This window comes from Streptomyces hilarionis, from assembly GCF_024539675.1.
Lineage (GTDB): Bacteria > Actinomycetota > Actinomycetes > Streptomycetales > Streptomycetaceae > Streptomyces > Streptomyces hilarionis.
This window is the reverse complement of the sequence record NZ_JAHHIT010000073.1, coordinates 1-50,923: the sequence shown is the minus strand read 5'-3', so window position 1 is coordinate 50,923 and position 50,923 is coordinate 1. Positions and strand designations below refer to the sequence as shown.

56 protein-coding genes and 2 pseudogenes are annotated in these 50,923 nt (G+C 69.3%); 28 read left to right on the top strand and 30 right to left on the bottom strand.

The window, feature by feature from the left end:
* Positions 1 to 329 precede the first annotated feature (329 nt).
* From KMS84_RS19240 to KMS84_RS19170, 15 genes are all read right to left on the bottom strand, one after another.
* Positions 330 to 881, bottom strand: coding sequence for a DUF6197 family protein (locus tag KMS84_RS19240; protein WP_256917491.1), 552 nt, complete (start codon positions 879 to 881; stop codon positions 330 to 332).
* A 64-nt stretch (positions 882 to 945) separates the two neighbouring features.
* The gene (locus KMS84_RS19235) at positions 946 to 1,134 is read right to left on the bottom strand and encodes a hypothetical protein (RefSeq protein WP_256917490.1); all 189 of its coding nucleotides are present in this window, start codon (positions 1,132 to 1,134) and stop codon (positions 946 to 948) included.
* A gap of 75 nt (positions 1,135 to 1,209) precedes the next feature.
* Positions 1,210 to 3,321, bottom strand: coding sequence for a chromosome segregation protein ParM (locus KMS84_RS19230; RefSeq protein ID WP_256917489.1), 2,112 nt, complete (start codon positions 3,319 to 3,321; stop codon positions 1,210 to 1,212).
* 93 nt (positions 3,322 to 3,414) lie between these two features.
* A complete protein-coding gene (locus KMS84_RS19225) occupies positions 3,415 to 3,828 on the bottom strand; it encodes a conjugal transfer protein TraB (protein ID WP_256917488.1) in 414 nt (137 codons plus the stop codon).
* A gap of 15 nt (positions 3,829 to 3,843) precedes the next feature.
* Entirely contained in the window at positions 3,844 to 5,970 is a 2,127-nt protein-coding gene (locus KMS84_RS19220; RefSeq protein WP_256917487.1) for an ATP/GTP-binding protein, read from the bottom strand.
* Between the two features lie 152 nt (positions 5,971 to 6,122).
* Positions 6,123 to 6,359 carry a hypothetical protein gene (locus KMS84_RS19215; protein WP_256917486.1) on the bottom strand — a complete coding sequence of 79 codons (237 nt, stop codon included), beginning with the start codon at positions 6,357 to 6,359 and terminating at the stop codon, positions 6,123 to 6,125.
* A complete protein-coding gene (locus KMS84_RS19210; protein WP_256917485.1) occupies positions 6,356 to 6,847 on the bottom strand; it encodes a hypothetical protein in 492 nt (163 codons plus the stop codon). Before KMS84_RS19210 ends, KMS84_RS19215 begins: the two co-directional genes overlap by 4 nt.
* Positions 6,848 to 6,972: 125 nt before the next feature.
* Complete coding sequence (locus KMS84_RS19205; protein WP_256917484.1) at positions 6,973 to 9,183, bottom strand: coiled-coil domain-containing protein; 2,211 nt, start codon at positions 9,181 to 9,183, stop codon at positions 6,973 to 6,975.
* Positions 9,184 to 9,238: 55 nt separating this feature from the next.
* Positions 9,239 to 9,616, bottom strand: coding sequence for a hypothetical protein (locus KMS84_RS19200; RefSeq protein WP_256917483.1), 378 nt, complete (start codon positions 9,614 to 9,616; stop codon positions 9,239 to 9,241).
* A 140-nt stretch (positions 9,617 to 9,756) separates the two neighbouring features.
* The gene (locus tag KMS84_RS19195) at positions 9,757 to 10,140 is read right to left on the bottom strand and encodes a hypothetical protein (protein ID WP_256917482.1); all 384 of its coding nucleotides are present in this window, start codon (positions 10,138 to 10,140) and stop codon (positions 9,757 to 9,759) included.
* A 106-nt stretch (positions 10,141 to 10,246) separates the two neighbouring features.
* Positions 10,247 to 10,486 (bottom strand): DUF5999 family protein, encoded by a 240-nt coding sequence (locus tag KMS84_RS19190; protein WP_256917481.1) that lies wholly within the window; start codon positions 10,484 to 10,486, stop codon positions 10,247 to 10,249.
* 178 nt (positions 10,487 to 10,664) lie between these two features.
* Positions 10,665 to 10,910: a hypothetical protein gene (locus tag KMS84_RS19185; protein WP_256917480.1), complete on the bottom strand. Its 246-nt coding sequence runs from the start codon at positions 10,908 to 10,910 to the stop codon at positions 10,665 to 10,667.
* 156 nt (positions 10,911 to 11,066) lie between these two features.
* Positions 11,067 to 11,375 carry a WhiB family transcriptional regulator gene (locus KMS84_RS19180; protein ID WP_256917479.1) on the bottom strand — a complete coding sequence of 103 codons (309 nt, stop codon included), beginning with the start codon at positions 11,373 to 11,375 and terminating at the stop codon, positions 11,067 to 11,069.
* Positions 11,376 to 11,628: 253 nt separating this feature from the next.
* Positions 11,629 to 11,838: a hypothetical protein gene (locus tag KMS84_RS19175; RefSeq protein WP_256917478.1), complete on the bottom strand. Its 210-nt coding sequence runs from the start codon at positions 11,836 to 11,838 to the stop codon at positions 11,629 to 11,631.
* A 154-nt stretch (positions 11,839 to 11,992) separates the two neighbouring features.
* A complete protein-coding gene (locus KMS84_RS19170; RefSeq protein WP_256917477.1) occupies positions 11,993 to 12,835 on the bottom strand; it encodes a hypothetical protein in 843 nt (280 codons plus the stop codon).
* 384 nt (positions 12,836 to 13,219) lie between these two features.
* On the opposite strand from KMS84_RS19170, the gene KMS84_RS19165 reads away from it, so the two are divergent.
* From KMS84_RS19165 to KMS84_RS19150, 4 genes are all read left to right on the top strand, one after another.
* Positions 13,220 to 13,771, top strand: a complete 552-nt coding sequence (locus KMS84_RS19165) for a UTRA domain-containing protein (RefSeq protein WP_285893697.1) — start codon at positions 13,220 to 13,222, stop codon at positions 13,769 to 13,771.
* Positions 13,772 to 13,774: 3 nt separating this feature from the next.
* Positions 13,775 to 14,539, top strand: coding sequence for a GntR family transcriptional regulator (locus KMS84_RS19160; RefSeq protein WP_256917475.1), 765 nt, complete (start codon positions 13,775 to 13,777; stop codon positions 14,537 to 14,539).
* A gap of 264 nt (positions 14,540 to 14,803) precedes the next feature.
* Entirely contained in the window at positions 14,804 to 15,841 is a 1,038-nt protein-coding gene (locus KMS84_RS19155) for an AAA family ATPase (protein WP_256917474.1), read from the top strand.
* Complete coding sequence (locus KMS84_RS19150) at positions 15,838 to 16,407, top strand: phosphotransferase-like protein (RefSeq protein WP_256917473.1); 570 nt, start codon at positions 15,838 to 15,840, stop codon at positions 16,405 to 16,407. Before KMS84_RS19155 ends, KMS84_RS19150 begins: the two co-directional genes overlap by 4 nt.
* 7 nt (positions 16,408 to 16,414) lie before the next feature.
* Here the strand turns inward: KMS84_RS19150 and KMS84_RS19145 are convergent, their stop codons facing one another.
* Positions 16,415 to 17,254 carry a DUF1932 domain-containing protein gene (locus KMS84_RS19145; protein ID WP_256917472.1) on the bottom strand — a complete coding sequence of 280 codons (840 nt, stop codon included), beginning with the start codon at positions 17,252 to 17,254 and terminating at the stop codon, positions 16,415 to 16,417.
* Between the two features lie 4 nt (positions 17,255 to 17,258).
* Positions 17,259 to 17,906 carry an HAD family hydrolase gene (locus KMS84_RS19140; RefSeq protein WP_256917471.1) on the bottom strand — a complete coding sequence of 216 codons (648 nt, stop codon included), beginning with the start codon at positions 17,904 to 17,906 and terminating at the stop codon, positions 17,259 to 17,261.
* A 114-nt stretch (positions 17,907 to 18,020) separates the two neighbouring features.
* Here KMS84_RS19140 and KMS84_RS19135 point away from each other — a divergent pair, with 114 nt between their 5' ends.
* The 4 genes from KMS84_RS19135 (at position 18,021) to KMS84_RS19120 (ending at position 22,692) form a co-directional block, all read left to right on the top strand.
* On the top strand, positions 18,021 to 18,326 hold the full coding sequence (locus tag KMS84_RS19135) for a helix-turn-helix transcriptional regulator (RefSeq protein ID WP_256917470.1): 306 nt from the start codon (positions 18,021 to 18,023) through the stop codon (positions 18,324 to 18,326).
* An 837-nt stretch (positions 18,327 to 19,163) separates the two neighbouring features.
* Positions 19,164 to 20,618 (top strand): helix-turn-helix domain-containing protein, encoded by a 1,455-nt coding sequence (locus tag KMS84_RS19130; protein ID WP_256917469.1) that lies wholly within the window; start codon positions 19,164 to 19,166, stop codon positions 20,616 to 20,618.
* 9 nt (positions 20,619 to 20,627) lie between these two features.
* Positions 20,628 to 21,512 (top strand): DciA family protein, encoded by an 885-nt coding sequence (locus KMS84_RS19125; protein ID WP_256917468.1) that lies wholly within the window; start codon positions 20,628 to 20,630, stop codon positions 21,510 to 21,512.
* Between the two features lie 499 nt (positions 21,513 to 22,011).
* Positions 22,012 to 22,692, top strand: coding sequence for a hypothetical protein (locus KMS84_RS19120; RefSeq protein ID WP_256917467.1), 681 nt, complete (start codon positions 22,012 to 22,014; stop codon positions 22,690 to 22,692).
* A 4-nt stretch (positions 22,693 to 22,696) separates the two neighbouring features.
* Here KMS84_RS19120 and KMS84_RS19115 read toward each other — a convergent pair whose 3' ends face one another.
* The 7 genes and pseudogenes from KMS84_RS19115 to KMS84_RS19085 form a co-directional block, all read right to left on the bottom strand.
* Complete coding sequence (locus KMS84_RS19115; protein ID WP_256917466.1) at positions 22,697 to 22,984, bottom strand: hypothetical protein; 288 nt, start codon at positions 22,982 to 22,984, stop codon at positions 22,697 to 22,699.
* The gene (locus tag KMS84_RS19110; RefSeq protein ID WP_256917465.1) at positions 22,981 to 23,604 is read right to left on the bottom strand and encodes a hypothetical protein; all 624 of its coding nucleotides are present in this window, start codon (positions 23,602 to 23,604) and stop codon (positions 22,981 to 22,983) included. The genes KMS84_RS19115 and KMS84_RS19110 overlap by 4 nt, the downstream gene beginning before the upstream one ends.
* A 124-nt stretch (positions 23,605 to 23,728) precedes the next feature.
* A pseudogene (locus tag KMS84_RS41900) lies at positions 23,729 to 23,932 on the bottom strand (Tn3 family transposase); the annotation flags it as partial.
* 60 nt (positions 23,933 to 23,992) lie between these two features.
* Complete coding sequence (locus KMS84_RS41110; RefSeq protein WP_306425470.1) at positions 23,993 to 24,991, bottom strand: GNAT family N-acetyltransferase; 999 nt, start codon at positions 24,989 to 24,991, stop codon at positions 23,993 to 23,995.
* Positions 24,992 to 25,372: 381 nt separating this feature from the next.
* Positions 25,373 to 26,305, bottom strand: coding sequence for a hypothetical protein (locus tag KMS84_RS19095; RefSeq protein WP_256917464.1), 933 nt, complete (start codon positions 26,303 to 26,305; stop codon positions 25,373 to 25,375).
* Between the two features lie 97 nt (positions 26,306 to 26,402).
* Complete coding sequence (locus tag KMS84_RS19090; RefSeq protein WP_256917463.1) at positions 26,403 to 27,044, bottom strand: hypothetical protein; 642 nt, start codon at positions 27,042 to 27,044, stop codon at positions 26,403 to 26,405.
* A 258-nt stretch (positions 27,045 to 27,302) separates the two neighbouring features.
* Positions 27,303 to 27,515 carry a hypothetical protein gene (locus tag KMS84_RS19085; protein ID WP_256917462.1) on the bottom strand — a complete coding sequence of 71 codons (213 nt, stop codon included), beginning with the start codon at positions 27,513 to 27,515 and terminating at the stop codon, positions 27,303 to 27,305.
* Positions 27,516 to 28,517: 1,002 nt separating this feature from the next.
* On the opposite strand from KMS84_RS19085, the gene KMS84_RS19080 reads away from it, so the two are divergent.
* Positions 28,518 to 29,837: a hypothetical protein gene (locus tag KMS84_RS19080; protein WP_256917461.1), complete on the top strand. Its 1,320-nt coding sequence runs from the start codon at positions 28,518 to 28,520 to the stop codon at positions 29,835 to 29,837.
* 28 nt (positions 29,838 to 29,865) lie between these two features.
* Here the strand turns inward: KMS84_RS19080 and KMS84_RS19075 are convergent, their stop codons facing one another.
* Positions 29,866 to 30,801, bottom strand: a complete 936-nt coding sequence (locus KMS84_RS19075) for a hypothetical protein (RefSeq protein ID WP_256917460.1) — start codon at positions 30,799 to 30,801, stop codon at positions 29,866 to 29,868.
* Positions 30,802 to 30,911: 110 nt separating this feature from the next.
* Between KMS84_RS19075 and KMS84_RS19070 the strand changes: the two genes are divergently transcribed.
* The 3 genes from KMS84_RS19070 (at position 30,912) to KMS84_RS19060 (ending at position 32,464) form a co-directional block, all read left to right on the top strand.
* Positions 30,912 to 31,328 (top strand): hypothetical protein, encoded by a 417-nt coding sequence (locus KMS84_RS19070; protein ID WP_256917459.1) that lies wholly within the window; start codon positions 30,912 to 30,914, stop codon positions 31,326 to 31,328.
* Positions 31,325 to 31,591 (top strand): hypothetical protein, encoded by a 267-nt coding sequence (locus tag KMS84_RS19065; protein ID WP_256917458.1) that lies wholly within the window; start codon positions 31,325 to 31,327, stop codon positions 31,589 to 31,591. The genes KMS84_RS19070 and KMS84_RS19065 overlap by 4 nt, the downstream gene beginning before the upstream one ends.
* A gap of 180 nt (positions 31,592 to 31,771) precedes the next feature.
* Positions 31,772 to 32,464, top strand: coding sequence for a hypothetical protein (locus KMS84_RS19060; RefSeq protein WP_256917457.1), 693 nt, complete (start codon positions 31,772 to 31,774; stop codon positions 32,462 to 32,464).
* 35 nt (positions 32,465 to 32,499) lie between these two features.
* On the opposite strand, the gene KMS84_RS19055 is transcribed toward KMS84_RS19060, so the two are convergent.
* Positions 32,500 to 32,946 (bottom strand): hypothetical protein, encoded by a 447-nt coding sequence (locus tag KMS84_RS19055; RefSeq protein WP_256917456.1) that lies wholly within the window; start codon positions 32,944 to 32,946, stop codon positions 32,500 to 32,502.
* Positions 32,947 to 33,174: 228 nt separating this feature from the next.
* Here KMS84_RS19055 and KMS84_RS19050 point away from each other — a divergent pair, with 228 nt between their 5' ends.
* The 5 genes from KMS84_RS19050 to KMS84_RS19030 all read left to right on the top strand — a co-directional run bounded on the left by KMS84_RS19050 (position 33,175) and on the right by KMS84_RS19030 (position 36,134).
* Positions 33,175 to 33,387 (top strand): hypothetical protein, encoded by a 213-nt coding sequence (locus KMS84_RS19050; RefSeq protein WP_256917455.1) that lies wholly within the window; start codon positions 33,175 to 33,177, stop codon positions 33,385 to 33,387.
* A 199-nt stretch (positions 33,388 to 33,586) separates the two neighbouring features.
* Positions 33,587 to 34,081, top strand: a complete 495-nt coding sequence (locus KMS84_RS19045; RefSeq protein ID WP_256917454.1) for a hypothetical protein — start codon at positions 33,587 to 33,589, stop codon at positions 34,079 to 34,081.
* 92 nt (positions 34,082 to 34,173) lie between these two features.
* The gene (locus tag KMS84_RS19040; protein WP_256917453.1) at positions 34,174 to 34,404 is read left to right on the top strand and encodes a hypothetical protein; all 231 of its coding nucleotides are present in this window, start codon (positions 34,174 to 34,176) and stop codon (positions 34,402 to 34,404) included.
* Positions 34,394 to 34,651 (top strand): hypothetical protein, encoded by a 258-nt coding sequence (locus tag KMS84_RS19035; RefSeq protein ID WP_256917452.1) that lies wholly within the window; start codon positions 34,394 to 34,396, stop codon positions 34,649 to 34,651. The genes KMS84_RS19040 and KMS84_RS19035 overlap by 11 nt, the downstream gene beginning before the upstream one ends.
* A gap of 571 nt (positions 34,652 to 35,222) precedes the next feature.
* Positions 35,223 to 36,134, top strand: a complete 912-nt coding sequence (locus tag KMS84_RS19030) for an endonuclease domain-containing protein (RefSeq protein WP_306425469.1) — start codon at positions 35,223 to 35,225, stop codon at positions 36,132 to 36,134.
* Between the two features lie 69 nt (positions 36,135 to 36,203).
* Here the strand turns inward: KMS84_RS19030 and KMS84_RS19025 are convergent, their stop codons facing one another.
* Positions 36,204 to 36,488 (bottom strand): hypothetical protein, encoded by a 285-nt coding sequence (locus KMS84_RS19025; protein ID WP_256917451.1) that lies wholly within the window; start codon positions 36,486 to 36,488, stop codon positions 36,204 to 36,206.
* A 391-nt stretch (positions 36,489 to 36,879) separates the two neighbouring features.
* Between KMS84_RS19025 and KMS84_RS19020 the strand changes: the two genes are divergently transcribed.
* The 8 genes from KMS84_RS19020 to KMS84_RS18985 all read left to right on the top strand — a co-directional run bounded on the left by KMS84_RS19020 (position 36,880) and on the right by KMS84_RS18985 (position 43,728).
* Positions 36,880 to 37,206 (top strand): hypothetical protein, encoded by a 327-nt coding sequence (locus KMS84_RS19020; protein ID WP_256917450.1) that lies wholly within the window; start codon positions 36,880 to 36,882, stop codon positions 37,204 to 37,206.
* A 72-nt stretch (positions 37,207 to 37,278) separates the two neighbouring features.
* Positions 37,279 to 37,728, top strand: a complete 450-nt coding sequence (locus tag KMS84_RS19015) for a hypothetical protein (protein ID WP_256917449.1) — start codon at positions 37,279 to 37,281, stop codon at positions 37,726 to 37,728.
* A 1,042-nt stretch (positions 37,729 to 38,770) separates the two neighbouring features.
* The gene (locus tag KMS84_RS19010) at positions 38,771 to 39,223 is read left to right on the top strand and encodes a MarR family transcriptional regulator (RefSeq protein WP_256917448.1); all 453 of its coding nucleotides are present in this window, start codon (positions 38,771 to 38,773) and stop codon (positions 39,221 to 39,223) included.
* Positions 39,220 to 39,531, top strand: a complete 312-nt coding sequence (locus KMS84_RS19005) for a replication initiation protein, RepL2 (RefSeq protein WP_256917447.1) — start codon at positions 39,220 to 39,222, stop codon at positions 39,529 to 39,531. The genes KMS84_RS19010 and KMS84_RS19005 overlap by 4 nt, the downstream gene beginning before the upstream one ends.
* A gap of 1,067 nt (positions 39,532 to 40,598) precedes the next feature.
* Positions 40,599 to 40,853 carry a hypothetical protein gene (locus KMS84_RS19000; RefSeq protein WP_256917446.1) on the top strand — a complete coding sequence of 85 codons (255 nt, stop codon included), beginning with the start codon at positions 40,599 to 40,601 and terminating at the stop codon, positions 40,851 to 40,853.
* Positions 40,850 to 41,755: a hypothetical protein gene (locus tag KMS84_RS18995; RefSeq protein ID WP_256917445.1), complete on the top strand. Its 906-nt coding sequence runs from the start codon at positions 40,850 to 40,852 to the stop codon at positions 41,753 to 41,755. Before KMS84_RS19000 ends, KMS84_RS18995 begins: the two co-directional genes overlap by 4 nt.
* Positions 41,756 to 42,264: 509 nt before the next feature.
* Complete coding sequence (locus KMS84_RS18990) at positions 42,265 to 42,861, top strand: DUF6417 family protein (protein ID WP_256917444.1); 597 nt, start codon at positions 42,265 to 42,267, stop codon at positions 42,859 to 42,861.
* Between the two features lie 390 nt (positions 42,862 to 43,251).
* Positions 43,252 to 43,728, top strand: a complete 477-nt coding sequence (locus KMS84_RS18985; protein WP_256917443.1) for a lamin tail domain-containing protein — start codon at positions 43,252 to 43,254, stop codon at positions 43,726 to 43,728.
* 722 nt (positions 43,729 to 44,450) lie between these two features.
* Here KMS84_RS18985 and KMS84_RS18980 read toward each other — a convergent pair.
* Positions 44,451 to 46,784 (bottom strand): tyrosine-type recombinase/integrase, encoded by a 2,334-nt coding sequence (locus tag KMS84_RS18980; protein WP_256917442.1) that lies wholly within the window; start codon positions 46,782 to 46,784, stop codon positions 44,451 to 44,453.
* A 101-nt stretch (positions 46,785 to 46,885) separates the two neighbouring features.
* Positions 46,886 to 48,136: a tyrosine-type recombinase/integrase gene (locus tag KMS84_RS18975; protein WP_256917441.1), complete on the bottom strand. Its 1,251-nt coding sequence runs from the start codon at positions 48,134 to 48,136 to the stop codon at positions 46,886 to 46,888.
* 91 nt (positions 48,137 to 48,227) lie between these two features.
* On the opposite strand from KMS84_RS18975, the gene ku reads away from it, so the two are divergent.
* Entirely contained in the window at positions 48,228 to 49,148 is a 921-nt protein-coding gene (gene ku, locus KMS84_RS18970; RefSeq protein ID WP_438818959.1) for a non-homologous end joining protein Ku, read from the top strand.
* Between the two features lie 351 nt (positions 49,149 to 49,499).
* Positions 49,500 to 49,706 carry a DUF6417 family protein gene (locus tag KMS84_RS18965; RefSeq protein ID WP_256917440.1) on the top strand — a complete coding sequence of 69 codons (207 nt, stop codon included), beginning with the start codon at positions 49,500 to 49,502 and terminating at the stop codon, positions 49,704 to 49,706.
* Positions 49,707 to 49,904: 198 nt separating this feature from the next.
* Here KMS84_RS18965 and KMS84_RS18960 read toward each other — a convergent pair whose 3' ends face one another.
* Positions 49,905 to 50,333, bottom strand: coding sequence for a DUF6233 domain-containing protein (locus tag KMS84_RS18960; RefSeq protein ID WP_256917439.1), 429 nt, complete (start codon positions 50,331 to 50,333; stop codon positions 49,905 to 49,907).
* A gap of 12 nt (positions 50,334 to 50,345) precedes the next feature.
* On the opposite strand from KMS84_RS18960, the pseudogene KMS84_RS18955 reads away from it, so the two are divergent.
* Positions 50,346 to 50,923 (top strand): annotated as a pseudogene (locus tag KMS84_RS18955) (hypothetical protein); the annotation flags it as partial.

Below are 50,923 nucleotides of genomic sequence, written 5' to 3'. Positions count from 1 at the left end.
CGCTGGGGATAGCGGGGGCCGGGGCGCTGCGGGCGGGGCCGGCCGATCCGGCGGCGCGGGCGGGGAATGAGCACGGGTGTCCTCCAACAGGGGTGATGGCGGGCAGTGATGCGCCCCGCCGGCGGAAGGGCCGTCGACGGGGCGGAAGGAGTGAGGAGTGCGGCCGGTCGGCCTGCCCGGTCCTCGCCCGCAGTGGGGCAGGGGCGAGGGCCGGGCAGGGCGGCGGGTCAGCGGTGAAGGGTGAAGAGGCTGGAAGTGGTGGGCGCAGAAGTACCGGGTGCCGGACTACCTGGACCCCAGCCGACTGACCACCGTGGCCAGGCGGGGCCTTACAGGCCGCGGGCGTCGGCGAGGCTGGCGGCCTGGTCGACCATGCGGAGCGGGGTGCGGGCCGATCCGTGTGCGTCGTTGAAGGCGGGCACGGAGTCGACGTGGTCGCCGAACTTGCGGCGGATCGCGTCCAGGAGCACGGAGGCCGCGTCGGCTTCGAGGCCGCTGTCGCCGCGGGCCTCGATCCGGATGGCCCCGAGCATGCAGCGGGCGCCGTCCTCGTCGACCAGGACGTCCTTGCACCAGCCGCCGGTGAGCAGCCGGTGGTGAGCGCGCTGCAGAAGAGCCGCGACCGGGGTCGGGGAGGACTGTGGCGGTGGCTGGAGCGTCGGGGTCAGCGGGACGGTGACGACGTCGGCCAGGTCCACGGGCTCGGTGTCGATGTGCGCCGTGTTGACCTCGTAGGCGACCTTCGCTTCGTCGAGCCGCACGGTCATCGCCGCGCTGATGAACGCCAGGCGTTCCTCGAGGGACAGCGCCGTCGGCGGCGCGGGCTGCGCGGCGGCCGGGGCGGCCTGGTTCATGGCGGGGGTTGGGTGGGTGTGGGGCATCGGAGCTCCTGGGGGCGTCGAAGCCGCCGGGTGGGAGGCTTCGACGTCTGCGGCCGGGGCGGGGTCAGATGCTGGAGATCCAGCCGGTGACGGTGCTGATCGCACTCGTGATCAGCGGTGCGGCGCCGGTGGAGGCGAGGAAGAAGCCGAACAGGCCACAGGCCAGGGCGGGTCCGGGGCGTACGTAGCCGCCCCGGATGAGGACGAAAACAACGATGCCGAGCAGGACGACAGCGGAGATGGATACGGCCACGGACGGTGTGTCCTTCCAGGTGTGGGCAGGGCCCGGCCGGATGGCCGGGCCCTGCGGGGGTGGAGCGGGTTGGGGTCAGACGCCGGAGAGGTTCTTGATGGCCTCCAGCGCCTGGCGGGGGGAGGTGACCGCGTCGCGGCGCGCAGCGGACTTTCCGCCGCCGCGTCGCGGGCCGCCGCCGCCCTTCCTGGGCGCGTCGTCGTCGCCGTCCTCGTCGTCGTCCGGTTCGTCGCCGAACTCGCCGGGCCGGGGCGGCTCGGTCCAGTCGAACCACAGGTCCCGCGCTTCGAGCTCGCGGATCTCGTAGTCGGTGAGGGTGGCGATGGTGTCGGGGAAGTAGTCGTCGAGGCCGTTCTTGAAGTCCATGAACAGGGTGCGCAGGACCTCGGGCTGCTTGGCTTCGACGATCCAGCCGGCACCGCCGGTGTTGGAGTTGGCGGGCGGCTCGGGCTCGCCGCGCATCACCCGCTCGATCCGGCCCGCCTCTTCCTGGGAGAAGGAGCGGGGGAGCGGGTCGGGCGTGTGCTCGGGCGGGATGCCGAGTGCCTTGAACATGTCGCCGACCTTCTTGGGCGCCACTTTCAGCACGACCGGGATGCAGTTCTCCCGGAGGTTCTCGCACAGCAGCTGCGTGAAACCGTCCTGCACGTAGATGGACTGGCCAGCCACCTTGATGCCGATGCCGTACTTGCGGCCCTTGACCGACACCTTCTCGGCAAGGTCCATGATCTCCGCGCCGTAATCGCCGTGGCGGGCGGCGGAGAGGAACTCATCCAGGTAGGCGGACAGCATCCGGTAGGGGCAGCCCGGCAGGTTCGGGTCCCAGTCGTAGACCCGTCCGTCCTCCCACGGCATCTCGCCGCGGATCTCCATCAGCGCGTCCAGCGCCCGCAGCAGCCGGATCATGTAGAGCGCGCCGATGCCGTAGCGGTCGGTGTACTCGCCCAACTTGGCGGCCTTCTCGTCCGGGGCTTCCGCCGCCAGCCAGACCACGGCGCCGAACAGGGCGTCGGCGGCGACGTGCAGGCCCATCAGCTGGGTTTTGCCGCCGCCGGACGGGGCGACGAACAGGCCGTGGGCGGCGCCCCGGTCGGTGTAGACGCGGTTGCGGGCTGGCTGGCCGTTGCCCAGGTAGCCGGTCACCCACCGGCCGTCCTTGTCCGGGGTGAGCAGCTCCCGCGTGGCGGGGAAGATCTGCGCCAGCGGCGAGCTGTCCCACAGGGAGACCAGGATCTGGCTGCCGTCGACGGTGACGAACAGCCTGCCTTCGTCGTACTTGGTCTTCAGCGCGGCCGCCAGGGCGTGGCTGTTGACGCGCGGCTCGCCCATCTCGTCGGGGACTTGGGCGATGTAGTGGGTGACCTTGCGGGCGTGGTCGCGGACCTCCTTGACGAACTGGGAGCCGGGCACCGGGCCGCTCGCGATCCGGTCGGCCCACCACTCGTGGGCGGTGGGGGCCTTGCGGCGCCGGTCATTGGCATCGGGAGTGACGTGGACGTGCTTCCAGCCGGGGCCGCCCTCACGCCCAGGCTGGCGCACCACCTCCTCGATCCGCACGTCGGTGGCGTCCACACCGAACGCGGCGGCGACGTCCTCCTCGCGCAGACCAGAGATGGCCCGGCCCGCTTCGGCGGCGCGCAGCAGCAGCGACAGGTCGTGTCGCGTGCCCTGGTGTGCTTCCGCCGTGACGACGATGGTGCGGCCGGGCATGCCGCGGTTCTCCCACAGCCAGCGCACCTGCCGGGTGAAGGCGTCCGCGCCGTCGTCCGGCTGCGCAACAGACGGCTCGGGAGCCGGCTGGACCTGCGGCGCGGGGACCGGTGCGGCGAGTGCGGGGCGGTGGCGGCGGCGGGTGTGCCGGGAGAGCGGCAGCACCAGCAGGCCGGCCGCGGCCCATCCGGCGGCGAGCAGGGCGTCCAGGCAGTAGGGGCCCCAGTCGATCGTGTTCTTCGCGGCGATGTCGACGGCTGCGGCGAGCACGAGCGGCGACCAGCGCAGGATCTTGCGGCCCGCGCCGGACTCGTCGCTCTTGGCGGCCAGGACCCAGCCGCCGACGCCGGCGGCGCCCGCCAGCTGCACGACCGTGTTGACGGGGCTGTCGGGGGAGAGGTTCGGGGCCGCGGCGAGGACCGGGGCGGTCAGGGTGTAGAGGGTGCGCTCCAGGGCGACGCTACGCGGCACGGACACGGAGATGTTCCTTTCGGGGACGGCGATGGGCGGCCCGCCTCGGTGGCGGGCCGCCCATCAGGGACGTCGGTGGGTTGAGAGCTAGCGGGCGGGCTAGCGGGCGAAGAAGCCGGGCTTGGGGGTGCGCTCCTTGCGTCCGGAGCGGACCGCGTCCAGGCCCTCATACAGCTGCGCGTGCCTGCGCTGCGCGGCTGTGGCCAGGCCGGACACCTCCTGCGCCGTCTCGTGTAGCTTCCGGACTTCGACGGCGGCGCCGCCGAGGGCGAGGGACACCTGGTTGGTCATCTCGACGAACTTTCGGTCGAGTTCGGCGTTGGCGATGTCGGCGGCCAGGCCCTCGGAGCGCTGGGCGTTCATGCGCATGCCGCGCAGCAGCTGCTCGAGTTCGTTGCCCGCGAGCTCCATGGCCGTGCCGAGGGTCTTGAGCTTGTCCTGGATGGCCTTGTAGCGGTTGTCGCCGTCTGTGCGGGCAGCGGCGCCGTTGGCGTGGGGCGTGAGGTCGCTCATGGCGGCCCTGCCTTTCTAGTCGTGGTGGGCTGCGGCGGAGGCGTTGGCCAGGCCGGCGTCGTCCATGGCCGCGATGTCCTCGCCGTAGGTGCGGCCGACCGATACGGCGGCGAGGCGGGCGGCCTCCGAGGCGGTCTCGCACTCGGTGGCGCAGCGTTCGGCGAGCTGCTTCATACGGGTCGCGGCGTCGGCCAGGTCCGTGATCTGGTCGACGACCTCGGTGGTGATGTTGTGGTCGCCGCTCAGGTCGGTGGCCATGTCCCGCAGAGCGTCGGCCACCTTGCCCAGCGCGAGGGCCAGGCCCTGGGCGCGGTCCTTGTCGAGTGCGGCGGCGATCGCGATGTTCACGATGTCCGTCAGGTACTCGCCGAAGGTGATGTCGGTGCGGTGCTTGGCCGCCATGCCGGTCTGGCCCCCTGCGGGCTTGCTGACCTGCGATGCCACAAAGTCCTCCTGCTGTGCAGTGGGCCGGCTGGTGCCAGGACGCTTCAGATGTGATTCGGATGCGGGAGGCAGTCCCGCACGGCGTGCGGCATGCCAGCCCAACGGGTCACCGTCGTCATGGACGACGGGGGCATCGTGGATGTCCGGCACGGTCTGGGGCTGCGGGTCGAACCGGTGCGGACGGCCATCGGCCCACTCAGCCGTGGGCTGGGTCGGATCGGGGCCGAACGGGCTTTCCGTGGAGCGGGCGCTGCGCCCGCGACGCCGGCTGCGTTGCCACCACACACGCTCTGACGGGCCGTCGTCGTCCTCCTCCTCGTAGGTGCCGGGCGGGACGTCGTCGGCCTTGGGGCTGTCCTCCGTTGCGGTGCCGCCCTTCGCAGCCTTGTCACCGGAGGCGTCGGATGGCTTTGCGCCGCCCTTCCCACCGGCGCCCGGATCCTTGGCCGCGGAGCCGTCCTTCGGGTCGTCAGATGACGATTCAGGGCCGTCCTTGGGCATCTTCTCGGTCGCGGCCTCGGAGTCCTTGGCGTCCTTGTCGCCGGTGGAGTCCTTGTCCTTCTCGGCTGCGCGGCGTTTGTCCCAGCGGCGCTGCGCTTCCTCCCCCAGGGCCGCACCGAGGGTGGTGCGGTCGTCGGCGGCCTTGGCGGCCTCCCGCTTGTCCTTCCTTGCAGCCTTCCGCTCTTCTTTCGCCGCGCGGCGCTGCTCCCGCTCCGCCTGCCGGTTGGCGCGGCCTTGATCACGGTCCTTGCTGCGGTCGGCGAGGTTCGCGGCCTGGTCGGCGGCGCGCCGCTGCTGGCGAGCCGCCTGCCGGGCAGCGGCACGCTCCTGGCGGCCGCGAGCCCGTTCCGCCTTCGGGGTGGCGGCCGGCGAGTCCTTCGACGTGGCGCCGTCGCCCTTCGAGCCGCCCTTGCCGTCCCCGGAACGGCCCTTGCCTGTGCCGGAGTTGCCAGAGCCGTTCTGACGGCCTTTGGGACCACCGGAGGACTCATTGCCCTTCGGGCCGCCCCCACGGCCGCCAGCGGAGCGATCAGGGCCCTTCCCGTCCCTCTTGGGGGAGTTGCCGCCCCCGGAGCCCCGTCCAGCGCCGCCGGAGCTGCCGCCGCCCGAACGTGAGCCACCCCCGCCACCGGCCTTCGAACGGCCGCCCTTGTCGCCGCCCAAGCCGGAGCTGGAGGAGCGTGCCGCGTCGGCCTTGCCGCGCGCTTCCGCCTTGTCGGCTTTCGCCTTCATCTCCGCTGTATGAAGCTTGGCGTTCTGCTCCATCAGCGCAGTTTCCTGCGCGGTGCGGGCCTTCAAAAGCGCGGCCTTACGCGCTATCTCCGCCTCACGGAACGGCGCTTCACCAGCGTGCCGGTCCCGCGCCACTTCCAGCCGGTATTCCAGCCAGTCACCCAGCCGGTCCGCGAGAGACCGAGGCTGGACATATTCGCCTTCCTCAAATTCGCCGTCGCCGGAATCCGGTACGCCGGGCATTCCCGTCTCCCGCAAAGCAGTTTCCGGGGAAATGGGGCCTCGGATAACTGGGAGTTCCATTGTGGTCTCCGCCGGGGACTCCGGAGGGACAACACTGCCTGAACCACTGTCGGGCGGTTCGGAGTAAAAGAGATCCCCGCCGTCGGGGGCTTCCGGCATTTCTCCGGAATCGCCGCCGCGGGCGGGGAGGTTGATCACGTTGCTGTCGGTGTCGTCGGACACGCGGCCCCTCCTCCTGGGCTTGACAGTCGGCACCGGCCTCGCGTACGCGCGTGCGCGCCACGCGCGGCACGCGACACGCGCGGCACGCGGTGGGATCGCCGAAGGGCCGCCCCCGGGATCGGAGACGGCCCTTCGTGACGAGACGCGAGCGGCTAGCCGGAGTGACGGCTGTGGACGTTCTGCAGAGCGAGCACGACATCACGGATGAACGCCGTGTCCCCGCCGCGGTAAGCCTGCGTGCCCCGGATATTCACCACTCGGAGCCAGGCGTAGAAAGTGCCGAGTTCCTCACCGTGCTGAGCGATCATCTCTTGCTTGATTTTCCGCTCGTGTTCTGCACGGTTGAACTTCTTCCGCTCGACTTTCGTGAGCGGGCGACCTGCACTCACGCCGACTCCCTGCGGTCCAGGTTGTAAATCGACGTGGGACCACCATAGCCCACATTCGGGCTCTGCACACCCTGCTGCACCGAGTTCTGCGGGGCAGCCTGGAGCGGCGGATTACTCTTGCGCGCCTTGAGCTGCGCCTTTTCCTTTCGCTGCTTCGTCACCTCCTTCACTTTCTCGTCGTGGGCGTGGCGCTTATGGGCGCTCCTTTCCATTCCCGCAGTGGCGTTCTTGAGGTTCTTGAGAATGTCGTTCAGGGACTTTTCCACCGGGAAGGAGCGCAGGAAAGCCTGGCCCATCTTGTCGCCCTCCACGCGGGTTCCGCGGCAGTGAACGCGGGTCTCGCGCTGGAGGATCTCCAGCTTGGCCTGCATGTCCAGCACGACCCGGTGGAAGTCCGCGAGGTAGTGCGCGTAGGCGGCGGGGTTCCGCGCGATCTCGCGCAGCGCCGCGTTCGGGTCGTCGAAGAAGGGCTTGTCTTCGGTGCTCACGGGGTCCCTCCATGGGGGTCGGATCTGCTGTACTCGGGGGGCTGTTGACTGCTTCCGGCAGTCGCAGCGGAGGGCCAGCCCGATTCGCGCGGGCTGGCCCTCACTGGTGTGTGCCGGACGGTGGATCAGCCGAGGTGCTTGTCCGCGTCCTCGGGGCGCAGCAGGCCGGCCTTGGAGAGCAGGCGCACCGCGCGGTTGTGGTTGACGGAGAGCTGGTTGCGGACCTGGTAGAGGGTCACGAACCCGTCCTCGCCGCGCGGCAGGTTCTGTACGAGCGGCAGGAGTTCCTCGTCTGTCCGTACAGGCGTACCGGGACGGTCAGCACCCGCCGTACCGCTGGTTCCGGTTGCGGGAGGGGAAGCGGCGTCCGTACCTGTACGGGCCCCCGGAACACCGTCGCCGCCGGAGTGTGTACAGACGCTGATAGCGCCGGTGCGTCCCTGTACGGCCGCGCTGGCCGTACCGGTACGCCCCGCAGTCGCCGTACCTGTACGCGCCGCCTCCTGCGAGGGGGTATGTACGCCGTCTGTACGGTGGCTGTACGCCCTGGTCAGCACCGCTTTGGTTCCGTCACCGTGCGGCGGGTGGGTGGCGGTGTGTACAGGGTCTGTACCGTCCCGTCCGGGGCCCGCAGCATCCGGCCGTACCGAGCCGTGAGCGGCGTACAGGTCGGGGCTGGCTGCCCCTGTACGGCCGGACGGCACGGTGTCCGTACCGTCTGTACGCCGGTGCGTACCTGTACGGGCGGGCGTTCCGTTTCCGCTGTCCGTACCGGTACGGACGCCCGCAGCGTCCGTACTGCCGTGTCCGTCCGTCCCGTCGTCGTGCATGAGCGTGTGGACGCGCCAGATGACGGCCACGAAGATCAGCACGACGAACGTCGTCAGCCACCACGGAGCAGACTGTCCCTCGGGCACGAGGTGCGCCTGCTCCGACAGGTGGAAGACCACATTCGCCGACGCCATCAATGCGAGCGCGTACGGGATGTCCTGCTTGGCCCGGAACGCGGTGACGCAGTAGACGTCGATCGACACCGGCAGCAGCGGAGCAACGTACTGGTTGATGCCGACCATGCGGGCCAGCTCGTACTCTCCCGAGGCGGCAAGACCGACGCCGGCGCCCAGCGCGATCCATGGGGCCGTCTTCCACGCCTTGCGGCTGAGGTTCTGCTGCCAGCCGTGGAAGCGGGAGTTGGCCCGCTTCGCCTCCCGGGCCTCTTCGAGCAGCCGGCGGGCGCGGGCCTCATCCGCTTGCGCCCGCTCGGTGATGCCCTTCGCCTTGCGCTCCGCCTCCGTGGTGATGCGACTCGCTTCCTTCTGGGCGGTCTCGCGTAGTTGCGCCGCGAAGGTCTTAGCTTCCTCCCGCAGCCGCTCACGCTGCCTGTCGCACGCCGTTTTGAGCCCGGCGAGTTCGTCGGCCAGGGTCTGGCGTTTGGCGGCAGCCTCGGTGTCGAACTTCTCGCCCAGCTGGCGCAGCTCGGTGCGCAGCTCGGTGCGGGCCTTCTCCGCTTCAGCGCTCACGGCGGCGACGTGAGCGTCGGCCTCGCGGCGCCGTTCGGCGGCGGCCTGGACCGCGTCCGCGTACAGCGCCTCCGCCTCCGCCCGGCGGCCGGCATAGTGTTCAGCTGCCGTCGCCGCGAGCTGTGCGAACCGCTCACGGGCCTGGTCAACCTCGCGCTGCGCAGCGGCCACCAGGGCGTCGGCCTGCTCCTGGGCGCGGGCGAGGATCTGGCTGGCCTCGGTGCGGCGCTGGTCGACCAGGGCGCTGATCTCGGTGAGGTCGGTCTCCGCCAGACGCCGCAGCTCGGCAACCGCCTTGCCGGTCGCCTCACGGTCGGTGGTGACCAGCTCGGTCAGATCGGCGACCTGCGCGCGGGCCTCCTTGACGAGGGTCTCGGCACGGTCGTGGGCCTCCGCCAGGAGCCGGTCCGCCTCGCCGCGCGCCGCCTCCAGGTCGTTCTTCGCCGCCGCGCGCTGGGCGGTGGCCTCCTGGTCGGCGTCGGCGGTGATGTCCGCGGCGCGGGTCTGCGCCTCGGTCATCAGCGCGGTGACCTTCTCGTGCGTGTCGGCGACGGTGCGCGCGGCCGCCGTCTCGGCTTCCGCCTGGAGGGCGGCGGCCTGCTCGCGTGCAGTGTCGATGACGTCGGCGGCCCGGTCCCGGGCGTCCGCGACGCGGGCCAGCGCCTCGAGGTCCACCTCCGCCGCCGTCTGCGTGGTCCCGGCCGGGGTCTTGGGAGCGTCGGGGGTGGGGGAGGCGGTGGGCTGCGGAGTCGGACGGGATGCCGCCGGCTTCTTGCGGGCGGTGGGCCTCTTGTTCCGGGTTCGAGTGGCGGCCACGCCGCCTCCTTCCAGGTAGATGCCGCTGGGGGGCGGCGGTTCACGGGTGGTTCGATCAGTCGCGCTGGGCGGACAGCTCCGGCCGCTGGTTGGCGGTCGCGTGCTGCTGGCGCAGCCAGGCGACGGCGGCCGGGGTCATCGCCCCGGTTTCCGGCTCGCTCAGCGGCGCGGTGTCGATGTCGTGCATCGCGTCGGCCGGCGGGAGCAGCCGCATGTAGGCGGGGTCGATCCCGGCGCGGGCTCGGTTGCCGCTCAGCTCCGTCAGGTCGTAGAGGATCTTTCCGCTGTGACCGTTCGTCCAGGACCGCTCCACCCGTCCGACGAAGGTGTGGCCCGGCAGACCGAGCCAGAACCGTTCGACGTCGCGGAACAGGACCAAGTCGCCCCTGGTGTAGGTGACCTTCGGTTGTACGGCCTGCTGGGGCTGGGTCATGTGCTCTCCTCACATCGCGTGCACCGGCCGGAGGCCGGTGGGTCCGGGGCTGTCCGGCTCCCCGTCACCGCCCGACCCGGCTCGCCGGAACGTTCGGCGGTCGGTGCGGGCGGATCAGGCAGTCGTCAGGCCGGCGCGCATCAGCGCACCCAGCGGCCGTCCTTGATGACCTGGCGGCCATCCTTGAGCGTGAGGCTGGTGATGAAGCCGGACAGGGTGCCGTCCAGAGCGCGGCGGGTGTAGTCGGTCGCCCACACGCTTTCGCCTTCGTGGGTGGCGAAGAGGTAGACCCGCGTCGCATAGGCGGGTTCGAGGGCGGCCGCCGCGTTCTGGGCGCGGGACTCGGTGGGGAACAAGATCGAGCCCCAGTCGGTGTCCATGCCCATCAAGAACAGGTTGTGCAGCGGAAAACCGCGCACGTCGAGGATGCTGAGCAGCGGTTCGAGCGCTCCGAAGGTGTAGACGTGGTTCGGGTGGGTCTTCACCCAGCGGCTCTCGCCGTAACTGGACATGTCCAGGGTCATGAGGAACTCCCAACATCGATCAGCTGGTCCGGGCTGTCCGGCTCCCCGTCACCGCCCGACCCGGCCGCCAGGGTCCGGCGGTCGGTGCGGGCGGATCAGGCAGCCGTCAGGCCGTGGCCACGAGAGGCCGGTGCGGGGCAATGACCCGGCCGTCGGGGAGCAGCTCGCCGGTGTCCTCGAAGAGCACCAGGCCGTTGCACAGCAGGCTCCAGCCCTGCTCCGGGTGGGCGGCCATGACGTGCGCGGCCTCGCGGTCCGGGCTGGCGGCCGTCGGGCACTTCGGGGTGTGCGTGCACAGCGAGTCCGGCAGTCGGGTGCCGGTGACGGTCGGGGCGGTGAGGTCCATGAGCTCTCCCGGAGGGGGGAAGGGAGCCCGAGGCTTTCCCGGGCTGGAGACGTGCGAAAGGCCGGCCGCCCGCCGTGCGGGCGGCCGGTCGATGGCAGTGCTGCGAGGCGGGCCAGAACTTGCCCGCCGTTCCCGTCCAGCGGTCAGGCGTCGGCGCGCTCGACGGCGACGCGACGTTTCAGACCTGGACGAACTCGAGCGCGCTCATCACCTTCGTGCCGTGCAGCGCGACGACGGTGAGGAGGTTGCCGTCCCGGGTGCGCAGCTGCTCGCCCTTCGCGGTCCGGGTGTGCACGACCGGCTCGAAGCCGGCCAGCGTGTTCGCGCCGATCAGGCGGTACGCCTCCTCTGAGCTCAGCCCGGCGACGGTGTAGCGGGTCGCCGGGGTCGCGCCGAAGAACTGGTGATTGATCAGGGATTCCATGAGCTCTCCTGCCGGGGTGGGTGGTGGAGCGGGATGGTCCTCCGCGCTCTCCACCGCTCACCGGACCGCCGAAGCAGGCACGGTGAGCGACTGGGCAGCGCGTGGCTGCTGGAACAAAAGGGGTGCGGTAGCGCGCCTGTTGCCTTCTGCAGGCGGTCAGGCGGCGGTGCGGTTGCGGGTGGCGCGGCGCTTGATGCGGCGGCGGTCGGCTTCGCTCATGCCGCCCCACACGCCGTGGGCCTCGCCCATCTCCAGCGCCCAGGAGGCGCAGCGCTCCATCACGGGGCACCTTCGACACACCGCTTTGGCCTCGTCGATCTGCAGGAGCGCGGGGCCGGTGTTGCCGATGGGGAAGAACAGATCGGGGTCCTCCTGCCGGCAGGTGCCGTGCTCGCGCCAGTTGGTGTTGACGGGCAGGTCGGCGTCGGGGGCGTAGGCGGTGCGTACGATGGAGTTGCGATTCATCAGGGCCTCCCAGAAGGTCCAGAGCGAAGACAGCCCCGGGGTAGCCGCCCCGGGGCTGTTCGTGTGTTGGCGGCCGGACGGCCGCGATGAAGGAGTGCCGGTGCTCTTCGTCGGGCCCGCCCGTGAGGGCGCGGGGACGACGGGCAATGCCGGGGGATTGGTCAGCGGCGGTTGTTCTCCGACCGCTTGTTCTGCTCAGCGTTCTTACGCGAGAGCTCATCGCGCTCCGCGTCGGTCAGGCTGAGGACGGCGTTCACCGGACTGTCGCCATCTCGGAGAGGGTGCGGCGGGCACGGCGGCCGGCCTTCGCCGCCCGGACGTCGCCGTCGGCCACCAGGTGGCGCACCAGACGGTGGAAGGCGTCGAACTCATCCGGCTCCGGGCCGCGGCGGTTGTCCTCGTCCTCCATGTCGTCGTAGAGGCCGTTCGACGGGGCGGGGATGGTGCGTGTCATGCTGGGCATCAGGTCCTCCAGTCAGGTCCTGGACAGTCCGAGGGCTGCAATCCCATGGGCTGTCGAGATCGCTCCCCATTTGGGAAGTGACTGCTTGTACGAGCAGCCACGGCCGGTCACCCCGTTTCGTCGGGGTGACCGGCCGTGGTCGTTCGTCCAGCGTCTACCAGCGGTGGGTGAGGTCCTTCTCTTGCCGTTCCAGGACCGCGATCGTGGTCTGGAGGTCGGCCCGCTCCCACGTGGTGAGCGGCCGGGCGCCGGGCTTGGTCGGGGCGTTGAGCGTCTTGCGCAGCGCGGTCAGGACGTCGCGGACGCGCTGCTGGTCGGTCTTGTGGACCGGGTCGGCCACCCTCTCCCACTGCTGGTCGTGCAGGAGACGCAGCGCCCAGGCGCGCTTGTCGGCCTGCTCCTCCTGCCGCGTCTGCCTCTGGCGGCGAAGGGGTGCGGTCCGCTGGGTGTGGGCGGCAAGGTGGGCGAGCCGACGGCCGTCCGTGCACCGGGGGGCGGTGGCGGAGCAGATCGTGCAGCTCTTGACGTGAGCCTCGTGCAGCTTGCGGGCCGTCTTGTCGTCGACGAGGCCACCGACGATCTGCATGACAGCCGGGGTGGGCATCGGCTGGGGCTTGCGGATGACGCGGTCGGCGCGGCGGCCGTTGGTCTCCGAGATGCCCTCCTCCAGGCGGCGGGACCACGTGGCGACGGTGACGTTGATCGTGACCAGGCGGTGGCTGCCGGGGCAGCGGACCGGGTCTTCGGTGCCGGCCTGCTCGGTGTGGTGGGGAACCAGCTTGGCCGTGGCCCGCTCCGTGTCGGCGACGCGGATCGGAACCCACGTGCGGCACGACGGGCACACCAGGGAGATGCAGGCGGGATCGAGGTCGTACTCGTGCGCCGGGAGCTTGGAGACGACGATCGGGTCAAGGTGGCTGATCGTGCGGGACCGCGTCCGGCGCTTGCGCTCCTGGCTGACGGTCTGGACCTCACGCTCACGGACGGATGCGGTCATGGGGAAACTCCTCACGAAGCAGGCGGGTCGGGTATGGCGTCGCGGGTGCCCTCTCGGCCACGCCAGCACCCACCGGAAGATCCGGGCGTCCTGACGGACCGACAACGCATACGCGCTGCGACAGTTCAAACAGCAGTCACGGACACGGGGAGGAGTTAGTTGCCTCAGACTCCCCGAGGCCACCGAAGTGGCGACTGGTCATGCAGTGGTGCAAGGCAATCCGTCCCTGACGGAACGAGCGCCTTCCGGCGGTCTGTCCCTTCCGGGTCGACCTGTATGAGACCATAAGGCCATAAGCCTTAAGGTGGCAAGGGTTACGGTTCACCGTACTGGTTCAAGTCGCAGAGCATTAGGGTTCTGGCACAGGCCGGCTGGCTGAGAGGAATGAGCGTGAGCAGCGATGACACGTGGATCGGGGACGCCCAGCCGTACCTCGCGCCGCGCCGAGAGGGGGAACGAGATGCCTGGAGTTCGGAGGCCGCTGCGCGGGGGCGCCGCGGTACCCAGCGGCTGCTCGCAGCGGAAGAGGTTGACCCCCCGGCTGCCGTGCGCGACTTCTTCGGTATAGGCCCGGAGGAGAAGGCGGTGGTTCGCCGCCGACTGATCCTGCTTGATGGCAAGCCGATCGAGCTTGCGGACTCCTACTACCCGGTGCACGTCGCGCGCGGCACCCAGCTCGCCCGGGCCGGAAAGATTCGTGGCGGCGCCGTCACGCTTCTGGCGAGCATGGGGTTCACCCCGGAAGACAGCCCTCTTGAGGATGTGGCCGCCAAAATCGCCTCCCCCAGCCAGTGCGAGTCGCTGGGCTTGCAACCGGGTGCGCCCGTTCTGGTCTTGACGCGCTTCACCAGGTCCATCGCCGGAGAGCCGGTGGAGGTAAGCGTCATGACGATGACGCGGCACCTCCGTTACCGACAGAGGAAGGAGGCGAGCTGAGGGATGACGAGGCCGTTCACAGACCCAAGGTCGGCTCACCAGAAGATCGCGGCACGACTGCGGCGGCAGATCACGCGTGGGGACCTGCGCCCTGGCGATCAGCTGCCTTCGACGCCAGCCCTGATGGAGGAGTACGGCGTCGCCGGCACCACGGTGCAGAAGGCGCTGCAGATGCTCAAGGAGGAGCAGCTCCTGATCGGCCAGCCAGGCAAAGGCGTCTTCGTGCAGGGCGGCACCCAGCGATCCATTGCACCCGAGGTCTACATGCCTCCGGCGGGCGAGGGGCAGCCGTACCGCTGGATCAGCGAGGCGGAGAAGCGCTCGCAGCGGGGCTCCGTGACCTTGTTGGAGGTCGAGACCGTTACGCCGCCATACGAGGTTCGTCAGGCCCTCGACCTCGACGACGACGGCCGGGCTCTGCTTCGTAAGCAGATCTTGTTCCTGGACGACGAGCCCACGGAGCTGACACGGTCGTACTACCCGCTTGAGCTGGCGGAGGGGACGGCCATGATGGAGCGCCGAAAGATCAAGGGTGGCACCCCAACCCTGCTCGCCGGTCTCGGCTACCCGCCCGTCTCGTTTGTCGATGAGGTCTCCTCGGAGATCCCTACCGAGGAAGAGGTGGTCGCCCTTGAGCTGCCAAAGGACATGCCGGTGATGATGACGTTCCGCGTTGTGCACTCGAACAACGAGCGTCCGATCGAAGTCTCTCTGCTGGTCAAGGCCGCCCACCGGTACCGAATGCGATACACCGTCAAGGTTCCCTGACGGCGCTCCCTCCCGGCCTTGCCGCTCTGAACCTTCGCCCGAATCCTTAAGTGTGAGCGACTTAAGGCAGTAGTCTGATGTGACGCTCGATCGTTCCACCGTCTGTGCCCCCTCAACGCGTCGCTTTTGTGGGGCCAATCACAGCGGGGGCGGCAGGGTTGGAACATCACAGAGGCTTGTCGAAGCCCGTGCACCTTCCCGTACACGGGTTTTCAACATCCACGTACACACGGGATTTGGGGCCCGAGCTCTAGGCTCGCGGCCATGAAGATGACGGAGGGGCAGAGGGTGGGGAAGCAGCGAGCGGGGTGGCGGCCAGACCGGTTGCGCGAGCAGCGTGAGGCTCACGGTCTGACTCTGGAGAAGGCCGGCGAGCGCCTCCGGGCGGTTGCCGAACAGGCCAAGCTCAAGGGCATCCCCGCCGCGAATCCTCAGACGCTGTGGCAGCACGAGCAGGGCGAGGTCTTCCCCGGACCCCACTATCGGCGGGCCTACTGCCTCCTCTACCGGGCCACCGAGCCTGACTTGGGATTCCGTGCGGCCCTGCCCGGGGAGGAGTCCTCCTTCAAGCTCACACCGCTGGACGACCGCCTCAACGGATCACACGTCCTGGCTGTTGAGCGCGCCATTCACCGCATCGCGCCCGGCTCGGACGAGGCCGACCACTTCGACCTGCAGCAGCGGATCATCGACGCGTGGAAGCGTCGGCACACCGGCGGCGACCCACACCGTCCCGTGCTCATCCTGGTCGGCGGTTTCGCTGGCAGCGGCAAAACCGAGCTCGCCCGCTTCTTCGTCCAGTTGACCGGCTGGCCGCTGCTCGACAAGGACCCGCTCACCCGCCCGCTCGTGGAACGCCTCCTGGTCGCCCTGGGCGGCGACGCAAACGACCGGCACACCGACCTCTACCGCGAGCAGGTGCGGCCGGTGGAGTACGACTGCCTGATGCAGTCGGCAATGGCCAACATCAAGTGCGGCATCTCCACCGTGCTCACCGCGCCGTTCATTGCCGAGATGACGGACCCGGCCTGGATGCAGCGCCTTACCAACCGCGCGGGCTCAATGGGGGTCGACGTCTTCCCCGTGTGGGTGCGTTGCGACGAAGAGTCGATGCGCGAGTACATCGGCTTCCGATCCGCAGCCCGGGACGCATGGAAGCTGGCGCGCTGGGACGAGTACATGGCGCTCATCGACCTGGAGCTGCGCCCGGCGGTGCCGCACCTAGTGGTGGACAACCGGTTGGGCACCGCGGTGACGCTCGCGGACCAGGCCCGGCAGGCGATGGGGGCGATGTACGCGTGACCCCGAAGCAGGGCGTGATCCTGTACGGCCCGCCGGCCTCGGGCAAGGACACCGTCACCACGGCGCTCAGCGAACTGGACACCAAGTACGCCCAGTTCGCGCGGCTCAAGGTCGGGTCGGGCAAGTCGGCCGGCTACCGGCTGGGCACGGCAGAGCAGCTGCACGAACTGGAGGCCGCGGGCGACGTCCTCTACGCGAACTCCCGGTACGGCAATACGTACGCGATCGACCGGCCCGGCGTCGACGCCACGTTCGCGGCCGGGGTGCCCGTGGTGCACCTCGGGCAGGTCGACGGGGTCCGCGCGCTGGTCAACGGCTACCCGGCTGACTGGTCGGCGGTGCTGCTGTGGTGCTCTCGCGAGACGACCGAGCAGCGGTCGGTGGGACGCGGCGACAGCGACACCGCGGCGCGTCTGGCGGCGTGGGACGCGACCCGCGAGGACCTGGACACACACCCGAGCATGGCCTGGGATCTGACGATCGACACCACGGAAGCGTCCCCGCAGGATGCGGCACGGCTCATCGACCAGTTGCTGGCGCAGCGGGCGGGAGCAGCGTCAGCATGAGCGTCGGCTACGGCTGGGCGAGTCGGTCCAGGGCGTCGGTGAGCGTGAGCTCGCTGTCGTCCTTGACGTCGTGCCACCGTGCCAACGTGGACGCGGCCGCGCGCAGCATCTCCGGCGGAAGGCCGGCGGCCGCGAGGGTGTCGGCGGCCTCCTCCAACTCCGGGCCCCAGCGCCAGGCACGCGCGGCGGTTTTGGCAACGTACTGCGGTTCGGCGAGGTACGAGTCGGTGCGCCGCGAGGCGACCTCGAGGAGCTCCTGGTCGACGCCATGCTCGCGCGCCATGCCGACCGCGAGCGCCACCAGGACCCGACTGGTCTTCTGGAAGCTCGCGTACGCGAGCTTCAGCGCGGACGCCTTCCCGACCTCCGTGCCCAGCACCGCGGTCCGGACGGCGGTGCCCGCGAACAGCGCCTCGACGCGGCCGGTCGCGGAGGCCGGGCCGGACAAGTACAGCGTCGGTGTCTTGCCGCCGACCGGCGGGGAGCCGACGACTCCGCCGTCCACGACAGTCGCGCCGGGTTCGAGCAGCTCGGCGATCCGCTGCACCCGCTCGGGATTGATGGCGTTCGCCTCCACGTACACCCCGGTGAAGCGGTGCGCGGCGACCTCGCGGGCCAGGTCCTCGGCTGCGGCCGGCGGGCAGAGGGCGATGACGATGTCGCTGGGGTCCAGCAGCTCCGCCAGCGTGGCCATGGGCGTCAGGTGGAACTGGGCAGCGCGCGCCGCGGAGGCGGTGCTGCGCCCGGCCTCGCACCACAGGACCGCGGCCGCGTTCGCCGCGGCGCAGGCGGCGACGGCTGCGCCCATGCTGCCGGGGTGGAGGATCCCGATGGTCGGCTGGTCCACGGTGCTACTCCGTCTCGGTAAGCAGGATGGTGATGGCGTCGGTGACGTCGTCGACGGCATGATGCGGGGCGGCAAGTTCGTCGGGCCAGGGTCGGCCGCGCAGCCAGATGGTGCGCAGGCCAGCCTGGTGGCCACCGCCGATGTCCCCGACCGGGTTGTCGCCGATCATCCAGCCGCCGTCCGCGAGGCTGACGCCGCACCGGGCAGCCCCGAGTTCGAAGAGGCGCCGGTCTGGCTTGCGGATCTCCAGGTCGCCCGAGGCAGCGACGCCGTCGACCAGGGAGGCGAGGCCGGTCCCGGCGAGCTTGGCACGCTGGATGTCGCTGGCCCCGTTGGTGATGACGCCGATCGTCCATGCGGCCGCGCGCAGGCGGGCCAGGCCCTCGAGGACCTCGGGGCGGCAGGTGACGGCGGCCGCCATGAGGTCGACGTATTCCTGCCACAGCTGTGGGGCCGACGCCTCCAGGCCGAAGACCTCCCGCAGGCGGGCAAAGTCCGCCGCGTTCGCACGGTCAACCAGTTCGGCGCGCAGCCACTGTTCAGCTTCCGGGGGCAAAGCGTTGGCCCGGCACAAGCTGGTCACAGCGTCGCTGAGCGCCGACTGCCGGTCGGCCAGCGTGCCGTCCAGATCGAAGAATGCGATGCGGGACACGGGCACGGACCCTACCGGGCGCAGGGCGGGGCTCAGCTCGCGCCAACCACTTCTCCCAAACGGAGATCAGATCGTGTATCTTTCATGGTTACAACGATCATGGAAGGCTTGGCTATGTCCGACTCGGACCGCTCGCAGCGGGTCGACGCCCTGCTGAACGGCCTGCCCGAGGTGCTGCCACCCCCGCACGTGCGCGCGAAGCTGCGCCTCGCGGCCGGCCTCACCCAGCAGGATGTCGCGGACGCCGTGGGCGTGAAGAGGGTCGCAGTCACACGCTGGGAGTTGGGCCAGACCAGCCCCCGACGCCCGCACCGCGAGAACTACCTGCGTCTCCTCAAGGGCCTCGCGGAACGCTTTCCCGAAGCCGCGAATGCGGATGAGGGCATGCCGACGCCGACCTCCGAAGGGGGGTCGGGATGACCTAGTGGCCATCGGCCGCGCGCGCCATCACAGGTGGACTAGCCATCCCCTTCGGCCCCGCGCGGCCCGTCTACCGCCTGGCGATCCCCCACCAGAGCGGTCCGCTCAGATCCCGGTTCCCGCCGGTCCTGAGCCGCGGCTTATCAAGCCGCTCTTTTCCAGTCGGCCCCTTATCAGGGCCATGCAGTACCCGCGGGCCCCCGCCAAGGGGCTTCGCGGTTCGTTCCGAGGCCCCGCCAAGGGCTTTCGGAACACCAGCACCAAGTCCATCCACGGAAGGAGATCCGCCTCTGGCCTTCGTACTGTCGCCCGCTCCTCACGGAGGGGGCTGACCTGTCCCGCCAAACGAGCCATCGAGATCGGCCCCGGCCAAGGGGCCCCTCTGCGTTGATCCATATGGAAGGTCGGTATCGCCATAGTGCACGACAGCGGTGTCCCCTGTCATGTAGAGCGTGCCCGGTTTCGTCCGGTACGCACCCGCAATGTGTCCCGCCCCACGAAATTCACATACCAGTTCGCACTAAAGATCCGTTTCCTGCCGAAAGTTAGATTTCCGGTAGGAAGCTACAAGAGCAGCGGTTTCGGAGCGGCCTCGATGGGCTGGGTCGCTGCGTCGGCCGCCCCGCTCATGCACCCGCGCGCGGAGATCATCCACAACGTCGACGGTGGCGCCAGCAGGGGCGGCTTCCCGTCTGGCGGGACGGTTTCCAAGATTGTTGCCCGCCCGGCGGGAGGGATCGGCGCTCTTGCCGGTTCCCGGCCTCTGTCCACAGGCGGTCCGCGCAAGGCTGCCGGGATGATCTCTGTCTCGTACGTCCGGGCGGTCCGGTGAGCGCCGTGGCGGCGCCGGCCGCCGTGATGCTGCCCGCCCCGCGTCCGTCGGTCGACGATGCCGACGCGGTCACCGTGCTGCCCTTGCTGTTCGTGCCGGAGGCGTCGCAGTGGCTGTCGACGTCGTCGGGCCGGATCGCGGGGGAGGGCTACTCCTGGATGCAGGCGGTCCACTGGGTCGCCGGGTCCGGGCTCTACAAGCCGCGGCGGCACCGGTCGCATGGCCCTCGCAGCTTCGGGCCGACGACGGTGCGCGTCGCTCAGGAGCTGGCGGAGCTGTTCCCGTGCCGTCCGGGGATCGAGTACCTGGTGCGCCGCACCGGGCTGTCGGAGCGGTCGGTGGAGTACCACCTGGGGATGCTGCGGGAGGCCGGGCTGCTCGCGTACGTCGTGCGCGGCACTCGGGTGCGTGGTGAGGCGGCGCAGGCGTCGGAGTTCGCGCGGATGGTCCCGCCCGAGTTCGACATCGCGCTGGGCATCCGCACGGTACTGCGGGACGACACCGCGCCGGAGTACATGCGGGCGGCGTCCGGGATCGCGGAGGCGGGCCGGGAGCTGATGGCGAAGCTGGCGAAGAAGGCGTCGCGGAAGGTGCGCAAGCCGCGCTCGAAGACGTCGTCGAAGGCCCCGGCGAGGGGTTCCCGGAAGGGAGCTGTGCAGGGGGTTGCGACGGTTGTTTCGGATGAGGTCCGTTGCACCCCAATGCAGGTGGGTACCTCAGCGTCTTCTGCTGCGGGTACTACTTCCTTCCCCCCTGAGAGCAAGCTCGCACGCGGGCAGAGCGATTCCCCCACCCCGAAGAAGGTCAAGCGCGGCCGCCGGAAGCTCAACAGCGTCGGGCGCCGTTTCCAGCTGGCCTCGGAGCTGATCCGATGGGTGCCGTGGATGGGCCGCGCTGCGGTGCCCCGGATCGCCTGGATCCTCAAGGAGGTTGCGGACGCGGGCTGGACGGCCGACCAGGTGATCGCGTTCCTGGACTGCGGCGACGCCCCGGGTATCGTCCACCGCCCGTCCGGGTTCCTCGCCGGGCGGCTGAAGGGTGCGGTGGCGCTGTGGCCGACCGAGGAAGGCCGGGAGCGCGCCGTCCAGGCGTACCGGGACTCCCGCCGCGCTGAGCAGGCCCGCCACCAGGAGTGGGAGGGCGACTGGACGCCGCCGCGCAGCAAGTCCGTGCGCCGCCTGGTCGCCGATGCCTTCACCCCGAAGCAGCCGCAGTACGACCCCGCGGCCAGCCACCAGGACGCGGGCGAGACCGGCCCCGACGTGCCCGACGAGGAAGCGCTCACGGAGCTCCGGGACGTGGCCTGGCAGGAGTACATGCTCGGCAGGCCCGACCAGGTCGTCATGACGCTCGACACCCTCGGCCCGGCTGGCGCTGAGCAGATCTACGGCGCTGACCTGGTGCGGCGCGTACGCAAGCTGATCAGCAGCACCAACCACATGACCGTCGCACGCCGGTAGGAGGCCGTGATGACCGAAACCCTGAACACCACCACCACCAGCAACGAGCAGCCGGCCTCGGGACTGTCGGGCGTCGACCTGGCCCGGGTCGCACTGCACCAGGCGCGCGAGGCCGCCAAGGCCCGCGGCGAGTCCGGCACCCGCAAGGCGAAGCGCCGGACCGGGACGCCGGTGCGGCGCGACGGCCGGGAGCCGACCGGGTTCGCCGCCGTTCTCCAGGGCCTGATGGCCGACCGGGCCTGGGACATCCCGGCCGCCGGCGGAAGCATCCTGGCCCAGTGGCCGGACATCGCGGCCGGCCTCTCCCCGAAGCTGGCCGCGCACGTCCAGGCGGTCGCCTTCCACGCGGAGACCGGCCAGCTGGACCTGCGCCCGGACTCACCCGCATACGCGACCCAGCTGCGCCTGATCAGTTCCCGGATCGTCACCGCGGCGAACGACGCGGTCGGCACTCAGACGGTCCGCACCGTCCGCGTCCTGGCCGTGGGCGCGACCGCCCCGGCGCTCCGGGAGCCGGCCGCCGCCTCGAAGGCCGCGGCAGCGCCCGAGGCGCCGGTGAAGACCAGGCAGGAGGCGTCGCCCGGCTTCCACCAGGCGCTCGCCGCGCACCAGGCCGTCACCCCCGCCCAGCGGCCGGACCCGGGGATCACGGAAGCTGTCGAGCGGCAGACCAGGGCGATGCGCGAGCTCAGTCGGAGGGCATTTCCAGAGACGGAGGCTGCTGTCGACGATGCGCCGGCTCCGATCAGCGCCGCCCACCTCCAGCGCCGCCGTGAAGCCGCCGCCACCGAGGCAGCAGCCCTCCGGCGGGCCCGCACGGAACGTGCCGCCCGGCAGGCCGGGACCGCTGCCTTGGTCCCCGCCGCGCCCCTCCCGCTGCGCACCACCGCATGACGGGGCGCGTAGGCCCACTTCACCGCGGTTGCAGGCCGTGGCGTTCGACGCGGACACTGGCCGCCTGGACGTCGTCCCCGATGCCCCAGCCGTCGGCACGTAGCTGCGCTGGAGCGCGCCGAAGCTGATCGTGGCAGCCAACGAGCGCGTGCCCGACTCGAACGTCCGCGCCCTGCACGTGCTGGAGCAGCTGCGCGAGCAGGCCGCCGCCCGCACCGAGCCGGCCGCGGCCGCGCCCTGAGCGGACCGACTGCCGGAGCTCGCCGCGCGCTCGCTGAACGGCGAGGCTGCCTGGGCGGTGATCGTGTGAGTACCGAGCTGAGCGGGGTCGACCTCGCGCGCCAGGCCCTGGTCGCGGCCCGGGAGGCGGCGAAGAAGAACGGCGGCCACCAGCCTCCTCGCCCCGGGCGACGCGAGGCGCTGAGCCATCGGCCTGGGCCGAACGGGCGACCCGGCCCGACGGCCCGCCTCCTGGTGGGGGCGGCGGCGTTGACCGGTTGTGGAACTGGGAATCAGGGAGTCGTCCGTCACGATCAAAACCCTGTCGGTGAACGGCAAGCGGATGCCGAAGGGGGTCTACAGCCAGCTGCCGCAGCGCTCGATGCTGACCGAGCCCGACAGCGCGGTGGTAGGCCGCCCCTGGGGCCGTGTGGTGGACCCGAAGTGCTGCCACGACGCCCGGCGCAGGCCGCACTGGCACGTCCTGCACGAGCACGACGGCGAGTTATTCGTTTGGGTGGCGCCGAAGCGGCTGGAGGACGCGCCCTGGCACCTGCGGGACGGGGTGTACTCGCCGCGCTCGCAGGCGGGCACGGCGTTCCTGGATGCCTGCCTGCTGGAGACCCATCTGGGGGCCAGTGACTTCTTCGAGGGAAAGGTCTTCGGCCTGATCCGCGACGAAGAGCTGATCACCACGATCGAAGACGTCAAGGTCTGCCTGACCTGTTCGAGGGAGGCCATTACCCTCCGGGGGGCCCGGGAGAGGTGGCCGCACCGCTACACCAGCGTCGAGGATGCCGAGAAGGAGCTGCGGGCCGTGTACGAGAAGCGCGGCAAGGGCGCCCGCGAGCTTTACCCGGAGCTGGTGGCGGACGTGAAACTGGTGAAGCAGGCCCGGTCCAACTACGCGGCGGCGCTGGAGATGGTGGCCGGGCTGCCTCAGCTCTTCCTCGGCGCCTGAGCGCTTATCGGGGCCGGCGCGGTGCGGGAGGCGGGTCGCCGCACTCCCGCGCCATGGCCTCGGCCCTGGCGCGCAGGTCCTCGGCCCGGTCCTCGGCGTCCTGGGCGAGGTAGCGGGAGGACTCGTCGCCGACGGCGTCGACGAGCCGGTGCAGCAGCGCCGCCCGGCGCTCCAGGTAGTCCAGGCGACTGTCGGTCGTGGAGCGGCGGGAGTTGTAGTGCTCGGCGTCGTTCAGCACTCCCACCAGCTCCGCGATCAGCAGCCGGTCCGTGGCCGCCTCGACGGCCGTCACGACGGTACTCCGGCGAGCGCAGCTGGGCGCTGCATCTCGTCGACGCCGTCGTTACAGCACTTCCCGCACACCAGCCGCCGCCTCTTGGGCTGCTCGGACAGACGGATGTCGAACGGTGCCCGGTCCTCGGCCTTGTCGCGCAGGTCGTAGTCGCACTCCACGCAGACCAGCCGGGCGGCGCGGGCCTGCTTCTTCGACCAGGCGGGCCACTCTGCCGACAGCCGCATGACAGCGATGGTCATGCCGTCGGCCCGGGGCTGGAACACCGTGAAGTCCCAGCGCGGGGCGTCGGCGGGGATGTCGGCGACGGTCTGCTCCAGCGACGGCATCCAGGGGAACAAGTGGGGCAGGTCCTTGCACAGGATGCGGACTTCCTCGCCCTCGCGCATGGCCTTGCTGTAGGAGGAGGCGAGTGGGAAGCGGAAGGCCGTCACGATCGTGTGTGGGACCTGGAGCAGGTCCAGGTCTTTGCTGATGTCTCCGGCCGTGGCCTTCCATTCGCCGCAGTTGACCTCCCGCCACAGGGCGAGCCCGTCGCCGTTCAGCTTCCCGGACGCGTTGATCGTGCTGACGATCCGCCGCTGCGCGGCCCGCACTTCCGGGGCGACCGCTCCGGTCATCTTCGTCTCCCTCATCCTCGCCGGCGCCCTCGGGCGGACGCTGCCTGTACGGAACAACGATGCAGGCCCGCATACGGGCCGGTCCGACTTTCCGCCCGACCGGCCCTCGCCGGCGCCTGTTCCTCGTCGGCGGCCGTTCGCGCAAGGGCCGCAGGCCGCCGGGCAGGTCCGGGACCTGGAGGGAGTAACTGGCCGAGCATGCTGACGTGGTGCCGGACGAACGGGGAGAGCCGGGCGACGTCCTCTTCTCGGACCTCGAACCGTCGGCGCGGAGCTGGTCGACGGCGGCGTCCATGTACCGGACGTTGAACAGGACCAGGGCGTTGACATGTACGTAACCGTGCATGTCATCGACTGATCAGCCGGCGTGCGAAGCGCGGGCGCTTCTTTAGACCGTGCTCTCCTGACAGCAACTGCTGGAGCATGCGGGGTTGTCCGCTGCCGCACTAGAGTTGCGCGGTACGCGGATCATGCTTTCCCCGCTGGCACCAATCTCACCGCACCACTTGTTGGTGATGAAGCCAAATCGTCGGTAGAAGTCTTGCAGTCGGTCCAGATCCGCGCCGAAGTTGTCGGTCGGGTTGAGCGTCATTGCTATACCGCGCTGGTCGGCTGCGGAGATGAGGTGTTGCATGACGCGCGTGCCGAGTCCGTTGCCTCGCTCGGCGTTCGGAATAGTGATCAAGAACAGGAGGAGATATCCCCTACTGACGCTGAGGCTGAGGTGCACGCCTGGGTAGGCGGCCCGCACTTCTTCAGCCAAGGCGTCGGCCCACACGCTTTGTTCACGGTCCGTGGGGGATTGATCGAGAGCATCCAGCGACCGCTCAAGCCAGGCCGCGTAACAGGGATTTACCTTCTGCGTTGAGGGCAGACAGGTCTCTGCGCCACATACGGATCGTGCGTGGTCATGGGATGCGGCTCGAAACTTCGCCACGTCTCCCCCCGCTGCTGTCGACGTCGCCGTTGGTACAGTACTGGCCGCGCCCGCGCCGGATTGCGCCGGAGGCTGCGGCCGCCGCACCAAATGCTCCGCGGGCCGGTGAAGACGCGCGAGATGGAGTCGGCCGGCTTCGCCCAGGCGCTCACCACGCACCAGGAGGTAGCCCGGCCCTCCCGCGTGGAGCCGGGCATCGCGGCGGCGGTAGAGCGGCAGAACCGGGCGATGCGGGAGCTGTCCCGCCGCGCATTCCCCGAGCGGCCTTCCGACGATGCGCCGGCACCGATCGAGCAGGCCCGCGTGCAGCGTCGCCGCCAAGCCGCGGCGACCGAGGCCGGCCGCGCTGCGGCCGGGCCCGAGCCGAGACACGGTGTCCTCGCCGACGGGCACGGCCTGGTCGTCGGCGGCGCCCCAGAGCGCGCGGGCGAGGAAGTACAGGGCGATCATCCCGCGGCCATACCGCAGAGATCACCTGGGACCCGAAGGGTGACGCCCCCCAGGGTTACCTGGCGACGGCCATCGAGGGCGACCAGCTCGCCTACGCGCTGGAGGCCCTCGGTGACCCCGACGACGTGGGACTGAAGGGGGCGTCGCCGGAGAGCGCGCTGCAGGCCGCAGTATGCACGGCCCTGCTGGAACGGCGCTTCGCCCTCCAGGTCGTCCGGCTCCGTGACGATCTCAAGCTCTCGTGGCGGCGAATCGCCGCGGCGGTCCTCAATGACCCCGAAATGCAGTCGTCGGTCCGGCGGATGTACGACTCCGGACGCCGGGGCCTCGCATGGAGCACGTCTGGAGCCCGGCGAGAGCTGGCAGGCGTGAGCCTTGCTATCACGTCGCTGCCAGCTCTCCCACCGCTTCCAGCGACGATGCCTGTCGATGTTGAGGGACGTAGCAGGAACGCCGGTTGCAGACCTCACCGTCCTTCTTGACGGCTCGGCAGCACTCGGCGTGATCCTCGCACCGGTCCCCACCGACGAGGGGAGCGATCCGGCAGATACGGGGATCCTCGGGACCCGCGTAGGTACAGCGTCCAAGGTCCGCGGCGCGCTCGGGACGGTGCAGTTCACACGGCAGGTCCCGGGCCTGGACGGGGCGGAAACACCAGGTCTTCGGGAGGGTCTCGTACGACAGCACAGGGTCCAAGGGCTCCATGCACAGCGGCTTCGAGAGTTGCTCGAGCCAGCTGGCGAGCTCACGCTCGTGGCTCGTGCGTGACAGACGCGCCAGGGTGTGCAGAAGATCCGGTGTGGCCTCGATGTACCACTCGTCGTACTGGTGGCCGTTGATGTAGCCGGGCCACGGACGAAGCCGAGCAGCAGCCTCGAAAACCGCCGCAATGCTGCCGGTGATCTCGCCCGGTGCGCCCGTCGTACCGGCTTCCTCCGCGCGCTCGACTGGCTCGCCGTCGTGGGCGACGTCCACGCGGTGCGCCCGGACGTGGGCGGCATCCCGGACGATGTCGAAGCGGCGTAGTTCGGGTGTCTCGCAGTCGGTGACGTCCGGGGTGTCGTGGAGTGTGCAGTGCTGGGCGAGCCAACGATCAGTATCGACCGTCTCGCCGGCGCTCAGGGAGCCGTACGCCTGGACATAGCCGACGGAGCCGAGCTGGAACTCATGAAGACCAAGCAGCTGCCCGTACTCAACCGGGTTCTGACAACGGCTGCCCCTCTTGGTGCGCGCAACGCACTGCAATGCGTGAGCATCCCCGCTGGGGTTGATCCACAGGCGACCGCGCAACACGACGAGCTGCCGTGGCTCCATGGCGCTACTCCGTTCGCTTCCACTGATTCCGAGAGTGCGAGGACAGGCACGTGAAGCGGCCTCGCTCCGTTCCTGAGCCGAAGGCCGGCCACTGTGGTCAGTCCTCAGTGCGGGTGCACAGGTGACCCGCCGGGCACGCCTCGCACCCCTTCTCATCGACGGCACCGGAGGCCAGGGCCGCGGCGAACAGCTTCCTGGCGTGCGCAGTGCCGTTCATTCCCTCGCGCTGGCCGTACGTCTCGGGGTCGGGCTTCTCCAGCCGAGACCGGCACATCCGCAGGTACGCCACGGCCCCAGCAACCTCAAGGGGCAGTTCCTCCCAGATGCGGTTCGGCATACAGGTCATCGCGGCGACCGCGTCGGGGTCTCCCTGGAACCGCCAGGGCTGCCCAGGCTCCTCGGGTCTCTTGGCAACCATGCGGATGAGGGCCATGTCGTGCTCGTCGTCCGTATCGACGAGCAGCGCTCCCAACGCATGCAGGTCGTGGAGCGACTGGCGAATGTCGCCCGTGGAGCCGAACCTCGCCGCTGCCTCCGCGAGGGGCACGAGAGTGCCCTCCTCGCCGTCCCTGAAGATCGGAAGCTGGCCGGCGTCGATGAGGTCGTCCAGATACAAGGCGGCCTTCGGTACCTTGTTGCCGTACAGAGGACCGAGACGAGCCAAACGCGTCATCAGGGCGCGGGCTTCGTCACTGACCCGCGGATCGTCGATCTGGTCCGGGTTCATGCCAGCGGTCACCCGGTACCACTCCTCGTAACCTTCACCAGGCGGCTGGAGCTCCTGGAGGGTGTACTGACGCGGAACGCGAGGCCGACGCGGCTTCCCCGGCTTCTTCCTGCCCATCACAACTCCTCACCTGGTCTCCGTACGGGGCGCATCAAAGACAACGCTCAGCGGCACAGCAGGGTGCTGCGCCATCCGGGTGTGCCCTGCATACGGAGGGTGCGGTGTCAGTGTTCGCGTGCCACGCTTCCAAACGCCCTGGTGACGTCTGGCTCAGGTCTCGGGGACGTCGCTGTGGGTGTCTCGATCCATGCGGCGCAGCAGCAGCTCTGCGCGGATGAGCGCGGCGATGCCGGTGAGCGTGGCAGCGAGCATGAACAGCCAGGCAGCGGCCTGCCACGTCGATTCGGTGCGCATTACGTGCGGCGTGAACACCGCCATCACGACGGCGAACACACTGATCGCGGCGAGCCAGACGAGTCTCATCACGTTCTCCTTCGGGTGTCGTCGACGCCCTCGTCCCGCTCGCCATGCCGTTCCATCCCCGCCTGCGCACCCGGGTCGTCATGGCACTGAAGAACGCGGGCGAGATGCTGCGCCGGGCGGACAACGGCGAACTCAGCGTCCGAGGCCCGTCCGGGCTCCGGCGGCCGATGTCGCAGCAAGCGCCCAGCGCACCGTTCCAGCACACCGCACCGGCCGCTTCGTAAGCCAGCTCAGGAGGGCGCGGGTGGCTGGAGGCAGGGTGGGTGCCGCTACCGAGATACGACCGGATCAGGCGGGCTGCGGCGTCGGCGAGGGCGGTGCGATGTCAGAACCTCCCGGCACACTAAGGCGATTGACCTTGCCCAGCCCGAGGGAGCCGCATTGCCGCGTCGTGTTGAACCTGAAGTCGCAGACGAGTTGATGCGGGCGGTCGGCCTTGAGCCGTTGGAGGAGTATCCGGGTACTGCGGTGCCGTGGCGTTGCCGGTGCGGGGAGTGCGGGTGCTCTCGCCTGGAGCTCTTCAAGGACGCCAAGCGCCGGTCCGGTAGAGGGTGCAGTGTCTGCGTGACTGCGGCCAACCAGGAGGCGCAGGCACGGCGGGCGGCAGCGAAGAAGGAGGCGATGGCAGGTCAAGCGGTCGCGGCGATGATCGCAGCGGGGCTGGAGCCATTGGAGGTCTACCCAGGGCGCGGGACACCGTGGCGGTGCCGGTGTAAGCGGTGTGATCGTGAGGTCCGACCTACGTACGGGACGGTCAAGGGGGGCGGGGGGTGCCTGTACTGCGGGCGTGAGGCGGCGGCCAAGCGCCGGCGCATCGATGCGGACTACGCGGTCGGGGTAATGCGGACGGCCGGGCTGGAGCCACTGGAGGCCTTCCCGAGTGATAGGAGCCCCTGGCGCTGCCGGTGCCTCGCGCGCGGGCACGAGGTGGCACCGCACTTCGGCACCGTGCAGACGGCCGTGAAGCAGAAGGGGGCGGATGCCCTCGGGTGCCGGCTATGTGTGGCGATCGAGCGGGGAGCGCGGCAGAAGGCCGGGATGACGGCGAAGGCCGAAGCGGTCATTCGGGAACACGGATGGACCCCATTGGTGCCGTACCCCGGCGCGTTGGAGCCGTGGCCGTCCCTGTGCGGTGTATGTGGCCAGGAGTGTCGCCCGACCTTCGCGAAGATCCAGGAACGGGGACAGGACCGGTGCGCCCCGTGCTCGAAGCAGGCGCTCAGCATGCGGTGGCTGGCAGAGGAATCCGGCCGGGCAGTTGCGGATCTGGTCAGATCCGGTTGGGAGCCGTTGGGCGACTATCCGGGAGTGCACAAGGGGTGGAAGGCCCTGCACCTTGCGTGTGGTCAAATCCGCTATCCACGGCTGGCTGAGGTGAGGGCGGGGGAGGTTTGCTGCTCGGCGTGCAACGGCTCAGTCCGCGTCAGCGATGACGAGGCCGAGGAGTTCATGCGGTCTGCTCACTTCAAGCCGCTAGAACCGTACCCGGGCAGTCAGGTTCCCTGGCTGTGTCAGTGCCTGCGCTGCGGCAGCACGGTCAAGCCGCGTTTCACCACCGTGCGCAAGGGCGGCGGGTGTCTGGCGTGTTCGAAGGTCACGGCGGCGGTGACCCGCCGGGCCAACTTCTCGCTCCAGGCCGAGACGGAGATGCGGGCGGTGGGGCTGGAGCCGTTGGAGCCGTGCCCGGGGACGCTCGCACGATGGAAGAGCCGGCACCTCGCATGCGGACGGGTCGTCTTCCCAGTGCACCACCTGGCGAAGTACGGGCGTGGGGTGTGCCGCCAGTGTTCAGGAAGTCCACTTGTCGAGCCACACGAGGCCGTGGCGCGGCTGACAGTTCTGGGCTTCAAGTCTCTGGAACCGTACCCGGGGCGGCTTCAGGCCCTGTGGCGCATGCAGTGCATCACCTGCGACACCGTGGTCACGAAGGCACTTCAAGGCGCGGGAGGGTGCCGCCGGTGCCGTCCCTTCGGCACGAACCACGGCCTGCCCGCGCTTGTGTACCTCCTGCATCATCCGCGCTGGGGTGCGGTGAAGGTGGGGATCACCAACATGGGGACCACACGGCTTGCCGATCACCGGCGTGACGGCTGGTTGGTGATCCGGACGCAGTACTTCGAGTTGGGCGCGGACGCTTACGACGTTGAGCAGGCGGTGCTGCACCGACTGCGCAACGAGATGGGCATTCCCCCCTTTCTCGACGCCGGCCAGATGCGCTACGGCGGGGCGACGGAGACCGCAGACGCTGACCTCATCGCGCCGTTGAAGCTGTGGAGTCTGGTGTGTCAGGCACGGGACGAGATCGACTCCGAGGCGGCCTAAGCTGCTTCAGCAGCCGGTTGGGAAACGGCTACGCGTCGTCCTCCTCATTGTCGGGGCGCGTGAGGTCCTGGTTCAGCGTCCGCAGCAGGGCGTGGGCGAGGAGGATGGCCGGCACCACGAACTCCGGACGATAGGCGTCGGGCGAGGCCTGGTGCGCGCCGAGGTGGCGGTTGAAGGTGTCCTGGGTGGCGCCGGGCCCGAAGGCGCTCCTCATGCCCGCCAATACCAGGAAGTGCTTGAACTGCAGGAGAGTGAGGTCGCCCCAGTCGTCCGCATCATCCAGGGCGCTGCCGATGGTGCCGTGGTGCCCGGCTCGCGGCGGGTAGGACACCTGGGGAAAGGTGCGCCGGATCCAGGCGTTGCCGTGCCCCTTCATCGCCGTCTCGAGCACGTTGCCCGCCAGGGCCTGGGCGCCCTCGCTGAAGTCGGCCCGCGCGGTACGGGTGGCAGCGCTCAAGATGGTGACCATGCCGGTGAGCTCGGGGTGGGTGACGATCTGGAGGCTGGCGTCGACATCGTCGAGAACGTCGTCCCGGCGCTCGGTAAGGAGGGCGTAGCGCTCCTGGCGGGTGCTGAGGGGGAGCAGGGCCTTGACGATCTCGGTTCGTGGCGCCCACGCGAGGGACAGCCCGTCGTCCTGGCCCAGGGCCAGGATCGTGTAGAGGTCCTCGGTGTCGAGCCCGCTGAGGTTCGCGGGCAGGAAGAAGCCCGCTGCCGCAGCGAGTTGGTCCAGCAGTGCGCGGGGGAGCGACACGCTGCGCACGACGTCGTCGATATGGCGGTGCCAGTCGTAGATGTCGCTCAGGTCGCTCTGCAGTGCCAGGACAGGCGCGGCGATCGCCCGGTACTGCCGCTGGGCGTCCAGTGCAGCTTGGTAGACCGCGTTACCCGGTCCCATGACGCTGTCGATGGCCCGGCGGGTGGCTTCCAGGGCTCGGATCTGGTTGCGGGCAGGCTCAAGCATCTTGTCGATGGAGTTGCGCCAGGCTGCGATCTGACGCCGTCGTCCAGGACGAGCTCGCCGCCGAAGCCGCGGCTGCCGCCGAAGCCGAAGCAGAACTCCGGGACCTGAAGGTGGAGCAGGAGCGGCAGGAGTGGCTGCACTCCAACGGGCTGCCCGAGCGCGCCCACCTGCTGATGGCCCTGGAGAGGGCCGGCCTGCTCGGCAGGACCGAGGGGCGTTACGGAGCCGAAGGGCCGCTCGTGCTGCACGAGCGCGAGGACAGTTACGCGCTCGACTACCTGAACGAGTACGGCGAGTTCTACGACATGTTCCGCATCCTGGAGGGCTACGGCATGGCCCCTCCGAGGGACCCGGACGCCATCCCGGCGTCGGTGCGGGCGCACAGCGCGCTGCTGCGGGCCCTGGCGCGGGCCGGGGCGCTGGAGGGCTTCGACGTGGGCCACGCGGTGCGCCTGGCGCAGGCCGACCCGGACGCCGTCCTCGCGCTCGCCGCGTGGATTGAGGCCCCCGGCCGGAGCACCCGGTGAGCGCCGACGGCCCCGTGGTCGCCACGTGGGTGCAGTCGACGGGATGCGGCACCCGGTACGAAGAGCTGACGGCCGACGGCCAGGTCCACGTCGACTACACGCCGCCGCTCGGGGAGCCCTGGTTCGAGGGCGACGACGACCCGGACTACAACCCGATCTGCGGCTGCCCGCGAGTCCCGAAGCAGTTCTGCATGGAGTGCGCCGGCTGCGCCGCGTGCGGGCAGTGCAACGGCCCGCATATCTGGCCGCCGCTCCGGACCTGATCACCAAACCTGTACGCACTAGTTGCCTGTGAGGTCGAACCCTCGAATACCCAAGTGGACAGGTTTCTGGGAGGCAACCTGTGCTCCTGTGACATGACCGCCCCGTCACCCCGGACCCTTCATCGAGCGTCACCCCGCACGGGTGGGCGCCGTTGTGCGGGTGTGGAATGGACACAGCTGTTGAAGGACCTCACCGACGCGGTTCGGGTGCGCAACTCCAAGGTGGCGGCGTTGCGCAACGCCGGAGCGCGCGTGAGCGAGCTGGCCGCGCAGGCCATCGACGCCGGCGCCCCGAGCACGGCGCTCGCCAAGGTCCTGGCGGCGCTGGAGCCGACCTTCGCCCAAGACCGCCCGCACGTATGCGGCCAGGGCCCCGTCGTCCTGCCCCTGCGCCCGGCCTCCCCGCCCCCGCAAGCCTTCGAGCCCATCCCGGCCGACATCATGGATCAGTTCTTGCACGGCCCCCGCAGGTACTCACTGGCTGAGGCGTTCGAGGAAGGCATCCTGCGGTGGAAGCCGGCCACGGTCCGCACCTACTTCAAGCGCTCCCGTAAACGCGACATCCAGGTCCCCGAGGGAGTGACGGAGGGCGGGACCGCGCAGTACACCGCGCGCGAGCTCACCACCTGGGTGCAGGCATGGGAGCAGCAGGCCGGCCTTCCCAACGGAGGACGTCCCACCGGCCCAAGACCCGGCAAGCTATTGACCGAACGTGACCGTCATGCGTCACGCTTGCTTGTCACACCGCCTGTCACGAACCCCTCCCACGCCTGTCACGCTGCCCTACCAGGCCCGAAATCCGGGCCTGAGGGCTGGTTTCCGGCCCTAGCACCCGAAAGTGTCACGCTCCCGCCGACCGGCAACGGACCGTAGTCACACGACCGGCTGGTCGTCCTGTTCTACCCGTCTCACCGATGTCCGCCCGGTGCTCCAGTCGGCCAGAAGCCCCGGAGCGAGGCGTCGTGGTGGCCGCCGGAGACGGGCGCGTCCATGAGGTGCAGCCAGCGCAGCGGAACGGTGAGCGTGCCGACCCGGGGGAGCTCCACGGGCTCGTCCTCGGTATCGGGCAGCATGCCGGTGACCTGGTAGCCGCGGCCGGGCGGCAGGCCGAGGGCCTCCACCTGGTCCTCGGTGAGCTCCACGGTGACGTGGATTGTGGAGACCATCCGCAGGACCTGGGCGGTACGGGCCTCGGTGCCGACGTCCGTGACGGACAGCGGGAAGTACGTCTCCCGCAGCCAGCTCAGCGCGCACCAGGAGTCGCCCATCGTGTCCGGCCGGTACCGCCGGTACGGCAGCGCGAACGGCACCTCGCAGCGGTACGTCTGCCCCACCCTGACGTCCTTGGTGCGCATGACTCCAGGGTGCGCCCCGCCGCCCGCGACGTCACGGTCCGCACCTGCTGCCGCAGGCCTCGCTCACCCGCACCCACCGCATCCCCTGACCTGCGCGATCAAGCCAGGAGGGCCGCTTTGCCGCCAACCCCGGTCAACCCCGGCGCGGGCTTGGTCCTTTCGCGCTACACAAGAACAGAACGTGCGGTGTTCGCAGGGCAGTTGTGGACTTACGGGAGGTCCGGGCACGTGATCGTGACCATCAACGTGGCGGTGCTGCTCGCCGTCATCATCGTCGTGCGACTGCGCCGCCGTACTCACGCCCGGAGCCGGTTCGACGAGAAGATGACCGTGGTCATCTGCCTCACGTTCGGGGTGCTGATCGCGCCGACCGCGTTCGGGAAGTCGATCCTGGACGTCGTCACCCAGCTCGCGGAAGGCCTGTCGAAGGCCGGCCAATGACCCCGGCCTGACCCGCCCGACGGGACCCAGCAGCGCCGTACGAACCTGGGTCCTGGGTCCAGCCGGGACCGCGGATCTGTGTCATCAACCCCCTGTTTCCCCAGGTCGTAGCGACCACCTGTGTCACTGTTCAGCTGTGTCATCCGGGGCCACCGCTGAACGGGATGGTTGTCAGTGGTGGGCGCGATAATCGCTCGCCATGTTGAACGATTTAGATGCGCAGGCAGCTCGGCGTCGCGTCACCGATGCATACGCGGACCACGAATGGGCCCCTCACCCGCACACCGAGGCGGAGGATCTACGTCTGGCCAAGGCCCTTGCATGGGCAGATCTGGAGAGAACGGGCACACCACTAGACGCACCGGGACAGCGGATCTACCTTCTCGGATTCGTGGGTCCCGGCCCTGATCTAAAGCTGGGCATGGTCACGCGAACGCCCAGTAGCCGGGAAGGCTACGTGAAGGCCTACATCCGGACGCATGAGAGAAGAGCTCTGGCCTACGGGTGCTTTCTGGTTCGCGCTTGGATCTCGCGGCCTCTCCGCACAGGGGTGGGCGACTGGGAGAAGCGCGCTCTCAACGCTGTCGGCGCTCTCGAAGGCGCGGATCGGTACGGCGAGTACTTCTACGACGTGGACTTCGACGCTGCACTGGAGATGGCTCAGGCGGCGCGTAGACGCTCGTTGGCGGGCTGATTGCATGCCTCATTGGTCCACGGTCTGGCTCACAGACCCCAGGGTGGCGATACCGTGAGAACACACGCCAGATGACGCCCCGGGAGCCCTCGATGAGCCAGGAGCCGGCCGCCGTGCCCGACCGCCAGCCGATCGACGAAGCCGCCGCCGAATCGGTCCGCAAGTACGCGGCCGACCAGCGCGCCAAGGTCGATGTCCTCGCCTCCGTGCTCGAGGACATCGCCGAACACGGCTACCCCTCGCCGGAGGCCGGCGTGCCGTGGGAGGTCGCCCGCGACGCCCACCTCGCCCGCCTGGCCGACGGGGAGCCCCGTGTCGCCTGAGCACGGCGCGCGGCGCTCCCGGGTCATCCTGGTGGAGCCCGCGCTCACCCAGCTGGCAAAGCTCACCGCGTCCGAGACGCACCGCCTGGACCGCGCGATCGTGGCGATCAGCGTCAACCCGGAGCTCGGCACCGAGGTGCCCGGCACCCTGCTGCGCGACTATGTCGACGAGATCGACGGCGTACGAGTGATCTTCTATGTGACGGCCCTGGGGTCGATCACGATCGTCGCCTACGTTGAGGCGTAGGGCCTCCCGAGAACCCCGCAGCGGCGCCCCGGACCACCTGGTGGTCCGGGGCGCCGCTGCATCCCGCTGCACGGTGCAGCGCGAGGGCGGTGGGCGGCGCTGCACGGTGGTGGACTGCGAGACCGGCGCCCAGACGGCTCACGGGTGCTGCTCGTGCAGCAGGTCGGTGCTGCAACACGGCGGCGCCGTGCAGCGACCTGTCGTCGGTCTGCTGCACGGCGCCGCTGCAAGGGGTCAGCTGCTGCTGCCTGTGGCCCACTTCTCCATCGCGCTCGGGTCCTTCTTCACCAGGGCGTCGCGGCGGTACTGCGCGGTGGCCCGGGTGACGCCCATGGAGCTCGCCAGCGCGCCGTACAAGCCGCCCTGTGCGGCGTTCCGGCAGCGCCCCGGAGCACCCCTTGGGCCAGGGCGCTGCTGTGTGCAGTGCGGGCGGTTGGTGGTGCTGTCTCGGTGGTCGGGTGCTGGCGGCCCCGATGCCGGAGAGCGATGACATTCAAAGGTCGGCGCCCAGGCCATCGGCCTTGTGGCCCGGACTGACCGATGCGCCCCGGCAGGGCACTACGGTGCGGGCATGACGCTCACCTCGCCTTGGCCAGCGGGCCAGCATTTATCGACCGGCTCGGAGTCGGCAGGCGTCTCAAAGGCTGCCTCCATGACGCCTCTGCTGGTCAAACGAGTTCTTGCAGCCCAACGGCTCGTCGATCGGAAGTACTGGGGCCGCTGCCGGGGAAGCGGTAAATACCCCTGCCGGAACGGGACCCTCGATGGGGTCCCTGCCTGCCTACGGCATCTGTCGCCAGAGGAACGGGCGGTTGTAGACGAGCTTCTGAAGGAAGCCCGGCGTCTGGTCAACCGATGGCTTCCTCACCTGGTGCCCGCATGCTGGTTTTGGCCTCTCCCTATAGGCCTTGATCGGTCGGGAAACACCGAAGATCTGCTCTTCGCATGGCAGCAGGCTCGGTGCGCGATCTGCAGCCACCCAGGACGGCGGGGGCGGGGGACCGGTTCCGACCTGCTCGTGTTGGACCACGATCACAGGAACGGCCTCGCGCGGGGCTTCTTATGCCACAAATGCAACAAGCGGGAAGGTCTGCAGCGGCCTGGAGAAGACGGCCGCTACGGCAACTACCGATCTCGCCCGCCAGCGGTCCTGCTCGGGTTGTCCACGCCGTACAGCCAAGCGGTGCGGCTGCGGGTGCCGGCACCACGGCATGAATCAACGCCAGCTTTCGAGCCTGGCTCGCCTCGGGCGCTGTGGAAGATCCGCAAGCTGGCGCCTCAGCTGGAGGAGCAGCTGCGTTTGGCAGCCGAGGATCCCAAGAGGCGCAAGTACGCGGGTGAGGAGATCTGGCGAATACTCCAGACCTTGGTGCCAGTGCTCTTGGCTGCCGTGGAGCGCGCCGATCGCGATGTCCTCCATACCGAGCTGGCGGAGCTTGTCCGCTGGCTGAAGCAGTTTCCGCCTTCACCCGCACCACAGTGAAGCGACGCCACACCGTGGGGTGCGGCGCCGCTGCGTGTCACCTGGCCGGCCGGGCGGCCGGGCGGCCGGTCAAGCGCTGCGACGTGTGGGCACGGCGGACAGGTGCCGCTGCGGGGCCGGGAGCGCCGGGGCGGCCAGGGCGCCGGCCTTGATGGCCTCGGTCGCCTCGCGCAGCGCCTCCTCCATCTCTTCCCGGGAGGCGTACCCGGCGAAGTACGGGTGGATGAAGTAGCTGCGATAGCGGCCCTCGGGCCGCAGGACGATGTTCCGCTCGACCAGATGGCTCATCGCGATCGACGTGCGGTTCTTGCTGAGCCCCACGCGCGCCCGCAGTTCGGCCTGTGAGGCGTTCACCTCGCCGCCCGGGACCGCGACGATGCAACGTGGAGTTCGAGATCTGCGGCCAGCCGCTGACCGTCAGCCCCTTACCCATCATTTCGGACACAGCGAGGTGAACGACACCTTCCGCCCCATGTGGCATGTACGCTCCAGGATTTGTCGTTGTCGCTGACCAGACGGCGACGTCAACCGGTGTGCCAAGGGAGGCACTGTGCCGTTACGCCGCGCCCGGAGACCCTTGTCCGGGCAAAGACTCGCCACGCGATACCTGCTCGTTGCCGCGCTCTGCGCCACCGCCGCTTTCGCGGCGCCGACCGCCTCGGCGGAGCCGGATCCGCCGGGAACAAAGGCCAACCCCAGAGCGACCCTGACGGTCGGCTCGCCCGCACACGTCATCACATGCGCCTTGTTCGCGAACAAGCCCAACTACAGCGGCGGCAAGATCACCGCCACTGGCGGGATCAGCGGCTGTGTTCCCAACGCCCCTGACGCCTGCGCCAGCGAGGTTGACCTTGAGGTCTACATCCCGGGGGCGGGCCAGTGGTCGACTGCGGCGTCGAGCCGCCGACAGCTCAGCTGCCCGCCGCCGGCGCGGTCGACCGCTGCAACGATGAGCTGTGATCCATCTTCAACCGAGTACATATATCGCGCGAAGACACTCGCGACGATCGTGCACGAAGGCACCGACAGCAACACCTCAACCAGCTCGACACTCCATGTCAGGTGCTTCTGACGGCATCACCGTTGGTGCGGGGCAGAAAGCTGAATATTCTGCCCCGCACCAGCCACGGGGAGGCGACTACCGATGACGGCTGATTCGACTACCGCAGCGGAGCGACTGACGGGCGAGGTGATGCGCATGCGCCAGGGCGACCCTGTCTTCGCCCGTCGGCTCAGCCGGCGCCTGCGTACCTGGGATGTCGATCCGGACCCGTTCCTCGCCCAGGTCGAGGGGGTCGTCCTCGCAGCACTGCTTGCCACGGCCAGCCAGCCGACCACAGCCCCGCCCGAAACGTGGTGCCAGGCTGCAGCAGCCGTCCTTCGGCGGCAACAGGACGTGCAGATGTTTGCCGCTCTGCCGGCGTCTTTGCCTGATTTGGTGATGGGGCGAATCGACCAACTGCGGTTGCTATCCACTGGCCTGACGCCGCGCTCGGGACACCGATGGCTCAGGCTCAGTGACACCGCATGCGAGTTCCTGGAGCCTGCCGCGCTGCTTGAGGAAGGAAGCCAACCCACCGCACCGTGCGAATGAACGCGTCGACCATGGCACACACCATCCGCAAAGGGTGCGACGCCGAACGAAGTCGGTGACGGACTGTTTGGCCCTGCGCCGGTGGACCTTTGTCCACCCAGGCGGGGATCTCTGGTGTCGGCATCGGCACCGAGCACGCAATCGGCGCTGCATCCGGAGGTGCAGCGCCGATACTCCAGCCCGTGTTTGACCCTGTCCACACCTTCCTCAACTCACTCATCGCCTTGAGCCGCCCTGCCTTTGACGCTCTCAGGGCATGGCGTGCCGGGTCGGTAGCTCCTCAGCCCTGGCGGGCTTGCGGTGCCCCGCCGAGGTGGCCAGACAACGTCGACGAGCGCGGGTCGGTGCCAACTTCAAAGGGGAGCCGTGGTTGATCCCAGGAAGTGGTTGCTGGAAACACTGACGGGCCTCGTCGGCTGACCCGCCGTGTGGGCTGGCTTTCGGTGGTAGAGGTCGAGTCAGCTGGGGTGGAGTCCGGGTTACAGGTTGGAGGTCCTGCTAAGCAGCCCACGTAGCTGCCACCTCAGCTTGCCTGTCAGTCAGGGGGTGACCTTGTCAGCGTTACAGCCGAGGGGAAGTTTCCGTAGAAGTGCTACCAGCACGTGCAGGCGTCGATGACGGGTGCGGACCGAGGAGGTTCGTCCCGTAACTACAGCGGCTTGGACAAGGGAAGAGAGAGCCGCACCGAGAAACCCTCTGACCTGCACGTAAGCCTTCGGACGAGCAGTCCCCAAGATCTGGCACCCAGTCCCCTCGGCAGTTGAAGCGGTCTATGGGATCTTGGGCCACGGTTCATGGGATCGTGGTGAACAGACTGAGGGATCTGGGTACCAAGACCTTCAGAACTGCCTAGATGGACTTCACGTTCATGTAGGCAGTTCTCTCAGACTGGGTTGTCAGCAGACCCATCTGAATCCATCGACGAGAGACACGTCCTGCAGACCGGGGTAGATCAACCTGTCGCTCATGTACGTTAAGTTCATCTGGTCGGCCTGGAGGCCGTCCCTCATGAACGGCGCAGCAACAACACGGGGAGACACCCTTGGGAGCTGTACGCAGGCTGGTCGACGCCGATACCGGCGAGGCCATCCCCTACGCGCCATATGCGTTTTCTGGGAAGCACACCCAGGTGGACAAGGCGCGAGTCGAAGCGATCACCGAGAGCAAGGCCTTCACGCCCAGTCAAAAATTCCTCGTCCTGTGGTGGATCGGCGTATCCCCAGAGGGCATGGAACCGCTGCGTGCCACGGGAGCCGATATCGGACGCCGGGTGGGCATGTCGACGGACGCGGTCGGAAAGATCAACCGGAAGCTGGCCAAGCACCGCATCCTGATCGTCCGCGGCCGCATCGGCAACTACAACTTCTACCGCATCAGCCCCTACATCTCCTTCCATGGAACCGGGGTCGAGCAGCGCGAAGCGGTGAAGAGCTGCAACCCGCCAGACATCCCCGGCTTCGACGGTCAGACCCCTGCCCGCTGGGAGGCAAAGTGAACGACGACGACAAGCTCAAGACCCTTCGTCTGCTCCAGCGCACCGCTGGCCTGACCGCCAACCAGCGCCTGGTCGTCATGCTCTATGCCTGCCACCCCACCGACCGGTCCGGTGCCGTCCTCGAAACGGCCGTGGAGCTCGCCAAGCTGGTGGGGCTCTCCCCGACGGTCTTCTCCCGTACTCGCCGTCAGGTGATCGAAGCTGGCTGGCTCGAGGAGTCGGAACGGCTGGCTCACATCCGTTACTACCGCCTCAGCCCGAAGGCCACGGGGGAAAACGTCGTCGTGGAGTTCCGCCGCGCAACCTGACCGGTCCTGTAAGCGGGGTAGATGGACCTGACGTCCATCTACCGATCAGACGCTGCCGATCTGCAACTAGTGGATGAGATCGATGCCGGCCGCGAGGCCTCCGATCAAGATCCCTGGTCGGTCCTGTGGGCGGGGTAGATGAACCTCACGTTCATCTACCCCGCCCACAGGACTGCGCGCAATGACCCTGAGTTCACTCCGCGCGCTCTCACCCTCGAACCGGCCAACCGTGAAGGCGGCCCACGCCGCTGGGCACGTTGCTGTGTAAGGCGGACCCTCGATCGGGGGCTGATGACAATCGACGTTCTGTATGTCATGAGGAGGCGCGGCGGCGAGATGCCGCGGGCGCCAGAGCGTCGGTCTGCTTCCGGCGTGAGAGGGCACCGCGTGTCTTTGGCATGCAGGGCAAGGGCGGCGCCCCGGCGAACGTTGCCTATCGCGGCCTAGAGGGGGGCGCAGCGTCCCGTGTGCACCGACTTACGCGCAGAAGCTCACTGGCGACCGGTGGAAGGCCAGCATCGCGGTCGACTGGAGCCGCGGGGGCAGCCACCTCACCTGTGCGACGCTGCGAGACCCGTGCGCAAGGCGGAGCGGCAGGCGGAACAGGCCGAACGCAAGCACCAGGAGCACCAGGAGGAGCAGGCCCGGAAGATTGGCGGCTGGCTCGGACGCTGGTGCCGCTGAGCCGGGCATACCTCGCTGTCAGAGGCGACTGCCAGGCACGCCGGCATGGCACCTCAACCCCTCTGCTGTAAGGAAGTTGAGAGACCGACCACAGCTCCGAGCATCCGGACGACGACACTTGTTCTGCAGTTCGTCGCGCCTATATGCACCGTATGCCCCCTTAACGAGAGGTGGCGCAGGGTGGCGTTTCTGGCGGGTCCAGCGAGAGCACATATGCGCATGGCGTACGCCCGGCACACTTCCGTAGCGGACGGACCGTAGTGGACCCGTCGCAAGCTGTTCTGCTCGATCGCCTCAGGGAACTGTCCGGGCGGGACGCTTCTGTGCACCAGCGACCCTCGTAAGGAGGCATCGCGCACGCATTGACGCGTGCCGATACGACGATGTCTGCATCCTTCATCCACGACATCAGTGCCCAGTACGTGGCCTCAGTGATGTTCGCACTCACGGTGCTCGCCGCCGGCACGCTGCAGGCGGCTTGCCGGCGCCGCAGTCGCCGTCAGGACCAGGAAATGCCCTCTGCCGCCCTGAGGCGCGACCCCTCGGAGCCGGCCGCGCCCGAACATGATCTCTGCGAGACGGAGCCGACGCACGAGCCGAAAACGTCGTCCGAAGGACGACGCCAGGTGTCGTCATGAAGACGACAGAGAACCCAGGCAACGCCAACGGCTCCAAGAGGTCCCACAACCGAGCACAAGCTTGGGCCTTGCTGACGGAGAAGACCCCAGGCGTTCGCCGACTGCCAAGCTACGACGGCGACTCCCCGGGCCGCTTGATGGACGTTGCCCGAAACTACGACCGCATCTGCCAGCGAGCCGAAGGCCTCCTGCAGCCTGACGCCACAGAATCCGAGATCTTGGCCGCCCTCCTCGCCATCCGCATGCTCCGAGACAAACTCGACCACGACGAACTGAAGCTCACCACCTTGGCGCGCACGAAGCGGATCACCTGGGCACGCATCGCCGAGTGGCAGGAGCTGAGCGGCCGCCAAGCAGCAGAACGCAGACACCTCCAACTCGGACGCGCCTACACACGTCCTGATGGCACCGTGCCCGCCACACAGAGCGAGCGAGTGGAGTACGCCCGAGCCCTCCGCAGCCGCCGCGCCGAACGCCAGTGGGCCCTGAACAACGCAGCGCGGATCCGGCGCGTCGCTGGGCAGCTGGCCGCCGTCGAAGACTTGCAACAGCGCGTGGACGGCTCTCACGAGGCCCGGATCATGCATGCCATCCGCCATGGCGAGGAGCCGCCACCGCAGAATCCGTCTCGGGAACCGCTCGTGTGGCCTGAGGCCCTGCGGGAGTGTGTCGCCGAGGACGAGCACTTCCGCAGGTCACCGCCGCCGCCAGCCGATGATGGCCTGAACGACCACCAGTGGCAGCGCCAGCAGCAGGAGGCCGACATCGTGCACCGCCTCTTGGGCCTGATGGGCTACGCCGCCAATCCCAGAAACATAGAACTGGCCGATCTGCCGGAGCTTGCCGATGCGATTTTGGACCTCCACAACGACGCTCAGCAGGCAGTAAAAAGCCGCCGCTGAAACAGAACACAAGCGAGCCCGGCAGCTGGCTCGGACGATGGCACCCTGACCTGGGCCAGCCTCCGGCAACGCGCGGGCTCGCCCAGAGCAGCCAAGGTAAGCCGACGTCGTCGGTGAGGCCTGCGAGGCTGGAGAGCGTGGACCGCGACAATGAGCCATTGCTGCGCGGCCGGATCTATGGAGCCAGCCACCACTACCTCGGCCCGAGGCCAGGACGGGCTACGCCGAACCGGCGAGCAGGCCCGCGATTCGGCGGGTGAATCCGTCTCGGCCGGCGGCCACAGCCACCCGTACACGTCGGACCGGAATCCCAAGCCCGCCCCGACCCCGTGGCTCCATGGACGCCGAGGCCGTCGAACGGGGCTGCCTCCAGCCGATCCCTGGTGCTCATGCGCAGAGATGGCAGTGACCCAGGCGCTTCGGCGCCCGTTGCACGGCCGGGACTGCTCATGCGGATGAGTGATCCCGCGACCTGGAGGACGGGGACGTTGCACGAGGACAGGACTGTCATGGTGCTGCAGGTTGTGGCCGAGTGGCAGGAGGCTGGCGGCCACGGCTGGGCTTTGGACCAGGACCTGCGACCGGTCAAGCAGCGGGTGTTGAACCTCGCCGCCCGGGGCTTGGTAGAGCTGGCTGGCCGGGAGGATCGCGCGGAGTTGTCGGCGTGGGAGGGCCGGGCTGTTCGGTGGGCGGCCCGCCCGAGCCCATGCGGCCATGACCTTCTCCTGTACAGCCGCTTGCGCCCTCAGCCGGCGCCGGATGGGCCCGGACCGGGGCTGCGGCGGGTGGAGCTGATCCCGGCCCAGATGACCGCGTTGCGTCTGTTCGTCGCCCTGGCCGACCAGTTGCGGGTGCCGCCCGTCGACGGGCTCGCGGAGCGGGTGCGGGGAGCCCGGCGTGAGCCGGGCACGAACCGGTACGTGCTGTACCTGTCGCGGGAACAGATGGAGTCGGTGGCCTACGGGTTCTGGTTGCACAAGATGACCGGCTCCGCGCTCGAGGCCAACCGCTTCGCCCGCGACTACAACCTCGACCACCACCCGGCCCCCACCACGGGGCCCGCGGCTTCGACGCGCGCCAGCGCCGACCTGACAGGCTCTGAGTAACCCCTGCCCAGAGCACAGCACAGCCATACGGCATCCGAAGATCAGCACGCATCGTGGGCGTGAGGCTGTTACTCACTTTCGGGTGACGGCCGCGACGCCTCCGCGGCTCCGGGTGGGGAGTGACCGTCGCGTGGGCCAACTCCTGCAAGGGGCCACGGGCTGCGTGCCGTCAACCTCGTGCACCGCCAACATAAATGGACGATACAAGCGAGAGTCACAGCAATACGGGCAAGAAGTAACACAGTGCCTGTTTCCCTCCCAGCTCCCTGCCGGAGCGGACAGAGTCTGCGGTGCGCGGCCAGTCCGGCCGCCGCCCGCACACCGCACCGAACTCCCCGACGGCCCTGAACGCCGGCAGGGGGAGGGTGCCCGCACCATCTGGGGGACTTCTTGTCCGCTTCTGCTTCCGTCACCGCCCGCCGTCTGGCCGCCGCCGCCCTCGCCGCCGGCGCCCTCGTCTCGGTGGCCGCGCTGCCGGCCAGCGCCGCCGACCACCGCCCGGCCCGGCCGGTGGTGGAGATCTCGGCCGTCCAGGCCGACTCCCCGGGACGCGACGACCGCTCCAACCGCTCGCTGAACAAGGAGTGGGTGGAGCTGACCAACACCACCCGCCAGAGCGTCAACCTCGACGGCTGGACCCTGAGCGACGACTCCGGCCACCGCTACACCTTCAACCACTACCGCCTGGCCGGCCGCGCCACGGTCCGCATCCACACCGGCGTGGGCCGTGACACCCGCACCGACCTCTACCAGGACCGCCGCGCCTACGTGTGGAACAACGACCGCGACACCGCCACCCTGCGCAACGACCACGGCCGCTTCATCGACGACCAGTCCTGGGGCCACCGCCGCGGCGGCCGCCACTGACCCCACCCCTCCAGCAGGTCACAGCCACGGGGCCACGCACCCCGTGGCGTGACCATGTCGGCGGCGCGCGACCCGGTGGTGCGGTCGCGCGCCGCTTCACGTTCGGCGGCCTCCCGCATGTCGGGGGAGGGGCGGGTTTCGTAGGCTGGAGGTGCTCGGGGCCGGCGGTGGTGGAGGTGTGCGGTGCCTCGAACGATTTGGTCCGGCGCGATCAGTTTCGGCCTGGTCACTTCTCTGAACTACCGGTTCGGCCGAGAACGGATTCGACTCCCGATGGAGCGGCGGGAAGCGCAAGTTGCGGGCGGATCAGGCCGGGATGCTGAACGAGCGTGCGTGATGCGGAATGCTCTGGCCATGAGCGAAGAATCCGAGCGGCTGGCGAAAGCTCTCATCGAGTTCCGGGGAGCCGAGGGCATCTCCGTGAGGGAGCTTGCACGTCGCACACAGTTGAGCCAGGCGACCATCAGGCTTCACGAGAGTGATCGCGGACGCCCGCCCGTTCCCTTCGCGGCCCGCCGTTTCGAGGAGGTTCTCGGCTGGGCACCGGGCAGCATCCCGAGCACTGCGCACGAGCCGACGGATCGCGAGCCTCCGCCGGACTCCAGTGCTGTCACTGGGTAGGTCGAGCAGCCAGGACTGCTGGCGGCGCGCCGTGCGCGCGACGAGGACCAACAGCCCTTGCTCGGGTCTTGGCCAGGATTCCCCGCCACCGAGACGGACGATCAGAGGGTGTTGGACTGCCCGGCGATCTGACCGAAGGCGGGCAGGCCCAGGTGGACCACCGAGGGTTTGAGTGCGGCATCGAGCTGGGTCAGCTTTTGCTCGGCGCCGGCCAGGCTGATCTCCAAGCCGTCGACCTCTCCATGCCAGCCTTCGCGCTGGGCTTCGGCGATCCGATCGAGCAGGTTGTCGCGGATCTCGAGCAGGCGACCTCGCTGGGACGGCTCGGCGCGGAGGAGTGAACATCGGACGCACGCGTGCTCGTGGATGCACGCAGTTCCGAAGGCCCGAGCGCAGGTTCCTAAGGAAAGTTTGCGCTTCTCGAAGTGGGAGAGGAAGGCGTCCCACTCCTCGTTCGTCGGGGTTCGATATTCCTCGCTGGGACGGAGTGATCGACGACGGGCGATGAACGCGCGGTGGGCTTCGATGGCGTCTGCCGGGTAAATGGCGTTGTAGCCCATCGTGGTGTTGATGTCGGAGTGTCCGGCGATGACCTGGGCGATGTGCGGGGGGAGTCCGCTGCGGATGGCGTCGGTGATGAAGATCCGCCGGAAGTCGTGCGGGTCAAAGTCCAGGGGGCAGCCGTCGGCGTCGGTCAGGCCGGTGGCGTCGAGGACGTCGTTGAGGCATTTGCGGAGGAACTCGCCGTTGATGGCGGAGATCTCGCCACTGCGGTCGTACTGGAACAGCAGCGGCATGGGGGGATTCCACACGCGTTCGTTGTAGTCGTAGGCGGCGACCTGCGGGACGGCGCCGGTCCGCAGGTCGCGGATCCGGGTGATGATGGTGCTCAGGACGTCGGCGAGTTCGGGGCTGACCAGCAGGACGCGCTCCTGGTCCGTCTTCGAGGGAGCGATCTGCAGCAGGGGCACGACTTCGCCCGTCGTGGGCAGCCGGTACTGGATCAGGCTGTGATGGCTGGCCTCCAGCATCTCCTCGATCCGGGCTCCGGTGTGCTGCAGGAACTCGACCGTCGCCCATCCCCAGAAGGCCCGGCGCTCCCGCTGAACCAGATCCCGGCGTCGTCCGCCGGCGTCGTAGACCCAGGTGGAGCCTGGCTTTCTGGCGCGGGTGAAGGTCTCACCGAGGACCTCGAACCGCCCGCCGGCCGGAGCTGTCTGGACGGCCTGCAGTCGAGCCTGGGCGTTGTCCAGCAGTTCTTTCGCGGCGCGGACGACCGTTGGCAGGGCCGGCAGGCGTTGCCGGGTGCGCTGGTCCATGCGGGCTTTGACTCGCTGGCCTTGCTTCTTGACGTTGAGGTCGGCCTCCCTGATCGGGCAGGGCGCGACCCAGGGACCCCAGCGCGTCGGCTCCTCCCCGGCCCACTGGGCGAGATCCAGGTAGAGGGCTCGGACCGCGATCAGCAGGGTGGAACCGTCCAGACGGGGGGACGTGACCTCGTCGTAGGTGCCGTCGCTGCGGCGCCGCCGCACGGTCTTCGTCTGCGCCCGCTGCTTCCACTGCGCCGCCACCTGCGGCGGCAGGTGCAGCGAGTCGATCCCGGGATGATGCGCTTCCAGGTCGGCCCAGAAGTGCAGGGCCAGGAACCGGGAGAGGTTGTCCAGCGTCGCGTAGTCGAGTCCGGGCCGACGCTCCGTGAGGTAGTCCACCAGCAGGTCGCGCACCGGCCGGCAGGTGAGGTCGTAGCGGTCGACGAGCTGCTCGATTCCGACCTGGCCGGTGGCACGGCTCAGGTTCCTGAGCGTGGCCGGAGCATCATCTGGAAGACTGCCGAGGCGGCGCAGCCAGGCGTAGAAGAGGGTGTGTCCTGCCGACTGTGTGTGATGCTCCTGCAGGGCCGCCCGGTACTCCAGCGCGTCACCGACCGTGATGTCGGCCAGCGTCCCGCCCTTCGCCACCATGATCTTGGTCAGGTCGTTCACGGCCCGGCGTCCAGTCAGAGAAGCCCACCGGCCGGGGCCGGCCAGCGTCTGCAGTCTGGCGAATCCTTCGGGGTCACGCACGAGCGCGAAGCGGTCCTGCATGTGCCGCGCCCGCCGGGCCATCTGCCAGGACAGGGACGGTCGAAGCACGTCGGCGAGGACGAGGCCCACCAGCCCGGAGCCCACGATCGTCGCAGTCACTCCCGAGCTCGTGGCGGCGATCCACTCCGCCGCCATCCGGCCCCACTCCACTCCCGATGCCGCCGCGGGACTCGCGTTCCACCGCTGCTGCCAGGAGTCGCCGGGGAACTGCTGGAGCCAGCCGAGGATCTGCCGAACGCCGGTGACCCGGCACCACTGGGTATGCCGCACCGCCTCCCGCAGCGGCGGGGACTCCATGCGGCCCACGACGTCTTCGATGCTGCCCTGCGTGGCCGGCCAGACCTCTGCCACTGGCCGCGGCGGGAACCGCTCCGTGACCGATTTGAGGGCCTCGCCCAACAGCCGTGCATTCCTCGTTGCGGGCCCGGTGACGGCCGACCCCGTTTGGGCCGTCACCGGGACGGTCCGAACAGGGTGCGCAGGCTCTCCGGGCTGTAGCCGGGTGCCGGCACGGTGGGGCGCTGAACCGCGGCGTTCCGCCGGGCGTGATGAGCGCGGATGGTCTCGATCACCTCGTCGTCTCCCGCCTGCAGGTAGATCTGCGTGGTGGACAGGTGCGCGTGCGCGAGCACCCACTGCACGTCCGTCAGCGACACCTTCGGGTCCCGGGCCATCCGGTAGGCCGCGGTGTGGCGCAGATCGTGCAGCGTCCAGTTCGACCCGAGCAGCTCGTTGGCCCGGCTGAACATCGCCCGGGCCGCGTCGTACTTCAACGGCCGCCAGGGCCGTCGCAGTGTCCACCACAACGGCAGGCTCCTGCCCTGCGGGACCCCGTCTCGCCGGTTCTCCTCCTGGTAGAGGCGCAGCCAGACGAACGCATCGGTGGAACAAGGAAGTTGCTGGTAGGCGCGGGTTCCCTTGCGGACCACGCCAAGGAGCTGCTGGCCGGGCAGGGCATCGCGCTGCTGGCTGGTGAGGAGTTCCTCGGCCCGGGCCGCGTTGGAGACCCAAAAGGCCAGCAGAGCCCTGTCCCGGTGGTGCCGCAGGGCGGCGAACAGCGCGTTGAACATCTCGTCGGGGATGCGCCGGGGAGCCCGTCTCGGGATGGTCGGCCGGTAGCGGCCAGATCGTTCCCGTTGGAAGGGCCGTCCCGGCTGGTGGTGGGCGTTCGCTCGACCGCTACCGCGGGAGCGGTCCAGCGGGAACGGGTTGATGATCGGTCCCGTGCCCTCAGCCAGGTGGAAGTCGTAGAAGGTGCGGAGCACCGTTTCGCAGTGGGCACGTGTCCGCGCCGCGTACTGCGGACCTGGTGACGTTTTGCCAGTGATCGCGTTCGGCGTCCCCGGGACCTTCTTCCGCATGGTCTTCGGGGCCGTCTCGGCGGTGTAGCCGGCCTTGCGATGCCGCCAGTGCAGGCGCTGCGGCTTGTTCGCGATCTGCATCCAGCGGGTGAAGTCCCGCGCATCCGCGCGCGTTGCCCGATTCCACTCGAGGTCGAACGCCGACAGAAACCGCCACCAGCGCAGCAGGTCCATGCCGTAGGAGCGGATCGTGGAGGCAGGTTTGTCTTCAGCCTGGAGCTCGGTGAAGAAGACCTGGACGGGCTCGACGACGACACCGGAGGAGCCCAGTAACTGGTACGGCGTCCATCGCTCTCCGGTCTCGTGCAGTCTGCCGATCTCGGGCAGGACGAACGCGGTCAAGTCCCTCTCAGGGAGGTCGCCTTGAAGCATTCCGGGAAGCTAGCAGAAGAGGGCGCTGACCTGCGAATACTCAAGCGCTAGTTCGGTCAACGTGCCAGTGCCGATCAACGTGGTCAGCGCGACCGAGGACCACAGCATCCACTTCCACCAGTACCACCTCGAAGACATGGGCCGCATCCGCACCCGCAAGGTGTGTGAGATCGAGGACCGCGAGGTCGCCCAGGCGGAGATCGGCAAGGGCTACGAGCTCACGAAAACCCAGGTCATCCCCATCAGCGATGAGGAACTGCGCGACCTGCCGCTGCCGACGGCCAAGGCGATCGAGATCGAGGCGTTCGTGCCGTTGGAGTCGGTGGACCCGATCCGTATCGCCGAGGGCTACTACCTCCAGCCCGCCGGCCAGGTCGCGGCCAAGCCCTACAAACTCCTGCGCCAGGCCCTGGAGCGCTCCTCGAAGGTAGCGGTCGCCAAATACGCCTGGTCGGGCCGTGAACGCCTGGGCCTGCTGCGGGTGCGCGGGGACGCGATCGTGCTGCACGCGATGCGCTGGCCGGACGAGATCCGCGACCCCGTCGAGCTGTTGCCGGCGCCGGTGGAGGTGTCGGAGGGGGAGATCGAGGGCGCGCTGGCGCTGATGGAGTCCATGACGCGCGAGGACCTGGAGGGCGAGGAGTTCCGCGACGCCTACACCGAAGCCATCGCGAAGATCATCGAGTCCAAACGGGAGGACAGGCCGCTGCCCGAGGCACCCGAGCCCAAGGAACAGGGCCAGGTTCTGGACCTGATGGCCGCACTGCAGGAATCGGTACGCAAGGCCCAGGCATCCCGCGGCGAAACCGCCGACACGGACGCCGACGTGCACGAGATGGAGCCGAAGAAGAAGACGGCCGCCAAGAAGAGCGTGAAGAAGGCGCCGGCCAAGAAGACCACGGCCACGGGCCAGGCGAAGAAGACGAGCGCCGCGAAGAAGACGGCGAAGAAGGTGGCGGCGCGCAGGCCGCGCAGCGCCTGACGCATCCGCAGCGCCCCACGGCGTGGAAGATGGGGCAGGGCTCCCGTTCCGTGTTTCCCCCGAGCCGGGACGGGAGCCCGCCCCCGGCCGCCGGCCCGGCCCGGGAATGCCGGTCTGTCTGGGCGTGTTGTGCGGGGTGTGGTTGTGGAGGGGACAGTGTCCCCGGGCCTCACCTATTGCCTGCGGGGAAGATCGTTCGGCTGAAGCCCCGCAGAGCCTTTCGCCGCGTAGGCGACCGCCCTCCACCACCACACCGCTTCACCTGCGGCCCCGGGCCGGCGACAACGCCGGCCCGGGGCCGCAGGTGTTCAACGCCGTGACCTGTCGGCCGCCGGCCGCGTTGCCCAGCGCATGGACGACTACGACCACCTTGATCTCGACGAGATCGACTTCGCCCCCGTGGAGCACGGCACGCAGCGGCTGCCTCTGCTGACGATGGACGAGGCGCATGACCTGCTGCGCGTGTTGCGCACGGTGGCCCTGGAGGGCGGGGCGGCCGCGCTGGAGGCGGACCGTCTGGCGCGCGAGATCGGCGCCCGCGTTCCTTCCGTGGGCTGATCACGCCTTCCCGGCCGGGCAGCGGGACGGGGTCAGGGGCGGGTGCTGAGGTAGCGCACCTGCGGTCCCCACTGCTTCAGGACCGGCGCGGCGCACCATTGGCACAGGGGGCTGCCGCCGTGGCCGTACTTCCAGGTTTTGCGCTGGCATCCGGAGCAGGGGCCGACCTGGCTTCCCAGGCAGACGAACGTCGACGGATCAGGGTCGGTGACCGGAGGCGGGGGAGTGCTCATCGTGCGGATGTCCTTGCGGCGAGGGACGGAGACGGGACCGGGGTACGCCGCGCCATAAGTCGATGACGTTCAGGAGGGTGTCGGGCCGGCAGTGGGTGCAGGCGCGCAAGCCGTCGGCCAGGAGGCGGCGGGCCTCGTCACGGTCGATGGGCCGACGGCGTTTGCCCGCCGCGTGGCAGTCGCCGGCGTGGACCTGAACGGGCGGGCGGCCGGCGCCGATGCCGAGCTCGACAGTCCACTCCGGCCGCGGGGGCCGGCGCGCCCTGCCCTGCTCGATCTCCGTTTGGCGCTGCTGCACGGCTTCAATCTTCGCGTCGATGCGGGCCAGCCACATGACGTGCCACACCCGCAGCGTGTGCAGGCGCTCCAGATCCGGCGGCAGGTCATCGAACACATTTCCGATTCTATGCCCAAGATCGATGCCGAGGTGACCGTCGTGACGACACGAAGGCTTGCAGGTCAGAGCACGGTGATGCATGTGCGCTGCCCCGACCGGATCCCGGAGGAGACCTACCGCCAGGTCCTGGAGGAGATGGCGGAACTGTCCCCGATCGTGCAGGCCCTGTCGCCCACCGCCGTCCTGATGGAGCTCAAAGGCGCCCTGCGCTATCACGGCGCCGACGCCCGTCAGCTGGGAGACGTGCTGCGAGTGCGCACCCTGTCCCGCCTCGGCGTCGACCTGTACATCGGCATCGGACCCTCCATCACCGTCGCCGCCACCGCCTCCAGCCAGATCAGCGCACCGGGCGGCGTGCTCGCCGTCACCTCCGATCACCTCACCGACTGGCTGGGACCGCTGCCGGTCGACGCCCTGCACGGCATCGGCCCCCGCCACGCCGCAGCGCTGCACGACTACGGCGTCCACACCGTCGGCCTGCTTGCCGCATCCCCGCCGAGACGACCCAGCGCCTGTTGGGCGGGCGCGCCGGGCGCACCGCCGCTGACCCGCGGCCTCGACCCCCGCCCCGTCACCCCCCCCCGCAC

Bases quoted from the DNA above. Each gene is read 5' to 3' on its own strand.
- KMS84_RS19045 (WP_256917454.1), top strand. From the start codon at position 33,587: ATGTTGAACGATTTAGATGCGCAGGCAGCTCGGCGTCGCGTCACCGAT.
- KMS84_RS19040 (WP_256917453.1), top strand. From the start codon at position 34,174: ATGAGCCAGGAGCCGGCCGCCGTGCCCGACCGCCAGCCGATCGACGAA.
- KMS84_RS19030 (WP_306425469.1), top strand. From the start codon at position 35,223: ATGACGCTCACCTCGCCTTGGCCAGCGGGCCAGCATTTATCGACCGGC.
- KMS84_RS19175 (WP_256917478.1), bottom strand. From the start codon at position 11,838: ATGCCCAGCATGACACGCACCATCCCCGCCCCGTCGAACGGCCTCTAC.
- KMS84_RS19185 (WP_256917480.1), bottom strand. From the start codon at position 10,910: ATGGAATCCCTGATCAATCACCAGTTCTTCGGCGCGACCCCGGCGACC.
- KMS84_RS19085 (WP_256917462.1), bottom strand. From the start codon at position 27,515: ATGAGACTCGTCTGGCTCGCCGCGATCAGTGTGTTCGCCGTCGTGATG.
- KMS84_RS18990 (WP_256917444.1), top strand. From the start codon at position 42,265: ATGGTGCTGCAGGTTGTGGCCGAGTGGCAGGAGGCTGGCGGCCACGGC.
- KMS84_RS19240 (WP_256917491.1), bottom strand. From the start codon at position 881: ATGCCCCACACCCACCCAACCCCCGCCATGAACCAGGCCGCCCCGGCC.
- KMS84_RS19195 (WP_256917482.1), bottom strand. From the start codon at position 10,140: ATGACCCTGGACATGTCCAGTTACGGCGAGAGCCGCTGGGTGAAGACC.
- KMS84_RS19095 (WP_256917464.1), bottom strand. From the start codon at position 26,305: ATGGAGCCACGGCAGCTCGTCGTGTTGCGCGGTCGCCTGTGGATCAAC.
- KMS84_RS19160 (WP_256917475.1), top strand. From the start codon at position 13,775: ATGACGAGGCCGTTCACAGACCCAAGGTCGGCTCACCAGAAGATCGCG.
- KMS84_RS19135 (WP_256917470.1), top strand. From the start codon at position 18,021: ATGTCCGACTCGGACCGCTCGCAGCGGGTCGACGCCCTGCTGAACGGC.
- KMS84_RS19225 (WP_256917488.1), bottom strand. From the start codon at position 3,828: ATGAGCGACCTCACGCCCCACGCCAACGGCGCCGCTGCCCGCACAGAC.
- KMS84_RS18965 (WP_256917440.1), top strand. From the start codon at position 49,500: ATGGACGACTACGACCACCTTGATCTCGACGAGATCGACTTCGCCCCC.
- KMS84_RS19075 (WP_256917460.1), bottom strand. From the start codon at position 30,801: ATGCTTGAGCCTGCCCGCAACCAGATCCGAGCCCTGGAAGCCACCCGC.
- KMS84_RS19155 (WP_256917474.1), top strand. From the start codon at position 14,804: ATGAAGATGACGGAGGGGCAGAGGGTGGGGAAGCAGCGAGCGGGGTGG.
- KMS84_RS19170 (WP_256917477.1), bottom strand. From the start codon at position 12,835: ATGACCGCATCCGTCCGTGAGCGTGAGGTCCAGACCGTCAGCCAGGAG.
- KMS84_RS41110 (WP_306425470.1), bottom strand. From the start codon at position 24,991: ATGATCGCCCTGTACTTCCTCGCCCGCGCGCTCTGGGGCGCCGCCGAC.
- KMS84_RS19200 (WP_256917483.1), bottom strand. From the start codon at position 9,616: ATGACCCAGCCCCAGCAGGCCGTACAACCGAAGGTCACCTACACCAGG.
- KMS84_RS19190 (WP_256917481.1), bottom strand. From the start codon at position 10,486: ATGGACCTCACCGCCCCGACCGTCACCGGCACCCGACTGCCGGACTCG.
- KMS84_RS19125 (WP_256917468.1), top strand. From the start codon at position 20,628: ATGACCGAAACCCTGAACACCACCACCACCAGCAACGAGCAGCCGGCC.
- KMS84_RS19015 (WP_256917449.1), top strand. From the start codon at position 37,279: ATGACGGCTGATTCGACTACCGCAGCGGAGCGACTGACGGGCGAGGTG.
- KMS84_RS18995 (WP_256917445.1), top strand. From the start codon at position 40,850: ATGAAGACGACAGAGAACCCAGGCAACGCCAACGGCTCCAAGAGGTCC.
- KMS84_RS19165 (WP_285893697.1), top strand. From the start codon at position 13,220: ATGAGCGTGAGCAGCGATGACACGTGGATCGGGGACGCCCAGCCGTAC.
- KMS84_RS19180 (WP_256917479.1), bottom strand. From the start codon at position 11,375: ATGAATCGCAACTCCATCGTACGCACCGCCTACGCCCCCGACGCCGAC.
- KMS84_RS19000 (WP_256917446.1), top strand. From the start codon at position 40,599: ATGTCTGCATCCTTCATCCACGACATCAGTGCCCAGTACGTGGCCTCA.
- KMS84_RS19110 (WP_256917465.1), bottom strand. From the start codon at position 23,604: ATGACCGGAGCGGTCGCCCCGGAAGTGCGGGCCGCGCAGCGGCGGATC.
- KMS84_RS19055 (WP_256917456.1), bottom strand. From the start codon at position 32,946: ATGCGCACCAAGGACGTCAGGGTGGGGCAGACGTACCGCTGCGAGGTG.